General features: G+C 57.9%; 45 protein-coding genes. 17 read left to right on the top strand and 28 right to left on the bottom strand.

Going from position 1 to position 49152, the window contains the following annotated elements; translation table 11 throughout:
- The first annotated feature begins 210 nt into the window (after positions 1-210).
- The 8 genes from HNQ83_RS24410 to HNQ83_RS24375 all read left to right on the top strand — a co-directional run bounded on the left by HNQ83_RS24410 (position 211) and on the right by HNQ83_RS24375 (position 7965).
- Complete coding sequence (locus tag HNQ83_RS24410) at positions 211-1101, top strand: LysR family transcriptional regulator (protein WP_175391314.1); 891 nt, start codon at positions 211-213, stop codon at positions 1099-1101.
- 139 nt (positions 1102-1240) lie between these two features.
- A complete protein-coding gene (gene fdhD / locus HNQ83_RS24405; protein WP_175391313.1) occupies positions 1241-2068 on the top strand; it encodes a formate dehydrogenase accessory sulfurtransferase FdhD in 828 nt (275 codons plus the stop codon).
- A gap of 43 nt (positions 2069-2111) precedes the next feature.
- A complete protein-coding gene (gene moaC, locus HNQ83_RS24400) occupies positions 2112-2618 on the top strand; it encodes a cyclic pyranopterin monophosphate synthase MoaC (protein WP_175391312.1) in 507 nt (168 codons plus the stop codon).
- Entirely contained in the window at positions 2615-2866 is a 252-nt protein-coding gene (locus HNQ83_RS24395) for a MoaD/ThiS family protein (RefSeq protein ID WP_175391311.1), read from the top strand. Before moaC ends, HNQ83_RS24395 begins: the two co-directional genes overlap by 4 nt.
- Positions 2867-2868: 2 nt before the next feature.
- The gene (moaE, locus tag HNQ83_RS24390; RefSeq protein WP_175391310.1) at positions 2869-3330 is read left to right on the top strand and encodes a molybdopterin synthase catalytic subunit MoaE; all 462 of its coding nucleotides are present in this window, start codon (positions 2869-2871) and stop codon (positions 3328-3330) included.
- 71 nt (positions 3331-3401) lie between these two features.
- Positions 3402-4760 (top strand): chromate efflux transporter, encoded by a 1359-nt coding sequence (chrA, locus tag HNQ83_RS24385; RefSeq protein WP_175391309.1) that lies wholly within the window; start codon positions 3402-3404, stop codon positions 4758-4760.
- A 390-nt stretch (positions 4761-5150) separates the two neighbouring features.
- Positions 5151-6515, top strand: a complete 1365-nt coding sequence (locus HNQ83_RS24380; protein ID WP_175391308.1) for a glutamine synthetase family protein — start codon at positions 5151-5153, stop codon at positions 6513-6515.
- A gap of 166 nt (positions 6516-6681) precedes the next feature.
- A complete protein-coding gene (locus HNQ83_RS24375; RefSeq protein ID WP_175391307.1) occupies positions 6682-7965 on the top strand; it encodes an FAD-binding oxidoreductase in 1284 nt (427 codons plus the stop codon).
- Between the two features lie 177 nt (positions 7966-8142).
- Here the strand turns inward: HNQ83_RS24375 and HNQ83_RS24370 are convergent, their stop codons facing one another.
- Positions 8143-8928, bottom strand: a complete 786-nt coding sequence (locus HNQ83_RS24370; protein ID WP_175391306.1) for a DeoR/GlpR family DNA-binding transcription regulator — start codon at positions 8926-8928, stop codon at positions 8143-8145.
- Here HNQ83_RS24370 and HNQ83_RS24365 point away from each other — a divergent pair.
- The 7 genes from HNQ83_RS24365 to HNQ83_RS24335 all read left to right on the top strand — a co-directional run bounded on the left by HNQ83_RS24365 (position 8824) and on the right by HNQ83_RS24335 (position 14396).
- A complete protein-coding gene (locus tag HNQ83_RS24365) occupies positions 8824-9192 on the top strand; it encodes a hypothetical protein (protein ID WP_175391272.1) in 369 nt (122 codons plus the stop codon). The genes HNQ83_RS24370 and HNQ83_RS24365 overlap by 105 nt on opposite strands.
- 50 nt (positions 9193-9242) lie before the next feature.
- Positions 9243-10130 (top strand): serine hydrolase, encoded by an 888-nt coding sequence (locus tag HNQ83_RS24360; protein WP_175391305.1) that lies wholly within the window; start codon positions 9243-9245, stop codon positions 10128-10130.
- 198 nt (positions 10131-10328) lie between these two features.
- A complete protein-coding gene (gene napE / locus HNQ83_RS24355) occupies positions 10329-10496 on the top strand; it encodes a periplasmic nitrate reductase, NapE protein (RefSeq protein ID WP_175391304.1) in 168 nt (55 codons plus the stop codon).
- A 23-nt stretch (positions 10497-10519) separates the two neighbouring features.
- Complete coding sequence (locus HNQ83_RS24350; RefSeq protein WP_175391303.1) at positions 10520-10780, top strand: chaperone NapD; 261 nt, start codon at positions 10520-10522, stop codon at positions 10778-10780.
- Positions 10777-13281, top strand: coding sequence for a nitrate reductase catalytic subunit NapA (gene napA, locus HNQ83_RS24345; protein ID WP_175391302.1), 2505 nt, complete (start codon positions 10777-10779; stop codon positions 13279-13281). The genes HNQ83_RS24350 and napA overlap by 4 nt, the downstream gene beginning before the upstream one ends.
- Positions 13282-13307: 26 nt before the next feature.
- Positions 13308-13790: a nitrate reductase cytochrome c-type subunit gene (locus tag HNQ83_RS24340; RefSeq protein WP_175391316.1), complete on the top strand. Its 483-nt coding sequence runs from the start codon at positions 13308-13310 to the stop codon at positions 13788-13790.
- 9 nt (positions 13791-13799) lie between these two features.
- Positions 13800-14396 carry a cytochrome c3 family protein gene (locus HNQ83_RS24335; RefSeq protein ID WP_175391301.1) on the top strand — a complete coding sequence of 199 codons (597 nt, stop codon included), beginning with the start codon at positions 13800-13802 and terminating at the stop codon, positions 14394-14396.
- Positions 14397-14400: 4 nt separating this feature from the next.
- Here HNQ83_RS24335 and HNQ83_RS24330 read toward each other — a convergent pair whose 3' ends face one another.
- Together HNQ83_RS24330 and HNQ83_RS24325 are read right to left on the bottom strand one after the other, a co-directional pair.
- On the bottom strand, positions 14401-15069 hold the full coding sequence (locus tag HNQ83_RS24330; RefSeq protein WP_175391300.1) for an ATPase: 669 nt from the start codon (positions 15067-15069) through the stop codon (positions 14401-14403).
- Between the two features lie 296 nt (positions 15070-15365).
- Entirely contained in the window at positions 15366-15725 is a 360-nt protein-coding gene (locus HNQ83_RS24325; RefSeq protein WP_175391299.1) for a DUF6124 family protein, read from the bottom strand.
- A gap of 667 nt (positions 15726-16392) precedes the next feature.
- Between HNQ83_RS24325 and HNQ83_RS24320 the strand changes: the two genes are divergently transcribed.
- Both HNQ83_RS24320 and HNQ83_RS24315 read left to right on the top strand, forming a co-directional pair.
- The gene (locus tag HNQ83_RS24320) at positions 16393-16953 is read left to right on the top strand and encodes a hypothetical protein (RefSeq protein ID WP_175391298.1); all 561 of its coding nucleotides are present in this window, start codon (positions 16393-16395) and stop codon (positions 16951-16953) included.
- Between the two features lie 257 nt (positions 16954-17210).
- On the top strand, positions 17211-18083 hold the full coding sequence (locus HNQ83_RS24315; RefSeq protein ID WP_175391297.1) for a hypothetical protein: 873 nt from the start codon (positions 17211-17213) through the stop codon (positions 18081-18083).
- Positions 18084-18182: 99 nt separating this feature from the next.
- Here HNQ83_RS24315 and HNQ83_RS24310 read toward each other — a convergent pair whose 3' ends face one another.
- From HNQ83_RS24310 to HNQ83_RS24190, 25 genes are all read right to left on the bottom strand, one after another.
- The gene (locus HNQ83_RS24310) at positions 18183-19064 is read right to left on the bottom strand and encodes a tetratricopeptide repeat protein (RefSeq protein WP_175391296.1); all 882 of its coding nucleotides are present in this window, start codon (positions 19062-19064) and stop codon (positions 18183-18185) included.
- Positions 19065-19273: 209 nt separating this feature from the next.
- Entirely contained in the window at positions 19274-19873 is a 600-nt protein-coding gene (locus HNQ83_RS24305) for a lysozyme inhibitor LprI family protein (RefSeq protein WP_175391295.1), read from the bottom strand.
- A gap of 147 nt (positions 19874-20020) precedes the next feature.
- Complete coding sequence (locus HNQ83_RS24300) at positions 20021-20797, bottom strand: hypothetical protein (RefSeq protein WP_256669164.1); 777 nt, start codon at positions 20795-20797, stop codon at positions 20021-20023.
- Positions 20794-23511 carry a hypothetical protein gene (locus tag HNQ83_RS24295; RefSeq protein WP_175391294.1) on the bottom strand — a complete coding sequence of 906 codons (2718 nt, stop codon included), beginning with the start codon at positions 23509-23511 and terminating at the stop codon, positions 20794-20796. The genes HNQ83_RS24300 and HNQ83_RS24295 overlap by 4 nt, the downstream gene beginning before the upstream one ends.
- 54 nt (positions 23512-23565) lie before the next feature.
- On the bottom strand, positions 23566-25599 hold the full coding sequence (tssI, locus tag HNQ83_RS24290; protein ID WP_175391293.1) for a type VI secretion system tip protein TssI/VgrG: 2034 nt from the start codon (positions 25597-25599) through the stop codon (positions 23566-23568).
- A 48-nt stretch (positions 25600-25647) separates the two neighbouring features.
- Positions 25648-26622: a serine/threonine-protein kinase gene (locus tag HNQ83_RS24285; RefSeq protein WP_175391292.1), complete on the bottom strand. Its 975-nt coding sequence runs from the start codon at positions 26620-26622 to the stop codon at positions 25648-25650.
- Positions 26619-27347 carry a PP2C family serine/threonine-protein phosphatase gene (locus HNQ83_RS24280; RefSeq protein ID WP_175391291.1) on the bottom strand — a complete coding sequence of 243 codons (729 nt, stop codon included), beginning with the start codon at positions 27345-27347 and terminating at the stop codon, positions 26619-26621. The genes HNQ83_RS24285 and HNQ83_RS24280 overlap by 4 nt, the downstream gene beginning before the upstream one ends.
- On the bottom strand, positions 27347-30874 hold the full coding sequence (gene tssM / locus HNQ83_RS24275; protein WP_175391290.1) for a type VI secretion system membrane subunit TssM: 3528 nt from the start codon (positions 30872-30874) through the stop codon (positions 27347-27349). The genes HNQ83_RS24280 and tssM overlap by 1 nt, the downstream gene beginning before the upstream one ends.
- Positions 30875-30887: 13 nt before the next feature.
- Positions 30888-31763: a type IVB secretion system protein IcmH/DotU gene (icmH, locus tag HNQ83_RS24270; RefSeq protein ID WP_175391289.1), complete on the bottom strand. Its 876-nt coding sequence runs from the start codon at positions 31761-31763 to the stop codon at positions 30888-30890.
- Between the two features lie 5 nt (positions 31764-31768).
- Entirely contained in the window at positions 31769-33100 is a 1332-nt protein-coding gene (tssK, locus tag HNQ83_RS24265; protein WP_175391288.1) for a type VI secretion system baseplate subunit TssK, read from the bottom strand.
- Positions 33101-33102: 2 nt separating this feature from the next.
- Complete coding sequence (tssJ, locus tag HNQ83_RS24260; RefSeq protein ID WP_175391287.1) at positions 33103-33603, bottom strand: type VI secretion system lipoprotein TssJ; 501 nt, start codon at positions 33601-33603, stop codon at positions 33103-33105.
- A gap of 5 nt (positions 33604-33608) precedes the next feature.
- Positions 33609-34811, bottom strand: a complete 1203-nt coding sequence (gene tagH, locus HNQ83_RS24255) for a type VI secretion system-associated FHA domain protein TagH (protein ID WP_175391286.1) — start codon at positions 34809-34811, stop codon at positions 33609-33611.
- A 17-nt stretch (positions 34812-34828) separates the two neighbouring features.
- A complete protein-coding gene (locus HNQ83_RS24250) occupies positions 34829-34969 on the bottom strand; it encodes a type VI secretion protein (protein ID WP_175391285.1) in 141 nt (46 codons plus the stop codon).
- An 81-nt stretch (positions 34970-35050) separates the two neighbouring features.
- Positions 35051-36574 (bottom strand): sigma-54-dependent Fis family transcriptional regulator, encoded by a 1524-nt coding sequence (locus tag HNQ83_RS24245; RefSeq protein ID WP_175391284.1) that lies wholly within the window; start codon positions 36572-36574, stop codon positions 35051-35053.
- Positions 36575-36584: 10 nt separating this feature from the next.
- Positions 36585-39239, bottom strand: a complete 2655-nt coding sequence (gene tssH, locus HNQ83_RS24240) for a type VI secretion system ATPase TssH (RefSeq protein WP_175391283.1) — start codon at positions 39237-39239, stop codon at positions 36585-36587.
- 13 nt (positions 39240-39252) lie between these two features.
- Entirely contained in the window at positions 39253-40260 is a 1008-nt protein-coding gene (gene tssG, locus HNQ83_RS24235; protein ID WP_175391282.1) for a type VI secretion system baseplate subunit TssG, read from the bottom strand.
- The gene (gene tssF / locus HNQ83_RS24230; RefSeq protein ID WP_175391281.1) at positions 40224-42011 is read right to left on the bottom strand and encodes a type VI secretion system baseplate subunit TssF; all 1788 of its coding nucleotides are present in this window, start codon (positions 42009-42011) and stop codon (positions 40224-40226) included. Before tssF ends, tssG begins: the two co-directional genes overlap by 37 nt.
- Positions 42012-42348: 337 nt before the next feature.
- The gene (locus HNQ83_RS24225; RefSeq protein WP_175391280.1) at positions 42349-43152 is read right to left on the bottom strand and encodes a hypothetical protein; all 804 of its coding nucleotides are present in this window, start codon (positions 43150-43152) and stop codon (positions 42349-42351) included.
- Positions 43149-43661 carry a PAAR domain-containing protein gene (locus HNQ83_RS24220; RefSeq protein ID WP_175391279.1) on the bottom strand — a complete coding sequence of 171 codons (513 nt, stop codon included), beginning with the start codon at positions 43659-43661 and terminating at the stop codon, positions 43149-43151. The genes HNQ83_RS24225 and HNQ83_RS24220 overlap by 4 nt, the downstream gene beginning before the upstream one ends.
- A 10-nt stretch (positions 43662-43671) precedes the next feature.
- Complete coding sequence (gene tssE / locus HNQ83_RS24215) at positions 43672-44079, bottom strand: type VI secretion system baseplate subunit TssE (protein ID WP_175391278.1); 408 nt, start codon at positions 44077-44079, stop codon at positions 43672-43674.
- 9 nt (positions 44080-44088) lie between these two features.
- Positions 44089-45564: a type VI secretion system contractile sheath large subunit gene (tssC, locus tag HNQ83_RS24210; protein WP_175391277.1), complete on the bottom strand. Its 1476-nt coding sequence runs from the start codon at positions 45562-45564 to the stop codon at positions 44089-44091.
- A 28-nt stretch (positions 45565-45592) separates the two neighbouring features.
- Entirely contained in the window at positions 45593-46096 is a 504-nt protein-coding gene (tssB, locus tag HNQ83_RS24205; RefSeq protein ID WP_175391276.1) for a type VI secretion system contractile sheath small subunit, read from the bottom strand.
- A gap of 32 nt (positions 46097-46128) precedes the next feature.
- Entirely contained in the window at positions 46129-47685 is a 1557-nt protein-coding gene (gene tssA / locus HNQ83_RS24200) for a type VI secretion system protein TssA (protein WP_175391275.1), read from the bottom strand.
- A gap of 450 nt (positions 47686-48135) precedes the next feature.
- Positions 48136-48555 (bottom strand): HD domain-containing protein, encoded by a 420-nt coding sequence (locus HNQ83_RS24195; RefSeq protein ID WP_175391274.1) that lies wholly within the window; start codon positions 48553-48555, stop codon positions 48136-48138.
- A 206-nt stretch (positions 48556-48761) separates the two neighbouring features.
- Positions 48762-49152: hypothetical protein (locus tag HNQ83_RS24190; protein ID WP_175391273.1), on the bottom strand; the 391-nt coding region annotated here is incomplete at its 5' end.

Below are 49152 nucleotides of genomic sequence, written 5' to 3'. Positions count from 1 at the left end.
GTCAGTCAACACCAATGTTGAATGTGCCGACCTCTTCGCGAGCAGGCTCGCTCCCACAGGGCTATCGACTCCGTGATAGAGCTGATCGATAGCGCGTTAAACAACAGTGATTGGACGCTCGCCTACGACAATGAGATCGTCCACGAACCTTGTGTCTTGCCCACCCGAGTCAATACTTACCTCTCCTTTCCTCCGCCAGCAGGTGCCGTCATGGACATCAAACAACTCAAGTTCCTGATCGCCCTGGAGCAGACCCGTCATTTCGGCCAAGCCGCCGCGCGCTGCCATATCACCCAGCCGACCCTGTCGATGCGCCTGCGAAACCTGGAGGATGAGCTGGACCTGGTACTGGTCACCCGCGGCCAGCGCTTCGAGGGCTTCACCGAGGCGGGCGAGCGCGTACTCGCGTGGGCCCGAACCCTGCTGGCCGCCCACGACGGTCTGTTTGCCGAAGCTGCAGCCTGCCGGGGCCAACTGGTGGGTAACCTGCGCCTGGGCCTGGTGCCGTTGAGCAGCTTCAACCCCGTCAGCTACATCAAGGGCTTGTCCCACAGCTTTCCGGAGCTCAAGTTCAGCCTGTCTTCCCTGAGTTCCGACCAGATCATCGAGAACCTGGGCAACAATCAACTGGACCTGGGGGTGTGCTACCTCGATCACGTCAACCCGAACTATTTCGAGTGCTTCGAGATCGGCGAGACCCGCGTCGGCCTGCTGTACGACACTCGGCACTTCCATTTCGACGGCACGCAAATGAGCTGGGAAGACGCCGCCGAGTTGCCGCTGGGGATGCTCAGCACCGGCATGCATTACCGCAAATCCATTGACCTGAGCTTCCGCAGCCGCGGGCTCAACCCGCAGCCGATCATGGAAAGCGATTCGACTTACCAGTTGCTCCAGGCGATCCACGAAGGGTTTTGCTGCGCGATCATGCCGCTGGACAGCGGCCTGGAAGAACCCATCGAACACCTGGCCTTCATCGACCTGCCGGATGCCAGCGTGCTCGCGCCTTTGGGCCTGGTGATGCGCAAGACCGAGCCGCGCTCGGCGATTGCCGAGAAGTGTTTTGCCGAAGCACGACTGTTATTTCCCCCGAAGCATTAAGACGTAATTATTCAGATATAAAAACCAAACTTCGCCATGGACGATAGAGCTCACCAATCACCACATCGGAACAAGCGATTGGACGCACTAATAAGTTACCCGTAGCCTGAACTCAATTCAGCGCTTCGAGGTTCTTTACATGTTGTGCAAAGTTGAACAAAACATTGATCGAAGCGACACCAACGCCCCTGCTCCACTTCCATTGAACGTGGGGTTTCGCGAGTACGACAGCGACGCGGCAATCGGTCAGGCGGCACTGGCTTCGGAGATTGCCCTGGCGATCACATACAACGGTTTGAGCCAGGCGGTGATGATGGTGTCGCCCGGCAACCTCGAAGACTTCATCCGTGGCTTCAGCGTCAGCAACGACATCGTCAAAGACCAGAGCGAAATCCATGACCTGTGCCTCAGCCATTTCGATCAGGCGGTTCAGGCCGATGTGCAGATTTCCAGCCGCGCGTTCTGGGCCCTGAAGAACCATCGCCGGCAGATGGCTGGCACCAGTGGCTGCGGGCTGTGCGGTGTGGAAGCGCTGGAGCAGGCCCTGCCGACACTGGACGTGCTCGACCCGGTCGCCCTGCCCCCGGCGCAGCATTTCATCGGCATCCGCGAACGCATCGAACAGGCGCAGCAGATGGCCCGCAGCAGCGGCGCGTTGCACGCGGCGTTGTACTTCGACGCCAACGGCAATGCGCTGATCTGCCGCGAAGACATCGGTCGCCACAATGCGCTGGATAAGTTGATCGGCGCCCTGCAGCACGCTGGCATCGACAGCCGTTGCGGCTTCACGGTAGTCACCAGCCGTTGCAGCCTGGAACTGATTCACAAGGCTGTCAGGGCGAAACTGGGCACGCTGGTCAGCCTGTCCGCCCCCACCGCCCTGACGGTGCAATGGGCGATCAAGCATCGCCTCAACCTGATCCACGTGCCCCATCGCAATGCGCCACGAATCTACAGCCCGGCATGATGCCTTCACTCGATCACCGCGCTGACAGGCGCAGGAGTTACCCGTGACAACCCCTTCGGATTTGCCGCCAGGCGGCTTGACCCATCTCGACAGCCAGGGCCGCGCCAACATGGTCGACGTCAGCGACAAGCCATCGACGCAACGTGAAGCGCAAGCCCAGGCCTGGGTACGCATGCGCCCGGAAACCTTGAAGCTGATCCAGAGCAACGGCCACCCCAAGGGCGATGTGTTCGCCGTGGCGCGGGTGGCCGGGATCATGGCGGCGAAGAAAACCAGTGAGCTGATCCCGCTGTGCCACACCCTGCTGCTCAGCTCGATCCACGTCGAGCTCAAGGCCTGTGCACCGGACAGCGTGAAAATCGTCGGCACCTGCCGGGTCGGGGGCCAGACCGGCGTCGAACTGGAAGCGCTGACCGCCGTCAGCGTTGCTGCCCTGACCCTCTATGACATGTGCAAGGCGGTGGACCGCGGCATGGTCATCGACGATATCCGCCTGCTCAGTAAACAGGGTGGCCGCTCGGGTCACTTCAGCTTCGAGGACGCCCAATGATCCTGATCAATTACTTCGCCCGCTACCGCGAACAACTCAACCTGGGCGGTGAAAAACTGCCCCTGACCGACAACCTCAAGACCATCGAAGACGTGCGCCAATTGCTGATGGCTCGCGGTGAGTTGTGGCGCGATGTGCTCGGTGAAAGCAACCTGATGTGTGCGCTGAACCAGGAGTTGTGCCATCCCGATCGCGGGATCGAAGACTTTGACGAGATCGCTTTTTTCCCACCGGTCACCGGAGGCTGAGCATGAGCGTTCGCGTCCAATACAAAGCGTTCGACGTCGGCCAATTGATCGACAACCTGCGGGCGAGCGACCCCGGGGTCGGCGCCGTGGTCAATTTTGTCGGCTATGTCCGGGACATCAACCAGAGCGAAGCCGTCGCCAGCCTGTTTCTCGAACACTATCCGGGCATGACCGAACGTTCGCTGCAAAAGATCATCGACGATGCCAGGGCACGGTGGCCGCTCAAGGCCGTGGAGATCGTGCACCGGATCGGCCAGCTGTCGGTGACCGACCCGATCGTGTTTGTCGGCGTGAGCAGCCAGCATCGCCACGCAGCCTTCGACGCTTGCGCATTCATCATGGATTACCTGAAAACCGATGCGCCATTCTGGAAGCGTGAAGACGTGGCCTCCGGCTCGCGTTGGGTCGATGCCCGTGACAGCGACCGATCCGCCGCCGAACGCTGGACAATCGCGACGCAATAATCGACTACCCAAACCGCCCCATCATGGCTACTGTCTCAGGCTCAAGGCGCATCTGCACAAGGAGCCCACGCTTGAGCCTCACGCCATCCCCGTCCAAAGAACAGGACTTGCCAACACCCGCACCCGTCAGTTTGCGACAAGCCTTCGGTTTCTGGCTCAAGCTCGGCTTCATCAGTTTCGGCGGGCCGGCGGGGCAGATTTCGATCATGCACCAGGAGTTGGTCGAGCGGCGACGCTGGATCTCCGAGCGACGCTTTCTGCACGCCCTCAACTACTGCATGTTGCTGCCCGGCCCCGAGGCCCAGCAACTGGCGACCTACATCGGCTGGCTGATGCACCGCACCCGGGGTGGCGTCCTCGCCGGGGCGCTGTTTGTGTTGCCGTCGCTGTTCATCCTCATCGCCCTGTCCTGGGTGTACATCGCGTTCGGTGACGTGCCGGTGGTGGCCGGCCTGTTCTACGGGATCAAACCTGCGGTCACGGCGATTGTGGTGCAGGCGGCGCATCGGATTGGCTCCCGGGCGTTGAAGAACAGTTGGTTGTGGGGCATCGCCGCCGCGTCCTTCGTGGCGATTTTCCTGCTCAATGTGCCGTTTCCATTGATCGTGCTGGGGGCGGCAATCGTCGGCTATTTCGGCGGGCGGCTGGCGCCGGAAAAATTCAGGGCCGGCGGCCACGGCGCGGCGCAGAAATCCTTCGGCCCGGCGCTCATCGACGACGACACGCCGACGCCTGAACATGCGCGTTTCAGTCGCTGGAACCTGCTGCGCCTGGCGATCATCGGCGCCGTGTTGTGGACGTTACCCATGGCCATCCTCACCGCACTGTTCGGCTGGGATGGCACGCTGACGCAGATGGGCTGGTTCTTCACCAAGGCGGCGCTGCTGACCTTCGGTGGCGCCTACGCGGTCCTGCCGTATGTGTACCAGGGTGCCGTCGGCCATTACGGCTGGCTGACGCCGACGCAAATGATCGATGGCCTGGCGCTCGGCGAAACCACGCCGGGCCCGTTGATCATGGTCGTCGCCTTCGTCGGTTTTATCGGCGGCTATGTGCATCAGGTGTTCGGCCCCGATCAAGCCTTTGTCGCCGGCGCCGTCGCCGCCACGCTGGTGACCTGGTTCACCTTCCTGCCTTCGTTCCTGTTCATCCTCGCCGGCGGACCCTTGGTGGAGTCGACGCACAACGAGCTCAAATTCACTGCACCACTGACGGCGATTACGGCCGCGGTGGTCGGTGTGATCCTCAATCTGGCGTGCTTCTTTGCCTACCACGTTTTGTGGCCCAACGGCTTCGCCGGGCAACTGGACTGGCCTTCGCTGCTGATCGCCATTGTCGCTGCGACCGCACTGCTTCGGTTCAAGCGCGGCGTGATCGAAGTGTTGATCGGCTGTGGGCTGCTCGGACTGGGGGTGTACCTGCTGCGCTGAAACAAACGTTTACAGCCGCGGGATTCACCCCTAGTATCCAGACACCCCCGGATGGCTGGTCATCGGCCTCCGACGTTTTCCCTTGCTGGAAAAAGATTCATGAGCAAATTGCCGTCAGAGCAACACGTCTCGATTCAGGCCACCTCGCTGCTGGCCGTGGACGGCATTGCCTCATGAAACGCATCGTCAACCTGCCCATGGCCCTGCGCCGCTCAAAACTGCGTCACTCCGCACGTCCGCCGGATAGCCCCCTGCTCGCCTGATCGCGTTCCCGACGCGTAGAGCCTCCTCTTTTTCGCTATCGCTGCCAGCACGCTCCGGGACTGTACCCGTCGTCGTGTCGTGGCCTGAATCCGTGCGCCTGCGTGGCGCCAACGTGAGTGACGAACAATGAAATTCGCAGCCCTTGAAGACGCCCGTAACTTTCTGGCGAACAACCCCGATATCGACATGATCGAGCTGTTTATTCTCGATGCCAACGGCGTGCCCCGCGGCAAGCTGTTGCACCGTGAAGAACTGCTGGCGGTGTATGAAAGCGGCCGTCCGCTGCCCAGCACCATCCTCGGCCTGACCTTGCAGGGCGACGACGTCGAGAACTCCGGGCTGGTCTGGGATGTGGGCGATATCGACTGCCGCGCCTACCCGCTCGAGGGCAGCCTGGTGCGTTTGCCTTGGCGGAAGATTCCGACGGCAGCGGTGCAAGTCAGCATGCACCCGCAAGAAGGCATGCCGGCGAGCATCGCCGATCCGCGCCATTTGCTGATCAAGGTCATCGAGGGCCTGAAGGCCGAGGGTTATCACCCGGTGATGGCCTGCGAACTGGAGTTCTATCTGCTGGACGCCAAGCGCGATCAAAACGGCCGCCCGCAACCGGCCCTGGATGCCGACGGCGGTCGACCGAGGCATACGCAGGTCTATGGCCTGCGCGAACTTGAGCAGATCGAACCCTTCCTCGCCGACCTCTACGCGGCGTGCAAACTCCACGAAATTCCGGCGCGCACGGCGATCTCCGAATACGCCCCCGGCCAGGTGGAAATCACCCTGGAACACGGCGATGCCTTGCTCGCGATGGACCAGGCCGTACGCTACAAACGGTTGGTCAAAGCCATCGCCCACAAGCACGGCATGCAGGCCACCTTCATGGCCAAACCTTTCGATCATCTGGCGGGTACCGGCATGCACATGCACGTGAGCATTGCCGATGCCGAGGGCCGCAACCTGTTCGCCTCCGAGGACCCGGCGGGCACCCCGCTGCTGCGCACGGCCATCGGCGGCATGCTCGCCTCGCTGCTCGATTCGCTGCTGCTGTTCTGCCCCAACGCCAACTCCTACCGGCGTTTCCAGGCCAACAGCTATGCGCCGCTGGCGCCGACCTGGGGCGTCGACAACCGCACCGTCAGCCTGCGCGTTCCCGGAGGCCCGGCCAACAGTCGGCACATCGAACACCGTATCTGCGGCGCCGATGCCAACCCTTATCTGGCGGCGGCGGCGATCCTGGCCGGCATCCATCGCGGCATCCGCGAGGATCTCGATCCGGGCGAACCGGTTGAAGGCAATGGTTATGCGCAAGCCACACAACTGCTGCCGACCGATTGGCTGACTTCCCTGACGGCGCTGGAGAATTCGGTGTGGGCGCGGGATGCGCTGGGGCAGGAATTTCTGGGGGTGTATCTGGCGGTCAAGCGTGCCGAGTATCGGCAGTTCATGGCTGAGGTGGGTGAGCAGGATTGGCGTTGGTATCTGACGGAGGCGTAAGCCTGCTGGTCAGTCATACGCCGTTCCCCTTGTGGGAGCGAGCCTGCTCGCGAATGCAGTATGTCAGACACCACAAGTGCTGAATGTGCCGGCCTCTTCGCGAGCAGGCTCGCTCCCACAAGGGGCGGCGCCAGCTTCACTCCCCCTTTCTGCCTGGACATGAAACATGACTCAACGCACCAACTCCTACTACACCGCCACCCTCAACCAGGACACCGACTACCCCACCCTGCAAGGCCAGCACCGGGTTGACGTGGTCATCATCGGCGGTGGTTTCACCGGCGTCGCCACCGCCGTCGAACTGGCGGAAAAAGGCCTGAAAGTCGCCATCGTCGAAAGCCACAAGATCGGCTGGGGCGCCACCGGGCGCAACGGTGGCCAGGTCACCGGCAGCCTGTCGGGCGACGAAGCGATGCGCAAACAGATGCGCCGCACCCTCGGTGATGAGGTCGATGACTTCATCTGGCACCTGCGCTGGCGCGGGCACCAGATCATCCAGCAACGGGTGGAAAAATACGGCATCGCCTGCGACCTCAAGCACGGTCACCTGCATGCGGCGTACAAACCGAGCCACATGGACGGCTTGCGCAAGGATTACGAAGAAGCGGTGCACCGTGGCATGGCCGACGAAGTCAGCCTGCTCGACCGCAGCGAGGTGCGCGACCTGCTGCAAAGCGACCTCTACCACGGCGCCATCAAGAACATGCGCAACATGCACCTGCACCCGCTCAACCTGTGCATCGGTGAGGCGCGGGCGGCGGAAAGTCTCGGTGCATTGATCTTCGAAAACAGCGAGGTGCTGGAGATCATTCATGGCGACACGCCGGGCGTACGCACCGCCCACGGTCGCATCGACGCCAATCAGGTGCTGCTGGCCGGCGACGTCTACCACAAACTGGAACCGGGCCAGCTCAAGGGCAAGATCTTCCCGGCCATGGGCGGCATCGTCACCACCGCGCCGCTGGGTGACCTGGCGAAACAGATCAACCCCGAAGACCTGGCCGTGTACGACTGCCGCTTTGTGCTCGACTACTACCGCCTGACCGCCGACGGTCGCTTGCTGTTCGGTGGCGGCGCCAACTACAGCGGCAAGGATTCGCGCGACATCGCCGCCGAACTCCGCCCATGCATCGAGCAGACGTTCCCGGCGCTCAAAGGCGTGGCCATCGATTACCAGTGGAGTTGCGCGATGGGCATCGTCATCAACCGCATCCCGCAACTGGGCAAGCTGTCGGATAACGTCTGGTACTGCCAGGGCTACTCCGGCCACGGCATCGCCACCACCCACATCATGGGCGAAATCATGGGCCGGGCGATCACCGGACAACTGCAGCAGTTCGACACCTTCGCCGCCTGCCAGCACATCCGCGTGCCCATGGGTGACCTGCTCGGCAATCCGATGCTGGCTGCCGGGATGTGGTACTACCAGATGCTTGAGCGGTTGCGCTGAGATCGACTACCTCCATCGGGAGCAGGCTCGACCGCAACTATCGGGCCTGGCAATCAATCCCTGTGGGAGCGAGCCTGCTCGCGAAGGGGCCGCCAGGTTCAACATCAATGTCGCCTGACACTCCGCCTTCGCGAGCAGGCTCGCTCCCACAGGGGATTGGGGTCATCCGCAACGGCTTCACCCCTCCACCTGCACCACCTCAATTCCCAACGCCCGATAGTCCTCGACATTCCCCGACGCCACATGGCGCTCGGTGATCAGCGTGTGCAAGCGCGAGCACGGCGCGACCACGAACGGCTCCACTGCCCCCAGCTTGTCCGCGGTGGTGACCGCGATCACATGGGACGCGCTGTCGAGCATCGCCTGCTTCACCGGCACCTCGTCAAAGTGCAGCGAACTGATGCCGACTTCCGGGTGAATCGCGCACACGCCGGTGAACAACAGATCGGCCTTGATGCCTTCGAGCAGGCGCAGGGTTTCATGACCACTGGCCGACATCGTGGCCGGATTGAGTTGACCACCGGCCAGGATCACCTTGATGCCCTTGTATTCGGACAAGGTGATCGCGGTCATGGGCGATGCGGTGACCGCCGTGATGCAGATGTCCGACGGCAGCGACCGCGCGATCTGCAAGGTCGTGGTGCCGGAATCGAACAGCACGATCTGCCCGTTCTCGACGCGATGGGCCGCCTGCTGCGCCAGGCGGGTTTTCACCTCGTCGGTTTCGCTGATGCGGGTGAAGTAATCCTTGCCGGTGTCCTTGGGTCGCGGCAGCGCCCCACCGTGCACCCGCTGCACCAGGCCGGCACTGGCCAGTTCTGACAGATCGCGGCGAATGGTGTCTTCGGAGACGGCGAAATGCTGGCTCAACTCGGAGGCCATGACCTTGCCGTCGCGTTCGAGGATCAGGAGGATTTTCTGTCGGCGCAGATGAGGGAGTTCGGCTGGCGAGTGATCGTGCATGGTCCTGCCTGTTTATGCATGAGGCTGCGTGTTTGTGCGAGATTAGCCAAACCCCAGGACAAACACAAACCGGCGAACCCGGAAAAAGCGCCAGATATCAATTCTTTCGATCTTTCAAATCATGAAGGGAAATTTCATATTTTCTCCCTTCCTGTTCAGAATGGCGCCGTCACTCATGTTTTGGATGGAAACTTCATGAATCTCAATTTCGCTTTTGCCTGCATGATCGTCGTCTCGTTCACCATCGCACTGGTGCACACCTGATCGGCAGAAACCCGGTACTCTGCATGCCTTCCTGACAGCAGAGTCGCCCCATGCTTTTTGCCCTTGTATCGAACGGCACCCTCCTCACGCCTGAACGACCCGATACAACGGTGCCCTGGTGGAGCTTCAGCAAAACCGTGATCGCCGCCGCTGCCCTGACACTGGTGCGCGACGGTTTGACCGGTCTTGACGACACCGTCCCGGAAGGCCCGTTCACCCTGCGCCAACTGCTGCGACACGAGGCCGGGCTGGCGGATTATTCCGAACTCGCCGATTACCACGCCGCTGTCGCCCGCCATGACATCCCCTGGTCTTCTGATGATCTGCTGCAACGCCTTGATGCCGCCCGGTTGCGCTACACGCCGGGGGACGGCTGGCGATATTCCAACGTCGGTTACCTGTTCATCGCGCGGCTCATCCAACGCGTGACCAGTCTCTCCCTTGAAGAAGCACTCACCCAGCGCGTATTGGCCCCTCTCGGCCTGACGCATGCGCGCCTGGCAAAAAGCCGGTCCGATCTGCAAGGCGTGGACATGGGCGGTGCCCCCGATTACGACCCGGGCTGGGTCTATCACGGCTTGCTGGTCGGTCCGCTGGATGAGGCCGCGTTGTGCCTGGATCGACTGTTGAGCGGAGACCTTTTCCCCCTTGAACTGCTGCGCGACATGCAAAGGGCCCGGTCGCTTGGCGGCCCGATTCCCGGCCGCCCGTGGATGTCCCCGGGTTATGGCCTGGGGCTGATGCAAGGTGTGGAAAAAGGTGGTTTGACGTTGAGCGGACACACCGGCAGTGGACCCGGCAGCGTCGTGGCGGTCTATCGCAGCGTCGATGGCGACAACACGGCCAGTTGCGCGGTGTTTCAAGCAAACACCCACGAAGCGGTGGTCGAAACCGAAGTGGTGAAGCGCCTGTCGGCCACCTTGAAAGCAAGTACGTAATCGAGCGATAAATCATTCTCAAACAATAACGCGTATCAATAAATGATTTAGCTACTTGATACGCTATTGATTTAAAGCAATACAACCCACTCTTCCTGCACGCACTCTCCAATTACCGTCGGTCGATAAGACTTGCGCCGTTAAACCCGGGAAAATTTCGTGAACTAGTCTGATTGCAAGTTCGGCGGAGTGAACGCCATGGCATTGGCTGAAGAACAAAAACTGCAGCGGCGCAAGGAAACCCGGCTGTTCCTGTTTCTTGTCGTCTGCCTGTTTCCGTTGCTGTCGGTCGCTATTGTTGGCGGCTACGGTTTCATTGTCTGGATTTTACAAATGATCTACGGCCCGCCCGGGCCACCCAACTGATCACACTCTGTTGGAGTCAGCGCATGGACGAAGCCCTGCACATCGCCAGCCTGGTTGTACTTGCCCGACCGGAACTTTTTGAAGCCGTCAAAGCCAACTTGCGTCTATTGGACGGTGTGGAACTGCATCAGGAAAGTGCCGCCGGCAAACTGGTGGTCGTGCTTGAAACCACACACGAAAACCAGATCCTGCAACGCATCGAACAGATCAACAACCTGCCCGGCGTACTCAACGCCGCGTTGATCTATCACGAAATCCTCGATTCTGTCGGAGACGTCGAATGAGCATGTCGCGTCGAACATTCGTCAAGGCCCAGGCCGCCGCCATTGCGGCCTCCGCAGCTGGCCTGCCGATCATCACTTCTGCCAGCAATCTGGTGACCGAAGCGGACATGGTCACCCTGGACTGGAACAAAGCGCCCTGTCGCTTTTGCGGCACCGGCTGCAGTGTGATGGTCGCGACCAAGGACAACCGGGTGGTCGCTACCCACGGCGACGTCAAGGCCGAGGTCAATCGCGGGCTGAACTGTGTGAAGGGCTATTTCCTGTCCAAGATCATGTACGGCGTCGACCGCCTGACCCAGCCGATGCTGCGCATGAAAAACGGTCAGTTCGACAAACAGGGCGAATTCCAGCCGATCAGCTGGGAGAAGGCCTTCGACATCATGGAAGCGAAATTCAAGGAAGCCCTGAAAAACAAAGGGCCCGAATCGATCGGCATGTTCGGCTCCGGGCAATGGACGGTGTGGGAAGGCTACGCCGCCAACAAGCTGATGAAGGCCGGCTTCCGCAGCAACAACATCGACCCCAATGCCCGTCATTGCATGGCCTCGGCGGTGATGGGGTTCATGCGCACCTTCGGCATGGACGAGCCAATGGGTTGCTACGACGACATCGAAGCCACCGACGCCTTCGTGCTGTGGGGTTCGAACATGGCCGAGATGCACCCGATCCTGTGGAGCCGGGTCACCGATCGACGTCTGAGTTGCCCCCATGTGAAGGTCGCGGTGTTGTCGACCTTCGAACATCGCAGCTTCGAACTGGCCGACATCCCGATGGTGTTCAAGCCGCAAACCGATCTGCTGATCCTCAACTACATCGCCAACCACATCATCGAAAGCGGCGCGGTCAACAAGGACTTCATCACCCAGCACACGCGCTTCGCCCAGGGTGCCGATGACATCGGCTACGGCTTGCGCCCGGATGACCCACGGGAAAAACAGGCGAAGAATGCCGACAAGGCCAACACCTGGACGGACATTTCCTACGAGCAGTTTGCCGCGTTCGTCAAACCCTACACGCTGGATCGCACCGCCAAGGAAACGGGTGTGCCGGCAGAACGGCTCAAGAGCCTGGCCGAGCTGTATGCCGATCCCAAGCGCAAGGTGGTGTCGTTCTGGACCATGGGTTTCAACCAGCACACGCGCGGGGTGTGGGCCAACAACCTGATCTACAACATCCACCTGCTCACCGGCAAAATCAGCGAACCGGGCAACAGCCCCTTCTCGTTGACCGGCCAGCCCTCGGCCTGTGGCACCGCGCGGGAAGTCGGCACCTTCTCGCACCGGTTGCCCGCCGACCTGGTGGTGACCAATCCCAAGCACCGCGCCCACGCGGAACAAATCTGGAAGCTGCCTGAGGGCACCATTCAAGAGAAAGTCGGTTTTCACGCCGTGCAACAGAGCCGCATGCTCAAGGACGGCGTGCTCAACGTGTACTGGACCATGGCCAGCAACAACATGCACGCCGGGCCGAACATCATGCAGGAAACGCTGCCCGGCTGGCGCAACCCGGACAACTTCGTGATTGTCTCGGACGTCTACCCCACCGTGTCCGCCCAGGCGGCGGACCTGATCCTGCCCACGGCCATGTGGGTGGAAAAGGAAGGCGCCTTTGGCAACGCCGAGCGCCGCACGCAGTTCTGGCATCAATTGGTGAGTGCGCCGGGGGATGCCAAATCGGACCTGTGGCAATTGGTGGAGTTTTCCAAGCGCTTCAAGATCGATGAAGTGTGGCCCGCCGACCTGCTGGCCAAGCGACCCGAATACAAGGGCAAGACCCTGTTCGACGTGCTGTACAGGAACGGCCAGGTCGATCAGTTTCCGGTGGGGCAAATCGAAGCCGGCTACAAGAACGACGAAGCCAAGGCCTTCGGTTTCTACCTGCAAAAAGGCCTGTTCGAAGAATACGCCCAGTTCGGTCGCGGCCACGGTCATGACCTGGCTGCCTTCGATCGCTACCACAGCGAACGCGGCCTGCGCTGGCCGGTGGTCGACGGCAAGGAAACCCGCTGGCGCTACCGCGAGGGCTACGACCCTTATGTGGAGACCGGCAGCAAGGTGCAGTTCTACGGCTACCCGGACAAGAAGGCGATCATCTTCGCCCTGCCCTACGAGCCGCCAGCGGAAGCCCCGGATGCCGAGTACCCGTTCTGGCTCAGCACCGGCCGGGTTCTGGAACACTGGCATACAGGCAGCATGACGCAACGGGTCGAAGAGCTGTACAAAGCCGTCCCCGACGCGTTGGTCTACATGCACCCCGAAGATGCCAAGGCCCTGAACGCGCGACGTGGCAGTGAAGTGAAACTGATCAGCCGACGCGGCGAAATCCGTGCGCGCATCGAAACCCGAGGGCGTAACAAACCGCCCCGGGGCCTGGTGTTCGTACCGTTTTTCGATGCCAACAAGCTGATCAACAAGGTCACGCTCGACGCCACCGACCCCATCTCCAAACAGACCGACTACAAGAAATGCGCCATCCGCATCGAGTTGATCAGCGCGGCCTGAGGAGCACCGTCATGACATTTCGAACCCTGCCGCTGTTGTTGCTTGCCGTGATGGCCGCCGTTGTAGGTGCCGCGTTCGCGGCCGAGGTCAATTACCCCCTCGACGCACCGGGCCCGGACGGACGCCGGCCCGGTGGCACCCTGACCCAGAGCATGCCCGCCCCGCCGATTGCCAACGATGAAAACAAGGACCTCAAGCGCGAGCGCAATTACCCCGACCAGCCGCCGACCATCCCCCACAGCATTCGCGGCTATCAGATCGACAAGAACGGCAACAAATGCCTGTCCTGTCACAGCCGGGCCAACAGCGCGCGGACCCAGGCGACGATGATCAGCATCACCCACTACATGGACCGCGACGGTCAGGCGCTGGCCGCCGTTTCACCGCGCCGCTACTTCTGCAACCAGTGCCACGTCCCGCAAAAAGAGGTACTGCCCTTGGTGGGCAACAGCTTCGAGACCATCGACAAAATCCTGCAAGACGACGCCAACGCCGCGCAAAAACCTTAAGGAGGCGCCATGAAAGCACTGTTCGCCCTGCTTAAGGACTACTGGGGTATCCTCCGTCGGCCAAGCGTCTACTTCAGCCTGGGCTTTCTCACGCTGGGCGGCTTTATCGCCGGGATCATTTTCTGGGGCGGTTTCAACACCGCGCTGGAACTGACCAACACCGAGAAATTCTGCACCTCCTGCCATGAGATGCGCGACAACGTGTTCGTCGAGTTGCAGGACACCATCCACTACACCAACCGTTCCGGCGTGCGCGCCAGCTGCCCGGACTGCCACGTCCCTCACGAATGGACGCACAAGATCGCGCGCAAGATGCAGGCGTCGAAAGAGGTCTGGGGCAAGCTGTTCGGCACCATCGACACCCGCGACAAATTCCTCACCCTGCGCCGGGAACTGGCGGAACATGAATGGGCCCGACTCAAGGCCAACGACTCGCGTGAATGCCGTAACTGTCACAACTTCGAATTCATGGACTTCACCCGCCAGAGCAAACGCGCCGCCGCCATGCACTCGACATCACTGGCCAAGGGTGAAGCCACCTGCATCGACTGCCACAAAGGCATCGCCCACAAACTGCCCGACATGAGTGGGGTGAAAGGCTGGTAGTGGCCTAGTTGCTGGCGACATGCCCCGCACGGCCAGCGGTCACCAACGCCTTCAACGACGCGTCGAACTGCTTCAACGCATTGACCTGCAACTCGGTTTGCTGATTGATCTGCGCGGCAATCTGCGGCGCGCCTTTGCCATGCACCCACACCGAGGGCATCTGCTGTGCCCGGGAACCTTCGGCCTGACCGATGTACTGCAGGCTCGCGTCGTAGAACTTCGCCATGAACCGCGCCTCAACCTGATTGTTGCGCTTGGACACCAACCGGCTGTAGGTATCGAGCATCACCACCACATCCGGATGCGCCTGCACCGCCGCGTCAAGGCTGTCGTAGACCGTCACCGACGTGAACTGCTTCTGCAACGACCCCATCAACCAACCCATCGCCCGCTGCGGATCGGAGCTGTCGACGAACGCCTGGGCGATCTGCGCATTCATATCGGGATTCTGCGCACCTTTCACCGCCACGGCGTGGTACTGCTCCAGGTATTGCTGGGTATTGAGCGTGTTCTCGCTGTACAGCACCGCCACCGTTCGGGCGTGCTGCAAACTGGCGGCGCTGTCGGCGATAGGCAGGAAACGGCAGCCCGGATCAGCCGCTATGGCGGGTACGGTGGTGGCAAGGCTGCCGGTCAGCACGGCGACAACAGCCAACAGGGTCGAAATTCTCATCGCGCAGGTTCCTTCAAGGGCGAGATCGGAATGACCCTATCCTCCTCTGATGACAGAAAAACAGAACTTGCGTTTTTTAATGATGGGTATCGATGGAATGAATGGGGGCTATCGGTAGAACGCTGTTCGCCTATGGGAACGCATACCTGTGGCGAGGGGATTTAGCGAAACGTCGCACCGCCCCGTTGGACTGCGCCAGCAGTCCCTATTTTGGGGGCCGCTTCACAACCCAACCGGGTGGCGCGATGTTTCGCTAAATCCCCTCACCACAGATGGATCGTCAGGCGCAGACCGCCCTACTCCCGCGGATCAATCTGATCCAACACCCGATTCGCCGTGATCTCCGCCAGCATGATGCTATTGGAAATCCCCAGCAGCGCATTGCGATCTCCACCCTCCAGATGATCGACCAGTTGATGGACCATCACATCGACCGACGCCAGCGTCTCGACCAGATAAACCACCAGGGTTTCAGTCGTGGTCTCCGGGTTGACGGCAAACAGAGTGCTGGGTGTACGCGGCGTGGCCTTGATGTCGGCCGTCGAGGGGAAGTGGAAGTCGAGGGCGCGCTCGGCGGCTTCGTTGAGTTTGTTTGAGTCGGGTTCGTAGGGGGAAGTCGGATCGGTGTCCGGGGGGTTGGGTGTGACCTTGAACATAGATGAAACTCCTAATTGAAAAGAAGGAGCCTTGACCCTCGCTACCAAACGAAGGGTGGCGGCCATACGCGGGTTGGTAGACCGGTAATTAGGAACCCGGCGCCCCCGAAGGAGCCCTGCGCATGACCACCATAGAGCAGAGATCTTGGAAGGTCTGCAAATGATGACGCCGTACGCCTAATTGAACCGGGCTACCAAACCCGATCACTGATGAGCAGTGACGCGAATCAAGTTACCGAGCGACCCCAAGGCGCACAAGCCGGCGGATTCTGGCGTAACCGTAGGCAGCGACGCAAGGTTTTGTAGCCGTCGTCACGTAACCACAAATGCTTTTAAACAAGCGTTCCCGAGTGATGTTTAATGAGTAGGTAAACGCGTCCTACACGAGGGGGAACCTTGGGAATTTAGACGGCGTCTGGCGTAATCGTCGTAAATGGTACGGGCGACGTGGGCGCTTGATCAGTCCGCTTTCGGTCAATAGCAATCAATCTCTACGGGTCTTTGATACGGAGAATGTGAGCTACACTCTCCGACGTTAGCCTTAGGGAAGCTTGAACGCCGCCAGAAAGGTAGCTTTAGGAGTGGCGCTCTTAGACAATTTTTTCACCATTCCCTCTGCTTCAAGAAGAGTCAACTGGCAGCAACACATCAAATTAGTGGATTCCATATGACGTACTGCATTAGTTCACAGGAAGTGATAAAAGCGATCCGCGCAATGCGTGCAGTACGTATCGGTATTGATGGAATAGATGGCGCGGGCAAGTCAACGTTGGCCCAAGAAATCTCGGGATCCCTTGGGCTTCCTTGTATAAGCCTAGATTCCTTCCTTCTGAAGAAAATGGGCGGGTATGTTGAGTACATCGACTACTCGAAGCTTAAGGCTACCTTGGAGAAGCTTGAAGGCTACATAGTGGAAGGTGTTTGCTTGCGCCAGGTATTGCGGCGAATTCAGCTAGCACCCGCAGTAAACATCTATATCAAGCGAGTGCAACACGAATTCTGGTCGGATGAGGCACAGCTAGACATCAGCGAACCAGTCGACGCCGTTTTATCTCGTGCAAGGGAAATCGCCAGCATGTTTTCGTCTAGTCCGGTCAGTGATCTCGGGTTGGTAGAAGAGGTTATTCGGTATCACGCTGAATTTCGCCCGCACGATCATGCTGACGTAACCTATGCTGTGGGCCTCGCATTAGCGACTCCCTGCAGGGACAACGATTTGGAGAAGTGACGGTTTTATTTTTCTGCCTCATACACCGTGCGGCTTTATGTAGGAAGCTGCACTAGTATGAACGTCCGTTTTTGCTTTTTTTGCCGACAACGTCCTATGGAAAAGCGGCAATAATCTGGAATAGATCTAGAAAGACAAAATCTATTGCTAACTATTTACTTAAAATTTAGTCAGCGCTGCTCTCCATTAAGGTTGAGACTTTGGCTTATGCTTGCAACAGGATATTCCATAAGAGTTTACATACCGAGGTTCGGCTTATGTTTATCAATGTTTTAGAGGCTAAGGAATTTTGCAATAATAGAACTAATTCCAGACTTTCCGAAGAAGAAGCGCTGGATAAAATCAGACAGCTCGAGACCTACATAAATGATGCCCCCTCCGAACATTCAAAATTGCTTTTTCAAGAATGGATTGACGAAATAAGGGATTGGATAGACTCCGACGAGCGAAAAAAAGGTGAGTTCCCCCAAGGAATTGATCAAATAATATTGGATATTATTGAAGTAAGAGCTTTTATTCATGCCTTGCAAAAAACACCAAGCGCACAAAATCGATTAGGCAATAGTTTTTTCTGGCAACAATGGCTTATAGGTTCGGCCCATACGATAATAGTGGGAATTGGAAAATTAGTTTCCACGGACCCGAGAGATAACTCGCTTGCAAATCTATGGAAAGAGGTCGGGATTTGGATTAAAGGGGATGGAGCTTGTGATATAGACGAGGCCACTTTTATAGAGCAAGCATTCAGGAGAAAGACTGGTTACTTTGACAATAAAAACTCCAAGACTTTTAACTATAGGAATAAGTCAATCGCTCATAATGAGCACTCTCCAGAAATTACTTGGGATGATCTCGATCCAGATATGAGAATACTGGTAAGGTCTTGGTCGCTGCTTGTTGCATGGTCTTCTTTTGGAATACTCAACCCCTTTAGAACCAATAAGGAAGCCTTCGGTGGTTTAGAATCGTTCTTTTCAGCGGAGGAAATTACTAAATTGGGCTCTGAACGTAATAGCTATCTGGATATGGTGAAGGGATGGAGCACTACGTATCTTCACACAAAAGCATCCGATCCCGGTCGCGGAGCGTTCTCTAAAGGCGTCAAAATCAGTATTTCACATTTAGACTAATTGGGTTAAATGCTCCAGTAAAAAGGGGACCAATAAAAAGGGGGCAGATTTATTTTCTTAAAAAACGAACAATAAACCTGCCCCATTTTTATCCCCATTTCACTCACTACGCTCAAGAACCTCTTCCGGTATTAATTTTTCCTTCCCCGCTTTTTTCATCAACCCGACATACTCCTTATAATATATTCTAGATTGCTCCTTATCGAACCCCCACAATACATCGGCAATATTCAACTTAAGCACAACTCGACCAGGAGATACCTTTTCAACTTTCTTCAAAACCTTATATGCCAAATCATTTTCACCAGACCGCCCCAAGGCATAACCAAAATCATTATAGGCAACAACAGTCGACTTGCTAACAGGAAAATCCACATCCAGCTGGTTTATTCGCTCAGAACCAAGGTATGAACTTACAGCCTCATAATCTTCATTCTTCAAACGAGCCAAAACTATATCGTGCGCCAAAGCAAGAGAGTCTTTCGGCTCTCCGACCTCAAGATCAAGCAGTTTTTTGCTAGCAATCTTACGAGAGACATACCAAGCATAACTGCTCTCCCCTCCTTCCAAACTCCCTTCATAACCAGAAAGAGCTTGAGATAGTGCATCATTTTTCTCAATTGCGGCCAGATTAGATCCCGTATATACAAAGGTTTCGTACTGGACACCTTTGATACCAAGCCCAGAATGTTGAATAGACCAAGCACATGTGAACAAGAAATAAGTCTTTTTTCCTTTTACTACGTAAGCATCGCTCAACTCAGCATTTCCGCCTTCAGGTTCACAGACATCAGGAATTTTATATCGCCGGCCACCACCATCAATTAAACTTCCCTTCAACACCTCACCAACCTCATCACCCACAGCTATAAACTCAACTTTATTAGCTCCGACAAAATCAGGACTCAAGGAGTAATTTAGGTTTTTGCCTAAAGCTAGCGCACTCCAAAACAGCAACACTGAAAATATAATTTCTCTCATCAACCAAACCCCGCACAGCCCCTTTTCACCGATATATTAAATCGACCGCCGCTTTTCTAACTGCTTATCTAACAGCAAGCTGATCCAGTTCCGCATTTACTTTTAGTAACTTATTCAATATTCAATCAATATCTAAAGAGACATCACCTGCGATTACTTTACGTCGGTAGGCACTGAGTGTTCACCAAGAAAAAGCGTGGCCTACTCAATCAATAAATCGGCATCTGAAATTTCATCCTTGCTATACACCTCTCAAAAACCTCTCCAAATAATTTCTGAGTCATTGCACAGTTTCTCTGCGCATACTCCGCCCATAGCGGACCAAATTCGAACTGCCCACTTACATAATCGACTGCTTTAGGGTAATCCATAGCAGTAGTCTTTTCATTGACTATCGATACAGCCTTATAGAAACCACCCCCAATAACACCAGTCCGCAAGTAGATAAGTTCGCTTAAACGAAAACTTGTTAATTGCTTTTCACAAGAAATCTTATCTATCAATCGTTCTTGACCGGAAGAAGCATCACTACCGATACCCCCGCAGTAACTCTCCTTCAACCTTATCCAATCCTTCTGCACCGAAAGCAAATCAACTTTCAACGAGGAGGCTATTTCCGTCGAGAGAACTCTATACTGCTCATTCAGCACTTTATCAATCTTTACAAATGATGCATGGGAGCACGTAACAACATCCGCATTCGATACATTCACAACATTACATTTGACATCCGCTAACGCACAACCAACCGAAGCTGAAACCACAGAAACAACAACGAATATTTTCTTAACTACTTCCAGCAACCGCATTTCAATGCCTCCTCAAAAAAAACGGCCACTTTCCCACGTTTTAAAAAGTGAGCAGTTCCATTTTTCTGAAAAATAAATCTGCCCCCTTTTTTCTGAGTTTTTTGCTGTCCCTTTTTGCTTGGCGTACGTTAAAACCAACATCAAGCATCAACAGCCGTCTGCATTTTTACATGGAATCCATCCATGGATCTCTTTTTTGTTTGCAGTTGTATATAGGAACTGAATCCAGCCTGCAGAAATAGTTTTTTGCGTTATTTTATCCCCCTTAATCAAGTACATTCTTGTAATACCTGCAATTGCCTGGAATGAATATATGTATGTTTTTTGATTTACGGTTAGCTCAAGCAATTCATCATTTGCCCAGTTAAGATAGTTTTTTGATGAAAGCTGAGACGTAACAGAATGCCGAGTCTTGAAAGGATAGGTGTAGATAGGTGTGCTTTCATTGTCGTTTGGAGGCATTACGTCCGCACCGCTACCAAAATAATCCGTTAATTTTTTATCAATTGTGAAGCCTCCCTCGTTTTTATGAAATGCCATAACACTGAAGTAGTCGCTTCCGTAATTTACGCCAGTATATGCGCGAATAGGTGCGCTATGAATGATAAATAGCTCATTATCACCATTTGCTACATTTGCTGTGAATACGTCCCGCACTTCGCCAGGATCCGCCAAAAAAGGCAACCGAGCTATGAGCTTCGTAATACCCGTAGAACAGTCGAGAAAGCTGACTCCAAGCCCCATTTCCGGATCTTCCTTGCCCTCATCCTCCAATACTGCGATGGAGCTAAATACAACCTTTCCCCCGTCCACCGCTAACGATGGATAAGGTGCGTCATTAGGTTCCGTGCATGCAAAAGCATAGGGCGAACCCAAAAGAATCAAGGAAGCCAGTAAGCGCATAAAGCTTTGGAAAGTAATCATCCCGCACACCCACCGAAATCACTATTTATTAATTCGATGATCTCCTTGCTAAACGTATTTCTATTAGCAAGTTGATCCAGTCCTGCGTTGATTTTTCTGGTGACTTTTTTGATTTTCAAGTCAATATCTAAAGAAGCTTCATCCGCAATTACTCCAATATTATTGGCTTTCCAGAACCAACAGCCCGATGCAACGATCGTGTATATATCAGTTTCAGCTAGCGATGGAGTTTCATCGATCCGTACGCCAATTGCGTCAGCGCATCTTTTATACGTTTCGTAAAATGTGAGATGTAGGAGTCCACGCCCCCGGTAATCGTTGCTCGGATAGTCGTTGTTTCCAAAGCTGTGCTGTCCATATCCTTGGTCATTACCCAACAGATGGTCATCGATATACTGAAGTTTTTGTTGAGTGGAAAGATTCATCCCTTTACGAGAAAATCCATTATTTATCGCTGTAGGGGCCAATGCAAACAAAGTGGCTGCTGTAAAGGTCGCTCGAGAATAATTCAAACTTTCTCGAAATTTAGTGAAGTTTTGAGTCTCGACCTTTCCTTGCCCCAATATTAGCGCCACCTGAGAGCAAGTTATAATTCCAAACCTCTTAAAAAGCGTATTGATCGCAACAACGAAGTCGTCAATAAAATTATCTGGCACTGATGGGGCGACGATTTTTCTCATGAAGTACGGTGTAAGAGTAATATTTTTTCCGCACTTATTACATCCGTTGACACTCTTCACCATGAAGTTAGAAATAATTCCCAACGGGTGGATATGCTGTACATTGGCGTCATTAGATATACCGCTCTGTCCCATTATCTTATTCCACCAAGCAAGATTTTCAATCCTCGCCTTTTCCGCCACCCACGTATTGTGAGGATCAGAATCACTGTGCCCAATGATTTCGTCTAAAACATCCCATTTCTCTTTCTTATAGTCCCATTCACTTTCATAGCGTGTAACCATCTGCGAAATTGGTTGAGCAAACCAAGGTTTGCTCAACGCTTCTACTATTTCCGAAGGAGCTATTTTTTTATCGCTGTTCCTATCGAGAATTTGGTACAGCGTCTTGGTGATCGAACCTAAGTTAGCAGCCTCCACGATCGGTAAATAGGTTTCACGTTCCTCCTCATTTAACTTTTCTTCTGTGTGAAGAAGCGCCGCAAAATGCTCCACATTACTGACGGTTTCTACAATGAAATCAAACCCCTCCCACTCATAAGGCGAGTACCGTGACAAAGTCGTATCCGGCTCCGCAAACCAACCATCAATCCCATTACCCTCCGCGTCGGCCAGCATTCCGTCCAGACGCCACCAATGCGTGTAGGTGGTCATCCCCCCCATGACCACAGGCACCTTGATTCTTTTCTCGGCAGGTAACGATTCCAGCACACCAACAGGAATGAAAAAGTCATGACCGACAATTCTGTGAGCATCACTCACCTTGGGAGGGTTTGTAGCGTTCATGCCTGTTACATGAGTGATCAGCAGGCTGTCTTTGGGGATTTTTAGCAGTGTCCGTTCGCTGGCAGGCAAGCCCCTGGCGCTGGACTTGCTGAGCTCGGTGAATGCTTTGACGTCCTCACAACTGAAAACCTCCAGGTGCAGCAAATTCCTCGGGGCGGGATCAGAATGATTCTGATATTTCCCGACGTGTCCCAATACTTCTCCCGCTTTGATTTTGAACGTTGGAGTTAACGGAACGACTTGCCCCATAGGCGTGTGTGGCTGTCTCTTGGCTTCCAAGTCATCCAGCCATACAAATCCTGGTAGTTTTCCATCTGCACCAGCCGTTAAAGCAGGAATGGGCTGACCACTAACGACCTCGACCAACTTTCGGTACTTCCTTGCTGCCTGCTCGTCACTAATCCTGATCTGCGTTCCAGCCGGTAGAAACGCGATGAGCGATCCATTACTGGTTGCACTGCGTACGTTGGCCCCCGACTTCTGATCTGGCGGAACGTCCTTGGCGTCCTTTCCTACAAAGTAACGATCACCGCCCAAGTGCAGCATTTCGCCCTTGAAGACCCAACCCGTATTGGGCGCCAAACCAGCAAGTTCTGGCGTGACACTCACTATCTCCAGCCATTTTTTCGTAGCGTCAGCCGGCTTTGTGAGCACCGTTGTCCCGCGAGGTAGCACAGCCAACACCGGTGACTGTCCGGACTCCGCACTACGAACCCTCAAACCCAGCGAATTGGTTGGAAGATTGGCTTTTACCTGATACAGGCTCTTGTCCCAAAAACCAGGTCTCGCAAGCGTCGGATTCGACTTGTACCCCTGCCAATCCAGCAAGTGCATGTAGAGGCTGAAAAACGTCAGGCTAGGCCCCGGCACCACTGCCGCTGGTTGAGCACCGGGAGCAGGTGCGGCCGGTGGCATCGCGGGCGCTTCCAGGCGGTGTTTAACCAACACAAATCCCGTTGAGTAAACCGCTTGCATGGAACCGAAATCAGACTTGGGATAAGCCTCGTCAATCCGGTAGGCCACCACCTCCCCATCAGCGATGCACCTGACTTCCGTCAGATCCCCCACCAAACCCGAGTCGTCATCGAAATGGATGCCGCCGTGCCAGAGGCCGTTAGCACCTAACGGGTAAAAGCCATCCTTGGCCTTTGCCAGGGCTGCATAAAACTGCTGCGGATCGGTCGCTTCTGCGGTCCCTACTTTCAGCGGATACGCCCATTTCTCTATCTTGCTTGTTGTCTCAGTCATTTACCGATTACCTGAATTCTGATCCCTGATAGCCCGGAGTTACGTCGGTATCTATTAGCCGGAAAAATTGAGCATTCGTTTCGGTTTGCGCTTGATCTGTTCCTCAGGCGCATTCACCAACGCCCGATCCATCAAACTCCCCGCCCTATCCTTATCCGCCGCCCCCGGCAGCCCCGGCGGTTTGATCCCGATCCCTGTCCCGACACCCGGCGAACCACCCGCGTTGATCTTCACCAGCGGCCCCACCACCGTCACGCCCCCGGCATCGAGCTTGATAAAACTGCCCCCCGCCTTAACCGTGAGCTCCATCCCGGCTTCGATGACGATCTTGGCCCCGGCTTTCAGGTGTATCTCTTTTCCCGCGCTGGTCAGCAGTGCCGTGCCCAGTTTCACGTGCTGGCTCTGCGCGACGGTCAGGTGGTCGTCCATGCGCACTTCAACCTTGCGGTCGGCGTGGGTGGTGCGGTGTTCTTCGGCCAGGAGTTCGGTGTAGGTGTTCTTCTCGACGGTGTCGTGGCGTTCATTGCCGACGCGGAGGGTCTGGTTGCGTTCGATGTTTTCGTCCCAGTCGCGCTGGGCGTGGAGGAAGATTTGTTCGGCGCCTTTTTTGTCTTCGATGCGCAGTTCGTTGAAGCCGCCGCCTCCCGGGGAGCTGAGGGTCTTGAACACGCTGCGGGTTTTGTTGGCCGGCAGAGGGTACGGGACCTGGTTTTCCTTGTGGTACAGACAGCCGGTCACCAAGGGTTGGTCGGGGTCGCCTTCGAGGAAGGTGACCAGCACTTCCATGCCGACGCGGGGGATGCTGATGCCGCCGTAGCGATGGCCGGCCCAGCTGCTGGAGACGCGCAGCCAGCAGCTGGTTTTGTCGTCTGCCTGACCTTCGCGGTCCCAGTGGAATTGCACCTTCACCCGGCCGTATTGGTCGCAGTGGATCTCTTCGCCCTGGGGACCGGTGACCAGGGCGGTCTGGCTGCCGAGCACGCGGGGTTTCGGGTGTTTCAGCGCCGGGCGGTAGAACACGTCCCACGGGGTAGCGAAGAAACGGTTGCGGTAGCCCTGCGGGAAATCGTCCTGAGTGTCACTGGTAGTCGACTCTTCCAGCACCTGCGGCTGTTTGCCTTCGTGGACGATGTCGGTGAGCAGCCACAGGTCGTTCCACTCGCGGCGCGGGTGCTCGGCGAGTTCCAGCAAGTGGCCGCTGATCAGGCGGGTTTGGTCACTGCGGCCTTCGGCCTGCCGGTAGTCGGCGCGGTGGCGCTCCAGGGTGCGCTGGCTAAGGACTTTGCCCCGCGTGCGGTGCAGGAAGCGGCCGGGGTAGTCGTAGTCCTCCAGGTCCGGCTCGTTGCGTTCGCCACTGGGTTTGCAGGCGGTTTCGAGTAACAGGCGCGGCTTTTCAAAGTCGTAGTCGCGACGGGTGACGCGGCCGGTGCGGGTTTCCAGGCGCAGCTTGAAAGTTTTGATCACCGGTTCGTCGGCGACCATGCCGCTGTCGGGCAAATAGGCGGTCGGTCGGCCGAGTTTGAGGAACACGCTCTGGTGGTCGCCGAACACCAGCCGGTGGGCTTGCGGGCTGTGCTGGAAGTGGTAGTGAATGCCTTCTTCTTCGCATAGGCGCTGGATGAAGTGCAGGTCGGTTTCGTCGTACTGCACGCAGAAGTCGCGCTCCGGGCACGGCTGGCTCAACAGGAAACTGTAAACGTTGCTTTGAATGCCATGCTCTTCGAGGATCAGCGCGATGATCTTCGGTGCCGACAGCTGCTGGAAGATGCGCTGGTTGGTGCGGTGATGCAGGTACTGCAGTTGCGGCACCAGGGAGATGTTGTAGTGGGTCAGGCGTCGGCCAACACTGCTTTGACCGATGCGGTAGATCTGGCCGTGGATGCCACTGCCCTGCGGGTCGAAAGCCAGGAATGCCTGTTTGTGCAGCAGGGCTTCCAGGTCGATGTCGGGGTTTTCGCTGACCAGTTCCACCTCGAAGCGGTAGGGCTGGCTGATGCCTTCGGTGCCGGTGAAGGACAGCACTTGCAGATCGTGCGCACAGTCTTCAACGGTCAGGCTGAAATGCGTTTCGTTAGAGCGGTTGAACATGATGGACTCCCTGTTCGATTGTCATCCGTTGTGCCTGTGTATCGAGCGTTACAGCCAGGACGACGTGACGCCAAAAGCGTCGCGCAGTTGTTGGGCCGTGACGGTTCGCTGCTTCACATCGAAAGCCAGCGCTGTTCGCAAGACTGGCCAGTAGCGTTTAGGCAAGAGCCTGGGAGCGTGCAGCTCACGCTCCAGACGGCCATTACGGGCCTCGGTGGAGGGCAAGCGACGAAACGGGTGTTTGCCTCCGGCCAGCTCATAGATCACGCAAGCCACGCCGAAGACATCGGCGCTGGCGGATAGGGGCTGACCTTCCAGCAGTTCCGGGGCGGCATAACCGGGGGTGCAGGCATTGAAGCGGTCGCGACTCAGATGGGGCAGACCGGGCAATACGCCCTCCTGCGCCTGACCGAGGCCGAAGTCGAACAGCCGCACGCCTTCTTCGCTGACCATCACGTTGCTCGGCTTCATGTCGCCATGCAGCACCCCGCGAGCATGGGCGTAGGCCAATGCATCGAGCAGCGGCAGCAGGATGTTGCGCAACTCTTTCCATGGCATGCCCAGAGGCCGCTCACACAACAGTCTGTCCAGGGTCAGCCCACGCATGAGTTCCATGGTGATGAAGGCGCGTTGGCAGGAGGTGTCCACTTCAAAAGAATGCAAGCGCAGCACATTGTCGTGACGCAGTCGCCGGGTCAGGGCGAACTCGCTGTAAAGCAGGACACTGGCGTCCGGGGACTCGGCAAACTCTTCGCTGAGGACTTTCAGCGCGATGTAAGGATCGGGCTCGCCGAATTGTTCGCTCAGCAAATCCCTTGCCCGGTAAACCCTGCCCATGCCACCCGCACCGAGCAGGCGCTCGATGCGGTAACGACCGGCCAGCACATCCGGCATTTCGCCAATACTGGCCTTGGCGGGCGCGGGTGCAACAACATGCGGTGTGGCAAAGGCGAAGCAGGTCAGATGGCTGTTCTGCTCCTCGCCCACCAACAGGCCGTCGACCGGTGATATGAGTTCACTCATTGGCGGATCACCACGGCGGTCAGGTTGTCCTTTGCCGAGCCGTGCAGCGCGCCGTCGAACAGACGCTCCAGTACCACATGCGGCGCACTCAGGCTGAGTGCATTGCCGAGGGCATCGCTGCTCAACCCTTGATACAAGCCATCGCTGCACAGCAAAAACGTATCGCCCGGATACACTTCGAGCTCCAGCACATCCAGCGTCAGTTGCTCGGCGGCCCCGACCGCGCGGGTCAGGGCATGCGCGGCCGGGTGGGCCTTGGCCTGTTCGACACTCATCCCTTGCTCGTCGATCAGTTGCTGTTGCAGCGAATGATCCCTGGACAGCTGGTACAACCGCTGACCGCGCCACAGGTAACAGCGGCTGTCGCCGGCCCAGACACAGGCTGCGCGATCGCCCTCCAGCAGCAGCGCCACCACGGTGCTGCCCATGATGCTGTCAGGGTGTCCGGCGGTGACGGTCAACTCCTGGCCCAAACGGCGGTTGAGCCAGTGCAGGCAATGGCGAATGTCCTTGAGTCGCTCGTCGAAGTCCTCCTTCGCTGGCAATTCCGCCAGGCTGGCGACGATCAACTGACTGGCGATATCCCCTCCCTGATGACCGCCCATCCCGTCCGCGACCACCCAAATTCCATGTTGAGGGCAGTCGAGGAACGCATCTTCGTTGCGCGCCCGAACCTTGCCGGCATCGGTGCGCGCAGCGCTGCGCCAGGGATTGGCTGCCAGCATCAGAGCTGCACCGGCATGCGGAAGGTGCGCAGCACCGCCATGTCGAACGGGTTCGGCGAGCGCTGGCTGGTGAGCAAATAGTTGGCACGCAGGCCGCCTACATCTGCCTTCAACACCAGCACATCACGCCCGGTCAGGTATTCGGTCTGCATCAGGTCGAACAGACGGAACAGCGACCAGGGGCCGGTATTTTTCTCGACCCCGATCGGACGCCCGACCATTTTGTCGAGGACCAGGCTGGTGCGACCGTCTTCGGCATCGGCCGGCCACTTGAATGACACCGGCACAATCGGGCCGTGGCGGTACTCCATGGTCTTGTCGCCAAACCTGAACTCGGAGCGGCTCACCGATGGGTCGAGGGTGTAAGGCTCCAGTTTGAATTGCACCTGTGGCTGTGCCGGGTTGTCGGCGAAGAAGCTCTGGCGGATGACCTGCACGGCGCTCATTTGGTCGAGGTAGACCTTGGAAATTGGCAGCCTGAGGCCGTCGACACTGCGCACACGATAGCTGCCCGGGTCGCCACTGACGAACGCACGCAAGTAGCTGTCGAAGAAGCGATCGGCAATGCCCTGGGCCTTGAAAAACTCGCGAAAATCACTGATCGCCACGTCGCTGGTGCTGTGGGCGTAGAACGGATAGCGCTTGTTGATCGCCTTGCCATAGAAGCCATACAACTCGGCCTGATAGCGCTGGTTCAGGTATTGGTAAGCGTCGCCAAGTACCAGGCGCCAGGTGTCCTCAGCCAATACGCTGAACCACGCGCTCAACGGGCGCGGCAAGCGGGCCGACGCATTACGCAAATGGCTCAGTGCATCGCGCTGGCCACCCATGCGGGCCTTGGCCATTTCAAAGGCGGCCTGCTCCGGTGCGCTGGCGCGAGCCAGACTGGCCACTTGCAGTTGCAGATCGTTGAGCGCGTTCAGGGCTGGCGTCAGATCAGCAGCCGGACCGTTGTTGTCATCGAGCAGGCGATGCAGCGGTTCAAACCGGCGTTGCAGGGATTTCTTTGCCGTGTCCGGCAGACTTTTCGCCAGGGCAGCCGATGCCTTGTCCGCCGCCACCGCCGCGAGTTTCCCCAGCTTGCCGCCCTTCTCCGCCAGCTCCCCGGCGGCATCGGCAGCGTCCTCGACGCTATCGGCGGCCCCCGCAAAGCGGGTGTTCTCGCGTATTTCCACCAGCAATTGCAGAAGCGGTGAGTGGGCCGACGTCAGGCCGGCGAGCTGCTCGGCACCTTCACCGAAATCATTGATCGCGGGCAGCGCAACCTGGCCGAGCGCTTCACTCCAGTGGTTGGCGTAGTCGCGAAAGTACAATTGCTCCAGTTCCACCAGCAGGCGTCGCATGTCCATTCCGCTGATACCCGAGCCTTCGCCCAGCACCCAATTGTCCCTCAGGATTTCGGTGACCAGCGTTGAACCCCGGACCGAAAAGTACTGCTGATAACCCTTTTGTGTGTAGAACCCCGGGATCACGTAATCGGTGCCGACAAACAGCGCAGACTGCGGGCCTAGGTGTGGACTCAGGCGGTACTCCGGCAGGTTGCGGGCCTGTTCGCGCAGCATCCGGTAAACCACATTGGCCAGGGATTCGCTGCGCAAGACCTGGCGTGCCTGGGCTACCAACGGCTCGTTCAGCGGATAGCTGAATGGCTGATCGAGCAAACGTTCGAAGTGGTTGTTCAACCCGTTCTGCACCGCCGTATTGCCGGTGTAGCGTTGCGACCACTCGGTGGCGACCCAGTCCTTGAGCCAGGGTTCGTCGCGTTGCCCTTTCATATTCAGCATCAGGTAGGCACGCAGGCTGTTGAGCAGGCGCTCGCGATCCTTCATGCCAGCGCGGATCTGCCCTTCGAGCAGGGTCGCCACCCTCGGCAAAAGCTGCTCCTGGAGGTCGCGTTCATAGGCAGCCTTGACCACCGGATTGACCTCTTCGCCCTGGTACAGGCCGGCGCGTTCGCGATAACCCACGTCGCCTCGCTTCGGAAACTCCTGAGTCGCCGCGTAGCGGGTGTCGAGGCTCTTGAGCAGCGCCATGGCATCGTCGCGTGGCGACAGGACGGAGCGCTGTTGCGTCCAGCTTTGCGCCAGGTTGCGCAGGTTTTCCAGGCGTTCATAGTTGGCCGAGTAACCGCCGGCCCAGAACATGCCGAACAGCACCAGCGCCGCCAGTGCGCCGACGTACAGTGCGCGCTGCCCCCAATGGATTCGGCTGCGCTCACGCTTGTCCAGGCCGGCCAGATCGGCCTCGGGGAAAATCACCCGGCTCAGCATGTGGTGGATAAACCGCGAACGGCCACTGCGCAGGGTCGGCAGTACGCCGGAGTCCATACCCAGATTGGCACCGACGTTCGCGGTGGTCGGATCCAGCTCCTGGACCAGATGGGGAGCGCTGATCAGGTAGAAACCACGCAACTCGCTGGCCTTCTCGTAGCGATTGCCGCTGAAGGCCAGTTCGACGAACAGGCACAGGCGATTGCCGACCTGCCCCAGCTGATGCGGAAAATCGAGAATACGGCCACGGCGCTGAGTGTTGCGCTCCTGGTGCATGCGTGTAATCACCTGGCTGTTGAGGCGATGCAGCAATGACTCAAACTCAGCGCGCACCACCCCCGCATCGGCCCCTACCTGGTCCCGGCGGAAACTGGCACCCAGCACTTGATCGCTTTCCTCGCGGGACAGTTGATCGAAGAACTCCTCGAAGCCGAGGAGCTTGTCGGCCTTGCTCAGCACCAGATACACCGGCACATCGACGTGCAGTTTCTGATACACCTCTTGCAGACGCGCGCGCACCTGCTTGGCCAGGAGTTCGACGTCAGATTCACTGTCACTGGTCAGGCTCTCCACCGCAATGGCCACCAGCACTCCGTTCAACGGGCGACCACGCCGACGCTTGCGCAGCAGTTCGAGCAAGGTGCTCCAGGCACTGCCGTCAACTTGCGCGTCCGGCTGGGTCAGGTAGCGCCCGGCGGTGTCGATCAGCACGCCGTGATCGGCGAAATACCAGTCGCAATGACGGGTGCCGCGGGTATCGCGGGTCAGTTTGCGTTCGATCTTGTTGATCGGGAATTCCAGACCGGAGAAATCCAGCAGGCTGGTCTTGCCGCTGGCCTGCGGACCAATCAAGAGGTACCACGGCAAGTCGTCGCGCCAATGTTCGCTACGGCCGCGATACAAACTCGAGGTCTTCAGGGTTTGCAGCGCGTCCTTGAAGCGCACCTTCAACTCTTTCTGCTCTTCGTCGATCTGCTCTTCGCGGCGTATGCGGTCCTGGCCGGCTTCGGATGCTTCGACGGCTTTTTTGCGCACACCGGCGCGCCAGCTGACGAAGACCATGGTCAGGCCCCACATCAGAAACAGCGCGCTGATGGTCAGTAGACGGGAGGTCGAACTCTCCCAGAATTTGTAGTCATCAACCGCCAGCAATGGCCCGATGAACCACACCAGCAGTGCCACGAACAACACCAGCAGCAGGGTCCACACCCAGGTCCGGCGCAGGAAGGCGCCGACTTTCTTGAAAAACTTTTTCATTGCACTTCCTTGTTTACGGCTGCGACTGCGGTTGGACCGCAGTCAGATCAAGCGGCTGATAAGGTTGCAGAACGGTTTCTCGCTGCTCGCCCAAGACCCAGGCGAAGCCCGAATACATCACCACCAGGCACACGGTGGTAAACAGCACCACCATCCACGCCGGCACGATGCGCACCAGGCTGCGGCGCTGATCGCTCAAGCCCTCCCACTGCGGCGACAACTCGCGCGGCACGTCCCCCCGAGATTGACGAATCTGCCGATACAAGGCGTCGCGGATGCCTTCAAGTTCCAGCATGCCGCGTGCCTGCACGCGGTACTTGCCCTCAAAACCAAGGGACAGGCACAGGTACATCAGCTCCAGCATCGCCAGGTTCCGGATCGGGTTTTTCGACAGTTGATCCAGCAGGTGGAAGAACTTCTCGCCGCCAAAGGTTTCGTTGTGCAAGCTGCTGAGCAGACTCATCTGCGACCACTCGCTTTCGTTGCCCCAAGACGTGGTCACGACCGCTTCGTCCACCACTGTGCAAAGCAAGTAACGTGAGGCCATCACCTCACTGTTCTCGACGCCGTTGTGCAAGGCCTGCGCTTCAAACTGCTTGATCGCGTTGGTCAGGCGCGTATTAAGCACGTGCAGGTCCTCGCGGGTTTCGCTGCGCTTGAGCCGGACCACTTCCGACAGCAGTTCGGATGACGCGGCCACCAGCGCATTGAGACTGATGTTGAATACCTTCGCCGGCTGCAGGCGCGCTGAGTAGATCATCCGTTCTTCCAGCTGCTCGAAACGCGGTGGAGTCGCGAAGTCCGTCAGCGGCCCCGACGCAGGGCCATGGCCCTGACGGTCGAGCAGGACAGTCTTGTCGTCCTGGTTGTATTCCGTGTCCTTGATCATGTCGGTCAGTTCCTGATGGCCCAGAATTTCAGTTCGAGTTCGGCGAATTCGCCGGACACATGGAACGCGAAGCCGCCTGAGCGCTCGAGTTGCGCCAGGTCTTCGGAACTGAGTTCGAGGATGAAATAGGTTTTGTTGGAGTGGAAAGCGATCTGCCGAGGGGCCACCGGCAACGGTTTGACCTTGATGCCCGGCAAGTGCAGGTTGACCAGTTGGCGGATGTGCTCCACCGGGGCGACCTTGAGGTGAGCCGGCAGGCGATGGCGCAGTTCTTCGGGGTCGCAGTTGGCGCTGGCCGCCAGCACGAACGACGCCGACCCCAGCAGTTTGTGGTCCTGCAAGGGCGACACGATGATGCCGTATTGACGAGTTTGCAGGGCCAGTTCGATGGCGTGCTGTTCCAGCACCATCGACAGGACCTGCCGGATCGACTCCATCAGTTTGCGAAAGCTCGCGCCCTGGTCGCTGTGTTGGTAGCGGCTGTCCAAATGCGGCCGTTTGCTGTCGCTGGAGAAAGTCGCCAGGTCGCCGAGCATGGTCAGCAGCGTGCGGTACAACTCTTCCGGGTGCACCTGTTCCAGCCCCAGGTAATGCCGCAGCAACAGCTCGGTACGGTTGATCAGTTGCAGCATCATGAAGTCGCCGACTTCCGCGCCGCCGACCTTGCCATTCGAACGAATCCGCTCGGCGATGGTGTCGCCCCGGTGGCCAAGCATGCTGATGACTTCTTTCAGGCATGACAGCAGATAGCTGGATGCATGGGCCTGGATGTAAGTCGGCACGAAGTCCGGGTCGAGACTGATCACACCGTCCGGCGTGGTACTGAGCACTTCGCAGACCTTCAACTTGACGTGGGCCTGGTCGCTCTGCTGCTCGCCGAGCAACAGCTTGAAGTCCGGACGGCCGCAGCTGACCTGGCTGGCGGAAACGTCGCCGGCATTGGAGTCGGCCACCTCGGTGTCGTAGGCGGTGTAACGCGCCAATACATCGGACTGCTCGGGACGGCGTGCTTCGATGTGGTTGCCCGTGACCAGCGGCAGCGCCAGATAGATCGGCGTATTGCCGGTGTTCGGCGGCACATCCAGCGCCAACGGCTGGGTGTTCCCCCCCAGTTTGAACAGGCTTCCATCCGGCAGGATTCCCGAGGCCTGGCTGATCACCACCTGGCCCATGTTGAGGAACTGCAAGTCGATGTCCAGGTCGAGGAAACCCCAGGTGTAGCTGCCCAGCAACTGGGTGCGGGTCTTCAGTTGGTGGTCGTAGTAACGGTCACTGTGCTGGAAGTGCTGTGGTCGCAGCAGCATGCCTTCCTGCCAAATCACTTTATGGATATTCATCGTCAGTCATCCACCTTGGCGAACACTTCATGGGTGTTGCGAATGCCGGCCTTGTCGAGGGTCAGGTCGGCTTCGGTGACTTGCACCGCAGTGATCTGGATCGTGTGGCGCCATTTGGTTTCCGGCAGGTCGCGATAGGCAGCGAGGACGCCGACATAACGGCTGCCCTCCTCCACGCTAAGCTTCAAATCCACTGTTTCGCCCGGGCGCAGTTCGAGCTCCTCGCTGGTCACCAGATCCGGAGTCAGCGATTCCCTGGCGCGTTCATACAGGCTGAAGAAGTCAGCGTTCTCGAAGGCCACCGGGTGCTTGAGTTCGTACAGCCGCACCACGATCGGTGACGGGCGACCGTTGAGATCCGGATTCAGTTGATCGCTACCGGTCAGCTTCAGGTTGAGCTTGGTCACCGTGGAGTACGGCGACAGCGACGAGCAACCGGTCAACAGCACCAGGGTGACGAAGGCCGTCAGCGTTTTGATAAAAGCGGTCGAGCGACGGGGCATGCGCATCATCCTTGGTGTTCGGTGTGGAGGGTGGCGATCAGGCGGATCTGTTCTTCGTAGGCCTGAGCGAAATCACGGGCCAACAGACGCTCGCTCCAGTCGTCGTCCTGACGCAGCGCCTGGTGGTAACGGCCATAGGCTTTCCAGCGGCTGCCAGCGGTGGCGAACAACGGCTTGTTGTCGCGCTCGAAACGCAGCGTCATCTGCTCTGGCGAAAAATGCTCCAGGGTGCCGCGCACCGCCGCACGGCTGGCGGTCAATAACGCCACCTGATGCGCCTGCAAATCGCGGAATGCACGGGCTACGACCCGCTCGGCCGGCAAGTGCCCCGACTTATGCGACTGCAACAGCATTTCCAGTGCTTCGCCGGCATCCACAGAGAATTTCAGCGGATTTTTATGGGTGCCTTGCAGGATGCTCTGGGCCAGACGCAGTTCGTTTTTCAGCTCCGATCGGGTCCGCAGGCTCTGCTGTAAACCGTCGATGCTTTGCTTGAGCAGGCGCGCCGCGTTCAGCGCCAGGCCCTCGCGGGCGTCGTGATCGAGGCCTTTGAGATCGACGCCCAACGCGGCGCCGAATTGCTCCCAGAAGCCTTCGCCTGGGCGCTCCACCGCTTTCGGTGTCGGAGCCGGCTCGGGCTCGGGCTCGGCCGGGGCTGCAACCAGTTCCGGCACAATCAGGCTTTCCATATCGATGCGCGCATAATCGGCGCGCTGGCGGGCGCTCTCGGGCCTGGTGTTTGGCGCGAGCAATTCGTCGAACTCCGAGTACACACGCTCCTGTCGTCCGAGGGCTTTCAGCGGGTCGAGATCGAGAAACGCGTCGTCCGGTATGACGCTGCCGGCGGCGCATGGACGGCCAACTTCCATGTCGAGGGTCGCCGGGTCGCGCACCAGCCGTGCGCGGATTTCGACCTCGCCCAGCACGAAAACGCTACCGTGCTCGATGCGTACCGGTTCGCCCTTGGGCAGCCGCGCGCCGCTGGCGCTCAGCCGGACTCCGTTGCTGCTGGTGTCTGTCAGGAAAAACGTGCCGTCGCGATAGCTGACGACCGCGTGGTGGTTGGACAGGTGCCGCTTGCGATCCGGGATGATCCAGTCGCAATCCTCCCCTCGCCCGATAACGCCGCCGGCCTGTTTGAAGGACCTCTGGCATTGTTCGGTCGGCATGAACTGCTTGGTACTCAGGATTTCGAAAACCAGTTCCATGGTGATACTCCTTACGGTCACTTGCCGCGATTGACCGCCTGCGGATCACCCAAGGGGCGATAGGCAGTGTCGTTGAATTTGTAATTGCCGCTGCAACCACCAAGGCCGATTAACACGACGAGGGTCAGCAGGACGGTTTGCCAGTGACGAACAGGCATCAGAGGGTCTCCAGGGGCCAGCACAAAGCGCCGCCGCTTTCAGGTGGCGCGGTTAAACGGAAATACGGCGAAATCAACGACTCAGGCTTGCCCATCGGCACCTCCCACGTTGATGTTCAGGCGCCCGAGGCGGTAGAGAAACGTGCGCCGCGGCAGGCCGAGTTCACGGGCGGCGAAGGTCTGGTTACCGTCGTTCTTGCGCAGGCAATCGAGCAGCAAACTGCGCTCGACCTGATCCAGCCGTTCGCGCAGGCTCAGATGGCTGTCTTCTGTAATGACCGAGTTGAGCAGAGAGAAATGCTCCACCTGCAACACACCGTCCTCGCACAGCAGTACTGCACGCTCGACCAGGCCCTTGAGTTCGCGGACATTGCCGGGAAAGCTGTAACTGGCCAGGTGGTCCAGCACCGCGTTGGACCAACTCACCCCGTCACGTTGCAAGAATGCGCAGGCTTTGGCGGCGAAGTGCCGGGCCAGGTCGAGAATGTCCACTTCGCGGTGGCGCAAAGCCGGCAGCACGATGGGGAATTGCGCGAGGCGGTAGTACAGGTCTTCGCGGAATTTCCCTTCGCTGACCAGCACGGACAGGTCCCGATGCGTCGCGGCGATGATGCGCACATCGATCTTGTGTGTGTCGTTTGAACCCAGCGGACGGATTTCGCCTTCCTGCAATACCCGCAGCAACTTGGCTTGCAGCGAGAGCGGCATGTCGCCAATCTCATCGAGCAGCAGTGTTCCGCCGTCGGCCGCGTCGAACAGGCCGGGCCGGTCACGATCGGCGCCAGTGAATGCGCCCTTGCGGTAGCCGAAGAGCTCACTTTCCAGCAGGTTTTCCGGGAACGCCGCGCAGTTCTGCACGACAAACGCCTTGGAACGACGCGGGCCGCAATCGTGAATCGCCTGGGCGACCACTTCCTTGCCCGTACCGGTTTCGCCACGCAGCAGCACGGTGTAGGGGCTGTGCAGTACCTTACTGATCAGCGAGTGGACTTCGCGCATGGCCCTGCTTTTACCGATCAGGCCGTAACCGGTAGTGCTTGGCGCGTTGATGGACGTCGCCTGGGTATCTCTGCCTGGTCGGTGCAACCGCTGCAACAGCTTCAATTGACCGAGGAAGAACGTACCGAGAGGGTCAAAGGAACGGGCGAAGCCTTGCAGGTCGATGTGCCGGTGACTGGCGCAAACCAGTAGGCCTTCCACTGCGTTGTGCTGATTGACCAGTGGCACGCAAAGCAACGATTGCCATGGCTTTGCCTGGCTCGGCAGGAAATTGATTTCATGAAGGCTGCCATTCAGCTCGCTGAGGCAGACCACACGGTTCTGGCAGAGGGCGAATTGCAGCAGTTGCTCACCGTTGTAATCCGCCGGCAGGCTCGCCGCTTCGCGCGGTTGCAGCACGCCTTCGAGGCATTCGGCTTTCATTTCCAGGCAGGTGTGCGTGGCGTCGAGCAGGTACAGCTGCGTCAATTCGCAACCACTGAGCCCGGCCAGGCCGCACACGAAGTCACCGAGCAGCGCAGCGCCGTCCGCCGCCCGGGACAGGCCGACGAACTGCGCCAACAGCGATTCGGCATAGGCCAGCGGCTGCGGTACTTGAGTGAACATCGCCCCCACCTCAGGCGAACTCGCAGACAACGCTGGTGTTGCCGTCGAGCGTTGCATGAACACGCTTGAGAGGCTCACCACTGGCCATGGCGTCGAGCAAACGATCGGCCACCAAAGGCAGCACATGCCGATCAAGCAAATGATCGATCAGGCGCGCACCGCTCTCGCTCTGGGTGCAACGCTCGGACAGGTGATCGACGAGGTTCTGGCACCAGGTGAAAGCCAGCTGGCGACGGTTCAGCCGCTCGCCGAGCTGACCGAGTTTGATCTCGATCAGCTCACGCAGTACCGGGCCGCTGACCGGGTAGTACGGCACGACGCGCATGCGTGCCAGCAGCGCCGGTTTGAAATGCTGGCTGAGCACCGGGCGAATGGTTTCTTCCAGAACTTCTGCCGTCGGTCGTTCGCCGTTTTCGCAGAGGTTGTTGATGCGCTCGCTGCCCAGGTTCGACGTCATCAGGATCAGCGTATTGCGGAAGTCGATCTCGCGCCCTTCGCCGTCGTTGGCCACGCCCTTGTCGAAGATCTGATAGAACAGATTGAGTACGTCCGGGTCGGCTTTCTCGACTTCATCGAGCAGCACGACAGAATACGGCTTCTGCCGCACCGCCTCGGTGAGCATGCCGCCCTCTCCGTAACCGACGTAGCCAGGCGGCGCGCCGATCAGACGCGACACGGTATGTTTCTCCTGAAACTCGGACATGTTGATGGTGGTGATGAAGCGATCACCGCCATACAACAGGTCGGCGAGCGCCAGCGCGGTTTCGGTCTTGCCGACACCGCTCGGACCGACCAGCAGGAACACCCCGACTGGCGCGTCAGGCTTGTTCAGACCGGCTGCAGTGGCACGCATCGCACGGTCCAGCGCGTGCACGGCCTGTTCCTGACCGCGAATCCGCGCCCGCAAATCAGTGGCGAAGCTGGCAACCTTGGCGTTGTGTTCACGCGCTAGTTGCGCCAGGGGCACGCCGGTCCAGGCGCTGATGACTTCGGACACCAGGCGCGGGCAGACTTCGAAGCTGACCAGACGCTCTTTGGCCTGGGCAGCGATCAGGGCGCTGTGGGTCTGGTTAAGCTCGGCTTCGAGCGCCTCGACACTCGGTGCTTCATCTGCCTCGCCAGAGCGGGTTTCGATCAGCGCATTTTCAGGTTCATCTTCAACCTGGATGGTTGGCTCGACTACCGTGGTTTCACGGGCCCTGGCCAACTGTTGTCGCAGTTCCAGCAGGCGCTCGGCCAGTGCCTTCTGTTCAGTCCAGAGCAGTTCCAATGCGTTTTTTTCGTCTTCGGCATCGTCCAGACGCGCTTCCAGGGCATCCAGCGCTTCGTGATCGATGATCAGGCCCGCTTCGGCATCACGGCGCAGGGCCTGGCGCTGTCGACCACCTTCAGCCAGTTCGCCGCGCAGGCTTTCGACCTTTTCCGGTGCAGCAGCGAGGCTGATTCGCACCCGGGCGCAGGCGGTATCCAGAACATCGACAGCCTTGTCCGGTAATTGCCGCCCTGCCAGGTATCGAGCCGATAACTCCGCAGCGGCGACCACGGCATCATCACGCAGATAGATACCGTGGCTCTTTTCATAGACCTGCGCCAGGCCACGGAGGATGGTCACTGCTTCGCTGACAGTCGGTTCGTGCAGTTGCACCGGTTGGAAGCGACGCGCCAGGGCCGGATCTTTTTCGAAGTACTTCTTGTATTCCGCCCATGTGGTGGCGGCGATGGTACGCAGTTCACCCCGGGCCAGTGCCGGCTTGAGCAAGTTGGCGGCATCCGAACCACCGGCGTTTCCACCCGCGCCGATCAGCGTGTGAGCCTCGTCGATGAACAAAATGATCGGTTTCGGCGAGGCTTTGACTTCGTCAATCACACCCTTGAGGCGGCGTTCGAACTCCCCTTTGACACTGGCACCCGCTTGCAGCAGCCCCATGTCCAGGGCCAGCAACTCGACACCTTTCAACACTTTCGGTACTTCACCGGCAGCGATGCGCGACGCCAGCCCCTCGACGATAGCGGTCTTGCCGACACCGGCCTCCCCCACCTCAATCGGGTTGTTCTTGCGGCGTCGGGCAAGGATGTCGACCATCTGCCGGATCGCGCTGTCGCGGCACAACACCGGGTCGAGTTGGCCGTCCCTGGCCTGTTGGGTCATGTTGTGAGTGAAGCGTTCCAGCAAGGACTCGCCGGGTGCGGCCGGTTTTGCGGTAGCAGAATTCTCCTGTCGGGACAGAGCGAATTCCTTGAGACGATCGATGTTCAATCTGGCCAGCAACTGCTGATAGCGACTGCCGGCATAACGCATCGGATTGCGCAGCAACGCGAGGATCAGCGCGGCCTGCTCGACCTGGGTCTGGCCCAGATCAAGGTTGGCCACCAGCAAGGCATCTTGCAGCCACTGCACCAGTTCCGGTGCGAACACCGGGTTGCGTGAAGCGCTGTGCTCGACCCGCGATTGCAACGCCGCGCTTAATTCACCCGCGTCCACTTCAGCATCCTGCAACGCGCGGGTGAGCAGGCCCTGTGGGCGCTCCAGCAGGCCCAGAAGCAAGTCTTCAACGAGGATCTTGCTGCCGCCACGGGCGACACAGCGTTCAGCGGAACGCTCAAGGTCACGACGGGTGTCGGCGTCCAGCGCCTGGATCAGTTGTTGCAGGTCTACGTTGCTCATGAGTCTCACGTCCTTAATGAATTTTGCTGCCCAGGGTGACTACGCCGTCGGCTTTCTCGCGACCGAGCCAACTGGTCCAGCCGAGGCGACAGGCGTTCTGCTCACCGATGCGCAGTTCGCGGATTTCTTCGTGGCGCAACACCAGGCGAATGTCATAATCCAGCGGGTCACGCAGGGTGAACCGCACTAGCGCGCACAGCGGCTGGTAGCCGAACCCGATCGGCAGGAACTCGTGAAAACGCTGCCAGCCCAACTCGCGGATATGGATGCGGAACTTGCCACTGCGGTCGCGCACGCTCTCCCCCAACACGACGTTTTCACCGAGCGAGGTATTGGCACGGCCCAGGCAATTGCGTTGTTCGCCAAGAATTTCCACGCGACGCTCGATACATTGCTCGATGGTCAGCTCAGCGTGCTTGAAGTAATAACGCAGCACCGCTTCGATCAGCGCCGCCGAGTGCGCCCGCAAGCTCAGCAGGCCGAGGTACGGCAGCAGTCGCTTCCAGTTCAGTTCCCGAGCACGGCGAATCTCTTCACCGCCAAGGCCGATCAGGGCAAATAGCTGTGAAGAAAACGGGTCGATGGCGCCGCTTTCGAAGCTTGCTCGGTAGCGGTATTTTTTCCAGATCGGCAGCAGTAACCGCTGCAAGCGATGATGGAAAAGGTCAAGGAAGTGGCGAGTCGGATTGCCGTCCTCGCTGTCACCCAAGGCCTGTTCGCCATAGAACGCTGGCAGAGGCGAACCGGAGCCCACCAGACCGATCAGGTTGAAACGCAAGCGCGCGCGCATCTGGCCGTGCTCTTGAAAAAACTCGACGCGATCGACATCACTGCCAGGGAAACCCAGGCTGGGGTTGGCCTGAAATTCCAGCTGGTCGTATAGCTCGTCCGGACTCAGGCTCGGGTGGGCTTCGCGCAACCGGTCAACCACCAGTAGTACGGCCTGAAACAGCGAATATTCGCGAATACCTCGGGTCAGTCCGCTTAGAGAAGCGGCTGAAGGCCCATGCGTGGTGTCCATTGGTACACCTCTCCCTGTGTGCTGATAACCCGAAGCTCGTGATACGAATTGAGGCTGGCGTAAAGCGCGAAAAACTCGTTGAGAACCGAAGCGAAGACGAACAGGTCGCCTTCACCGACATACCCTTGCGGGTCGATGGTCAGTTCGGTGCGCAAGCCCCGTACCGGTAGCCCGCGATGCAGTCGATCGACATGCTGATGCCTGATCGACTTGAGTCCGTCCAACAGGCACTTGCTGACTTTTTCTGCCTGCTTGTCGTAGAAACGCGGCAAGTCGTAGGTTTCGAGGATGACCTTCAGCGCATTGACGTCGGCCAGGGATAGATAGTTGAGCGACATGTTGCTGATCAGCTTCCACAGGAAGTCTCGGGTCAGGGGTGGCGCGAAACTCGAGGTAACCGGTGTGATGTTGCGAAAGCTCAAGAACGCCGGCGTCTCTTCGCTGGCCTTGCAGATCTGTCCCAATTGGAGCTTGCGCGGCAGGTTCTGGTTGGTACACGTCAACTCAATCGACAAGGTTTCACTGGCGTCCGTGTGACGGATGCCGAAGCTCAGGTAGGTGTCGAGACCGTCGTGCAGCGACGACGATCGCTGACGGATGCTGTAGTGAGGCCGGCTGGTCGACACGTCGAAACTCGGGTCATGTTCGAAGGACTCAAACGGGACGTACTCCTGGTAACCGACACCTCCGGCTTTCCAGCCAATGACGTTCTCCACGGAAAATATGCCGCAGTTTTCCAGGTCGTATTCGGCGGGCAGCAGCAGGTATTCGTCCTCTTTGCCATCAAGGCGGATAGGTAGCGCGTCGTGCTTGAACAGGTTGACGATGGGCGTGCAGTACAACTTCACGTTATCCAGGGTCGGTCGCATACGCAGGGTGCCGCTATTGCGAATGTCGAAACGCAACTCCAGCCCGCGCACCTGCTTGAGGGTGTCTTCCGGCAGCCCCCCAAGCACGTCCAACCCGTTGACATCGACGAACAGGAATTTGTCCTGGAAGGCGAAGTATTCCTGCAGGTAGCGATAGCCACGGAAGGTGTTCAGCGGATACGGAATCAACGCCTCCTCTTCGGCAAAACCCACCGGCTTGACGCGATCACCCGGTATCTTGAACGCCATCGGCTGATCGCCGGCGCCAATGACCGGTTTGCCGGCATCGTCCAGCGGTATCAACTCGATACCCTCGAGGTTGCGCAGCAGGCTCAGGTACAGCATCTGGGTGATGTAGCGCTCGCCAGTGAAGTGCAGGCGCAGACGACTCAACGCCAATTCACCCAAATGGCCTTCGGCGGTCATTTCCAGACGCAGGCTGAGCAGCGAGCCTTCGCCCTTCACCGAGTAATTCAGTGAGATCAGGTTCAGCGGCAGAACTTCGGTCGGATAACAGGTGCGGAAACGACAACTCACGTCATCAATCGGAAGGCTCTCGATCGGTGTATCCCGTCCGACCATCAATGCTGGCCCCGACTGCAGGAGCGGATCGAACTGCAAGATGCTGAATGCCGGCAGCGGCCGCATGTAGTTCGGCCACAGCAATTGCATGAGTGAATGGCTGAGCTCCGGCAGCTCGTCATCGAGCTTCTGCCGCAGCCGCCCGGTCAGGAATGCAAAGCCCTCCAGCAACCGCTCCACATCGGGATCCCGCCCGGCCTGCCCCAGGAAAGGCGCCAACGCCGGGCTACGCTCGGCGAAGCGACGGCCTAACTGGCGCAGTGCGGTGAGTTCGCTTTGGTAGTAGTGGTTAAAGGACACGAGGGGTTACCTGTTTGTCGGATTGCAATATTTGTGAGTCGCTGGATTTTCAAACTGCTGCTTTTTAGTTGCCGATACTTCTAATTAAACTCATCACGCAAGTACCCTCGCGAACAACCAACTTTTCGTTTGATTCAAGCTGGAGGCTGACTCAAGTAATACGTACCAACAGCATGAATTACGGGCACCAGCAGCACACATACATACATCATCAGCTTATGAGTTCGCATTTGCCTGACCTTTCGAAACAACCCAAGCAAGGCCACCAATAAACACATAATTGCCAGCAAACCAAAAAGATCGCTATCAGCGACACTTGCCAAGTAGCCTCGAACTGTCATTTATTAAATTCCATAAAATTCCAACGATAGAGCAGAAATTGCTTCAGGAAGTCCTCGACTGCTGACCCTGTGCATTCATTTCGATAATCCCAGCCCGCTGCGGCTTTTTTGTAGATACCTTTCTCAATAGGCATCCCCGCATATCCGGGATTTTGCGGATCGGCCATATTGGACCCCAGCCATTTTTGAACCGTGGTGAAGGGACGGACGCTTATTCCCTTTGTATTGCCCTGCCTTATTTCGATGCTTGACTCGTTTACACTCACGGCAATCTGAACGTGATGCGCAACGTCATTTGAACGATCTAACGCTAGAGCAAGGATATCTCCCGGCAACAACGCTTCAGCTGCCTCGACCGACAATGTATTTTCGCCAATACGCTGCATATCTGGAGCGCCGTAAGTCAGCATGACCATTTCGCAGAAACCATACATATGCGATAGATAACGATCATGCTCAACGGCTGAGTAGTTCTCCATATTCCGGTAAGTCCTTACACCGGTTTTAAGCTTGACCGGCAATCCACGCCTGGATGCAAACTCACAAAGCAATCTGAGTGCAAAGTCTTCACACGTGAACTTATTCCCGCTTACAGCACCTGTTTCAGTCCAATATTCTTCAACAACAAGCCGTTCAGCTATCTCAGGAGCCTCCCTGTGATAATCCAAAACATCCGACTCAGTCCAAAATGCTGTCGTTTTCCAGAACACTTTATAGGTGATTTTTTTGGGTGTTTGATCCGCTTTTGGTGTCAGCGCAACGGCGCCCGCCATCAAGCTCGAAAGAACTGCAGCGCTCATATCGAAGCCCCATCAATGGCAACGTGGATATCAAAAGTTTCACCTTCCTGCCCCTCTACTGATTGAGTCAGCCCTCTTGCATCACTTTTTCCAAAGATCACTTCGCCGTTGGCAGTCGTGATCCGATAGGGAATGTCCTGAAGAGGATTGCCATCCTGATCTACCATCAACACATGCTGGGAATGGGAGAACAACATCAGTGGCGCTGGAGGAATAAACGGCACAGGCGTATGCGAATTCCCGATAATCACCGTCCCGGATCCAGCAATGACTACATTGCCATGCGCCCCCACCGACCCCACGGTGGCAGCCGGTCGGCCATTGATCAAAACCGTGCTGGCCAGTTCACCCACCAGTGCACCACCACACGCCGAAACATCGCCCTGGCGGGCGGCCGCGAGGCCGTCGAAAAATACGTCGCCGGAACCCACGGCGATCGGGTTGAGGCCGTGACCGGGGAGCGGGCAAGCCGTGGGGTCGGATACGCGTGCTGCGGGTTTGCCGGACATCGGGAACTCCTTAATTGACCTTCACTTGACCGCTGCCATCCAGGCGAGCGGCGAAACTGACCTGGCGCTTGAAACCATCCACTTCCAGCAGGCCTTCGATGCTGAAGGACAGGCGAAGCTGATCGTTGTCACGCGGCAGGGAAATGACACGCACATTGCTCAGGCGCGGCTCGTAGGCTTCGATGAAGCTTTCGATGGCCTTGCGGGCCTGACTCAGGGAGTCGTGCAGACTCAGGCGCATGTCATTGAGATCGGGCAACCCGTAGTCGGACAGTGTCTGCACACTGCCCGCTCGGGTGCTGAGCATCTTGGCCAGATGGGCAGCCACGGACGCCATGGCGGAGGCCTCGCGGCTCCAGCCGACGCGCTTGTGTGCGTCGCCGTTCAGGCGTTCAAAAAGGCTGCCGTATCCGTCCATGAGTCGCTCTTACTCCTTGTCCAGCTTGCCAACCAGCGACAGGGTGAAATCGGCCCCCATGTACTTGAAATGCGGGCGCACGTTCAGGCTGACGCGATACCAGCCTGGCTCACCTTCGACGTCGCTGACGATGATCTGCGCAGCACGCAGCGGACGACGGCCACGTACTTCGGCGCTCGGGTTTTCCTGATCGGCAACGTACTGGCGAATCCACTTGTTCAGTTCCAGCTCGAGGTCGGTACGTTCTTTCCACGAACCGAGTTGCTCGCGCTGCAACACTTTCAGGTAGTGAGCCAGGCGGTTGACGATCATCATGTACGGCAGTTGGGTACCGAGCTTGTAGTTCAGTTCGGCGGCCTTGCCTTCTGCGCTGATGCCGAAGAACTTCGCCTTCTGCACCGAACTGGCGGAGAAGAACGCCGCGTTGTCGCTGCCCTTGCGCATGGTCAGGGAGATGAAGCCTTCCTCGGCCAGCTCGTATTCACGACGGTCGCTCACCAGGACTTCGGTAGGAATCTTGGTTTCGATTTCGCCCATGCTTTCGAAGTGATGCAACGGCAGGTCTTCTACCGCGCCACCGCTTTGCGGGCCGATGATGTTCGGGCACCAGCGGAACTTGGCGAAGCTGTCAGTCAGCCTGGAGCCGAACGCGTAGGCGGTATTGCCCCACAGGTAGTGTTCGTGGCTGTTGGCGACGGTTTCCTTGTACACGAAGGACTTCACCGGGTTTTCTTCCGGGTCGTACGGATTGCGCAGCAGGAAACGCGGGACGGTCAGGCCAATGTAGCGGGCGTCTTCCGACTCGCGGAAACTCTGCCATTTGGCGAATTGCGGACCGTCGAAGTGATCTTTCAGATCCTTGAGATCCGGCAGGCCGGTGAAGCTTTCCAGGCCGAAGAATTTAGGACCGGCAGCCGCGATGAATGGTGCGTGGGACATGCAGGCAACGCTGGAGACGTACTGCATCAATTTCACGTCCGGCGAGCTTGGGGACATGAAGTAGTTGGCGATGATCGCGCCCACTGGCTCGCCACCGAACTGGCCGTATTCGGCGGTGTAGATGTGTTTGTACAGGCCAGCCTGCATTACTTCCGGTGAGTCTTCGAAATCGTCCAGCAGGTCTTCTTTGGAGACGTTGAGGATTTCGATCTTGATGTTTTCGCGGAAGTTCGTGCGGTCGACGAGCAATTGCAGGCCACGCCACGAGGACTCCAACGACTGGAAGTGCGGGTGATGGAGGATTTCGTCCATCTGACGGCTGAGCTTGGCATCGATCTCGGCGATCATCCGGTCGACCATCGCTTTCTTGACCGGCTCACCATTGTTCTGCGGCTTGAGCAGCTCTTCGATGAAGGCCGATACGCCACGTTTGGCGATGTCGTAGGCTTCGTCGTCCGGCGTCAGGCGGGTTTCGGCAATGATGCTGTCGAGAATACTGAACTCGCCGCTCTCGGCGCTCTTTTGCTGTGCTGCACTCGTGCTCATGGTTTTGGCTTCCTTGGCTGATAGGGACTCAGGCGTCGTGGGCTGCGGCGTTCAAACCCAGCTCACCCAGTACGCGACCGCGGGATTCGTCGTCGGCAAGAACACCCTCGATGGCTTTGCGGAATGCAGGCGCATTCCCCAGCGGACCTTTGAGGGCCACCAGTGCATCGCGTAACTCCATCAGCTTTTTCAACTCTGGAACTTGCTCGACCAGGCTGGCCGGGTTGAAGTCTTTCATCGAGTTGACGCGCAGTTTCACCGCCAGCTCTTCCGTGTCGCTTTCTTCCTGAAGACGGTTCGGCACGCTCAATGTCAGTTGCAGCTCTTGCTTGGCCAGCACTTCGTCGAACGTCATTTTGTCGATGCTGATCGGCTTGCGATCCTCGACCTTTCGCTCGTCCGTGCGATGGGTGTAGTCACCGATTGCGAGCAACTTCAGTGGCAGTTCAATCTCTTCCTGAGCACCGCCGGTGGCGGGTTTGAACGTGACGTTGATGCGTTCCTTGGGGGCTACCGAGCCTTCTTTGGCCATAGCTTTTCTCCTTGCGATTGAGGCCCTGGGGCCTATTCGAGTACCACTTCGAGATCGAGGTGGCACAGCCTGCGATAAATCTCTTCCTTGCGTTCGCGCACCGCGTGGTTCTGCGGTAATAGCTCGCAACAGCTATGCAGCAGATGCAGCACTTCCAGCACAAGATCCGGCTCCCAGGCGTGCAGACCTGAGTCCTGTAATGTTTGGTCGAGGATTTCGAGTTGAGTCCTGGCCAGCTCGTATTTCTTGGCCATGAAGCACAGTCGCGCCAGAGAGAACTGCCAGAAGAATCGAACACGCCCGCCCTGGGCGTTTTGCATGCCTTGCTTGAGGACCTGTACGGCAGTTTTGAGGCCGTCCTTGCGCAGGATCGGCAGGACTTCGTCCAGGGCGAGTTCCCAGGCTGGCTGGGTGTCGACGACTTCGACCTTGCGCGGCGCAGTGGCGGTTTGCAGGTGCGGCATGACACTGGCGCTGATCCAGGCTCGCGTCTCGGAATCGGCGAACGGAACACCATCGTGGAAGCGCAATTCGATGATGCCGGGCAGGCGCTGGATCAACCATGCGAAGTGAATTTCCACTTCACGCATGGCCAGCTCGGCGTTCAACCCTTGCAGGCACTCCCAGACCATTCTCTGGCCATCGAACCAGAATGGCGCCTTTGCCAGGCTCGCTTCCAACTCCACCAACAGATCCGCGTAAGCCCCTTGATCGAAACGATCCCGGTAAGACTTGAGCTTGTCCGTCGGCAATCCGCGCAGAGCGGTGATGTGCTCGGCATTGCGGCCCGGCACCGCGTCGATGGGTAGCCACAGCAGAGTACGATTGAGGCGCAAGGCGCGCAGGTCGGTCGCATTTTGCTTGAGCCACCAGGCGCACAAAGGTCGGGCGCTATCCTGCTGGGCCCGCAGTGCCTTGTGGGCTTCCTTTTCGTTGTCGATGGGTACGCCGGGGGTGAACAACTGAGTAGCGGCTTGCTTGACCTGCGCAACGGCGGCCCCTACTACACCGGGTTCCGGCTGGTTATCGGCGGCACGATGGATCATGGTCTTCAGGCGACGGGAGACCGGCAACAATAGCGGGGCATCATCGCCCAGATGCCCGGTGCATGCAGCATCCAACCCTTCCAGATGTTCGGCCATACGGCGAAACAGGGGCAACTGCTCTTTGATGGCGATGTTTTCGTTCAGCGCCTGCTCAAGGCGGGGCACCAACCAACCGATGGCGGCGGAACGAGTGCGGGCCTTGCCTGGATAAACCTCAGCCCAATGGTTTTCGCACAGATGATGCAGGTATCCGAGACCTGCGAGCAGGCCCTGGAAAGATTCGCGCTGGTACAGAGCCCAGGCCAACCAGGCACCTACCCGCAAATCCTTGGATTGGCAGCGCAGCAGGCTTTCGCTGTTTTCGCGGATTTTCAGCCAGTCGACCTGGCCGCTTTCGTGCATGGATTGAGCCTTGCCCAACTCGCTCTCCAAGGCTTCATATTCATTCGAAAAACGAACGTCTTCACCCGCAAAACCCTCTTTGGAAACAGGTTGTTTTGCGAGATCAAGATAATGAGCGGAAAGTTTGCTTGAGTAGAACATCCATGACCTCAGAATCAGAATATCGTCATACGGAAAATCGCAATGACGCAGATCAATATAGAAGAGCCTAAACGCTCCGCATCCATTTGAAATCGAAACTTACAAGTCCACACCCACCCCTTCAATTGCACGACTTTAATCAAGCTTTAAACAAGCCCGATCAACGTAGGCTGCTGCGAGGCGTAGTTATACTGATGGCAATTAGCCTTAGATATAGGAAAAGGACGAACTTATCGTGGGAACCTTCCTACGTGCTTTAAACGAAGGCCATTCCTACAGACAACTCTGTTTCCATAGGAAAAAAATCGAACACACAACTATGGAAAATTCCATATAAAAGTTATGCACGGCATATATCAGGATGCACGGATCACTGCGCAAAAAGTTGCGCAGCACTGTGCAACAAGTTGCACAACTTTAGCGGCATTTCTTATTAATAAATCAAAAAACTCAACGCAACACCCCAATCGCCCGCCGATACTTTTCCACCCGCTCCAGATCGTCCCAACTCGGCTGGGCAATCCGCGAAAGATCGCTGTTCTCCTCCAGATCCGCCAGCTTCACCACCCGACCAATCGGGTTCTGCGCCACGCGATCGATGAAATCCTCGTAGGATTCGCCGGGCAATTTGGTCAGCGATTCGATGGCCGCCAGTACCGTTTCGCTGAAGCCTTCCTGCCGCAACTTATCGAGGCTGATGTCACAGTCCTCGACTACGTCATGCAGCACCGCAACGATGCGTTCTTCCGGCGTGGTGACTTTCAGCATCACCCGCAGCGCATGCAGGATGTACGGCGCGCCGCCCTTGTCGACCTGCCCTTCGTGGGCGCCGGCAGCGATGGCGATGGCATGTTCCAGTGTTTGAGTCATGTCGGTTCTCCCTGATGTGAAGCCGCGTTTGATGCGTACCCTCAACCATAGGCAGTTCGATTGGCGTCTGCAAAACCTCTAGTACAGGTCTCTTTGTGGGGTTAGCGTGATTGAGCAGCAAGGGTTTGAGAAAGCCCACGCACGGTGATCGAATGCCAGGCAATAAAAAACCGCATCACTGCGGTTTTTTATTGCCTGGCCTGTGTTCAATGCGTTTTCTTTGAACCCGACATCCCGGTCTTGCTCAACCCTTTGGTGTTGTGGTCACCCGGCGTCGTGGCCGAAATGGCCCGGGCTTTGCTGATGCCACGGGTATCTTTGGAGTGGGCGATGCCGGAAGTCGTTGTGCCATGCCCATTGTCATCGTTGCGCTCACTGCCATAGTGATTGCCGCTAGTGCCATGGTTACGCGTGGCCTTGCCTGCATGGTCGCTGGCCAGTCCTTTGCCGTGGCCATTGCTGGTGGAATTGCCGGCGTGATCCGAGCCGCTGCGGCCGCCACCAACGCCTGCGCCATGGCCGCCACCATTGCCGCCTCCATTTCCGCCACCGTGACCACCGCCATTGCCACCGCCGTGGCCACCACCACCACCACCA

Origin of the sequence: Pseudomonas sp. C2B4, assembly GCF_013359695.1 — a bacterium.
In the GTDB taxonomy this organism is placed as follows: domain Bacteria; phylum Pseudomonadota; class Gammaproteobacteria; order Pseudomonadales; family Pseudomonadaceae; genus Aquipseudomonas.
Note: the sequence above shows the minus strand (reverse complement) of the source record. Positions and strands in the feature narration are given on the sequence as shown.

What these genes read in the sequence shown, in the direction of transcription:
- HNQ83_RS24410 (WP_175391314.1), top strand. Translation starts at nt 211, where the DNA reads ATGGACATCAAACAACTCAAGTTCCTGATCGCCCTGGAGCAGACCCGT.
- fdhD (WP_175391313.1), top strand. Translation starts at nt 1,241, where the DNA reads ATGTTGTGCAAAGTTGAACAAAACATTGATCGAAGCGACACCAACGCC.
- HNQ83_RS24395 (WP_175391311.1), top strand. Translation starts at nt 2,615, where the DNA reads ATGATCCTGATCAATTACTTCGCCCGCTACCGCGAACAACTCAACCTG.
- moaE (WP_175391310.1), top strand. Translation starts at nt 2,869, where the DNA reads ATGAGCGTTCGCGTCCAATACAAAGCGTTCGACGTCGGCCAATTGATC.
- HNQ83_RS24380 (WP_175391308.1), top strand. Translation starts at nt 5,151, where the DNA reads ATGAAATTCGCAGCCCTTGAAGACGCCCGTAACTTTCTGGCGAACAAC.
- HNQ83_RS24375 (WP_175391307.1), top strand. Translation starts at nt 6,682, where the DNA reads ATGACTCAACGCACCAACTCCTACTACACCGCCACCCTCAACCAGGAC.
- HNQ83_RS24365 (WP_175391272.1), top strand. Translation starts at nt 8,824, where the DNA reads ATGCTGGCTCAACTCGGAGGCCATGACCTTGCCGTCGCGTTCGAGGAT.
- HNQ83_RS24370 (WP_175391306.1), bottom strand. Translation starts at nt 8,928, where the DNA reads ATGCACGATCACTCGCCAGCCGAACTCCCTCATCTGCGCCGACAGAAA.
- HNQ83_RS24360 (WP_175391305.1), top strand. Translation starts at nt 9,243, where the DNA reads ATGCTTTTTGCCCTTGTATCGAACGGCACCCTCCTCACGCCTGAACGA.
- napE (WP_175391304.1), top strand. Translation starts at nt 10,329, where the DNA reads ATGGCATTGGCTGAAGAACAAAAACTGCAGCGGCGCAAGGAAACCCGG.
- HNQ83_RS24350 (WP_175391303.1), top strand. Translation starts at nt 10,520, where the DNA reads ATGGACGAAGCCCTGCACATCGCCAGCCTGGTTGTACTTGCCCGACCG.
- napA (WP_175391302.1), top strand. Translation starts at nt 10,777, where the DNA reads ATGAGCATGTCGCGTCGAACATTCGTCAAGGCCCAGGCCGCCGCCATT.
- HNQ83_RS24335 (WP_175391301.1), top strand. Translation starts at nt 13,800, where the DNA reads ATGAAAGCACTGTTCGCCCTGCTTAAGGACTACTGGGGTATCCTCCGT.
- HNQ83_RS24330 (WP_175391300.1), bottom strand. Translation starts at nt 15,069, where the DNA reads ATGAGAATTTCGACCCTGTTGGCTGTTGTCGCCGTGCTGACCGGCAGC.
- HNQ83_RS24325 (WP_175391299.1), bottom strand. Translation starts at nt 15,725, where the DNA reads ATGTTCAAGGTCACACCCAACCCCCCGGACACCGATCCGACTTCCCCC.
- HNQ83_RS24320 (WP_175391298.1), top strand. Translation starts at nt 16,393, where the DNA reads ATGACGTACTGCATTAGTTCACAGGAAGTGATAAAAGCGATCCGCGCA.
- HNQ83_RS24315 (WP_175391297.1), top strand. Translation starts at nt 17,211, where the DNA reads ATGTTTATCAATGTTTTAGAGGCTAAGGAATTTTGCAATAATAGAACT.
- HNQ83_RS24310 (WP_175391296.1), bottom strand. Translation starts at nt 19,064, where the DNA reads ATGAGAGAAATTATATTTTCAGTGTTGCTGTTTTGGAGTGCGCTAGCT.
- HNQ83_RS24305 (WP_175391295.1), bottom strand. Translation starts at nt 19,873, where the DNA reads ATGCGGTTGCTGGAAGTAGTTAAGAAAATATTCGTTGTTGTTTCTGTG.
- HNQ83_RS24300 (WP_256669164.1), bottom strand. Translation starts at nt 20,797, where the DNA reads ATGATTACTTTCCAAAGCTTTATGCGCTTACTGGCTTCCTTGATTCTT.
- HNQ83_RS24295 (WP_175391294.1), bottom strand. Translation starts at nt 23,511, where the DNA reads ATGACTGAGACAACAAGCAAGATAGAGAAATGGGCGTATCCGCTGAAA.
- tssI (WP_175391293.1), bottom strand. Translation starts at nt 25,599, where the DNA reads ATGTTCAACCGCTCTAACGAAACGCATTTCAGCCTGACCGTTGAAGAC.
- HNQ83_RS24285 (WP_175391292.1), bottom strand. Translation starts at nt 26,622, where the DNA reads ATGAGTGAACTCATATCACCGGTCGACGGCCTGTTGGTGGGCGAGGAG.
- HNQ83_RS24280 (WP_175391291.1), bottom strand. Translation starts at nt 27,347, where the DNA reads ATGCTGGCAGCCAATCCCTGGCGCAGCGCTGCGCGCACCGATGCCGGC.
- tssM (WP_175391290.1), bottom strand. Translation starts at nt 30,874, where the DNA reads ATGAAAAAGTTTTTCAAGAAAGTCGGCGCCTTCCTGCGCCGGACCTGG.
- icmH (WP_175391289.1), bottom strand. Translation starts at nt 31,763, where the DNA reads ATGATCAAGGACACGGAATACAACCAGGACGACAAGACTGTCCTGCTC.
- tssK (WP_175391288.1), bottom strand. Translation starts at nt 33,100, where the DNA reads ATGAATATCCATAAAGTGATTTGGCAGGAAGGCATGCTGCTGCGACCA.
- tssJ (WP_175391287.1), bottom strand. Translation starts at nt 33,603, where the DNA reads ATGCCCCGTCGCTCGACCGCTTTTATCAAAACGCTGACGGCCTTCGTC.
- tagH (WP_175391286.1), bottom strand. Translation starts at nt 34,811, where the DNA reads ATGGAACTGGTTTTCGAAATCCTGAGTACCAAGCAGTTCATGCCGACC.
- HNQ83_RS24250 (WP_175391285.1), bottom strand. Translation starts at nt 34,969, where the DNA reads ATGCCTGTTCGTCACTGGCAAACCGTCCTGCTGACCCTCGTCGTGTTA.
- HNQ83_RS24245 (WP_175391284.1), bottom strand. Translation starts at nt 36,574, where the DNA reads ATGTTCACTCAAGTACCGCAGCCGCTGGCCTATGCCGAATCGCTGTTG.
- tssH (WP_175391283.1), bottom strand. Translation starts at nt 39,239, where the DNA reads ATGAGCAACGTAGACCTGCAACAACTGATCCAGGCGCTGGACGCCGAC.
- tssG (WP_175391282.1), bottom strand. Translation starts at nt 40,260, where the DNA reads ATGGACACCACGCATGGGCCTTCAGCCGCTTCTCTAAGCGGACTGACC.
- HNQ83_RS24225 (WP_175391280.1), bottom strand. Translation starts at nt 43,152, where the DNA reads ATGAGCGCTGCAGTTCTTTCGAGCTTGATGGCGGGCGCCGTTGCGCTG.
- HNQ83_RS24220 (WP_175391279.1), bottom strand. Translation starts at nt 43,661, where the DNA reads ATGTCCGGCAAACCCGCAGCACGCGTATCCGACCCCACGGCTTGCCCG.
- tssE (WP_175391278.1), bottom strand. Translation starts at nt 44,079, where the DNA reads ATGGACGGATACGGCAGCCTTTTTGAACGCCTGAACGGCGACGCACAC.
- tssC (WP_175391277.1), bottom strand. Translation starts at nt 45,564, where the DNA reads ATGAGCACGAGTGCAGCACAGCAAAAGAGCGCCGAGAGCGGCGAGTTC.
- tssB (WP_175391276.1), bottom strand. Translation starts at nt 46,096, where the DNA reads ATGGCCAAAGAAGGCTCGGTAGCCCCCAAGGAACGCATCAACGTCACG.
- tssA (WP_175391275.1), bottom strand. Translation starts at nt 47,685, where the DNA reads ATGTTCTACTCAAGCAAACTTTCCGCTCATTATCTTGATCTCGCAAAA.
- HNQ83_RS24195 (WP_175391274.1), bottom strand. Translation starts at nt 48,555, where the DNA reads ATGACTCAAACACTGGAACATGCCATCGCCATCGCTGCCGGCGCCCAC.